This is a genomic window from Streptomyces sp. S186 (assembly GCF_051603415.1).
Lineage (GTDB): Bacteria > Actinomycetota > Actinomycetes > Streptomycetales > Streptomycetaceae > Streptomyces.
In genome coordinates this window covers 566,385-624,055 of record NZ_CP193932.1, presented here as the reverse complement: position 1 = coordinate 624,055, position 57,671 = coordinate 566,385, and the positions used below count along the sequence as shown (strand labels likewise).

The 57,671-nt window shown below is 74.8% G+C and carries 40 protein-coding genes and 2 pseudogenes; 19 read left to right on the top strand and 23 right to left on the bottom strand.

All coding sequences use genetic code 11. The features are described from left to right. Positions 1–583: 583 nt before the first annotated feature. Complete coding sequence (locus ACRAS8_RS02720; protein ID WP_438484124.1) at positions 584–1,477, top strand: DMT family transporter; 894 nt, start codon at positions 584–586, stop codon at positions 1,475–1,477. Positions 1,478–1,526: 49 nt separating this feature from the next. Here the strand turns inward: ACRAS8_RS02720 and ACRAS8_RS02715 are convergent, their stop codons facing one another. From ACRAS8_RS02715 to ACRAS8_RS02695, 5 genes are all read right to left on the bottom strand, one after another. Continuing rightward, positions 1,527–2,549, bottom strand: a complete 1,023-nt coding sequence (locus tag ACRAS8_RS02715) for a TolB family protein (protein ID WP_438484123.1) — start codon at positions 2,547–2,549, stop codon at positions 1,527–1,529. Then, entirely contained in the window at positions 2,546–3,973 is a 1,428-nt protein-coding gene (locus ACRAS8_RS02710; protein WP_438484122.1) for an MFS transporter, read from the bottom strand. The genes ACRAS8_RS02715 and ACRAS8_RS02710 overlap by 4 nt, the downstream gene beginning before the upstream one ends. 5 nt (positions 3,974–3,978) lie before the next feature. After that, entirely contained in the window at positions 3,979–4,872 is an 894-nt protein-coding gene (locus tag ACRAS8_RS02705) for an alkaline phosphatase family protein (protein ID WP_438484121.1), read from the bottom strand. A gap of 133 nt (positions 4,873–5,005) precedes the next feature. Next, positions 5,006–5,965 (bottom strand): trypsin-like serine peptidase, encoded by a 960-nt coding sequence (locus ACRAS8_RS02700; RefSeq protein WP_438484120.1) that lies wholly within the window; start codon positions 5,963–5,965, stop codon positions 5,006–5,008. Between the two features lie 104 nt (positions 5,966–6,069). Next, positions 6,070–7,260, bottom strand: a complete 1,191-nt coding sequence (locus ACRAS8_RS02695; protein WP_438484119.1) for a CaiB/BaiF CoA transferase family protein — start codon at positions 7,258–7,260, stop codon at positions 6,070–6,072. Between the two features lie 131 nt (positions 7,261–7,391). Between ACRAS8_RS02695 and ACRAS8_RS02690 the strand changes: the two genes are divergently transcribed. After that, positions 7,392–8,810, top strand: coding sequence for a tetratricopeptide repeat protein (locus tag ACRAS8_RS02690; protein ID WP_438484118.1), 1,419 nt, complete (start codon positions 7,392–7,394; stop codon positions 8,808–8,810). 15 nt (positions 8,811–8,825) lie between these two features. Here the strand turns inward: ACRAS8_RS02690 and ACRAS8_RS02685 are convergent. The 6 genes and pseudogenes from ACRAS8_RS02685 to ACRAS8_RS02660 all read right to left on the bottom strand — a co-directional run bounded on the left by ACRAS8_RS02685 (position 8,826) and on the right by ACRAS8_RS02660 (position 20,710). Then, positions 8,826–11,254: pseudogene (locus ACRAS8_RS02685) on the bottom strand (SpoIIE family protein phosphatase). Positions 11,255–11,395: 141 nt separating this feature from the next. Next, the gene (locus ACRAS8_RS02680) at positions 11,396–13,498 is read right to left on the bottom strand and encodes a SpoIIE family protein phosphatase (protein WP_438484117.1); all 2,103 of its coding nucleotides are present in this window, start codon (positions 13,496–13,498) and stop codon (positions 11,396–11,398) included. 122 nt (positions 13,499–13,620) lie between these two features. Continuing rightward, positions 13,621–17,142 carry an SAV_2336 N-terminal domain-related protein gene (locus tag ACRAS8_RS02675; RefSeq protein WP_438484116.1) on the bottom strand — a complete coding sequence of 1,174 codons (3,522 nt, stop codon included), beginning with the start codon at positions 17,140–17,142 and terminating at the stop codon, positions 13,621–13,623. A 3-nt stretch (positions 17,143–17,145) separates the two neighbouring features. Beyond that, on the bottom strand, positions 17,146–18,096 hold the full coding sequence (locus ACRAS8_RS02670) for an AAA family ATPase (RefSeq protein ID WP_438484115.1): 951 nt from the start codon (positions 18,094–18,096) through the stop codon (positions 17,146–17,148). Beyond that, complete coding sequence (locus ACRAS8_RS02665; RefSeq protein WP_438484114.1) at positions 18,093–20,297, bottom strand: trypsin-like peptidase domain-containing protein; 2,205 nt, start codon at positions 20,295–20,297, stop codon at positions 18,093–18,095. Before ACRAS8_RS02665 ends, ACRAS8_RS02670 begins: the two co-directional genes overlap by 4 nt. Continuing rightward, entirely contained in the window at positions 20,297–20,710 is a 414-nt protein-coding gene (locus ACRAS8_RS02660; RefSeq protein ID WP_438484113.1) for a CU044_2847 family protein, read from the bottom strand. Before ACRAS8_RS02660 ends, ACRAS8_RS02665 begins: the two co-directional genes overlap by 1 nt. Positions 20,711–21,029: 319 nt before the next feature. Here ACRAS8_RS02660 and ACRAS8_RS02655 point away from each other — a divergent pair, with 319 nt between their 5' ends. Both ACRAS8_RS02655 and ACRAS8_RS02650 read left to right on the top strand, forming a co-directional pair. Continuing rightward, positions 21,030–22,490, top strand: a complete 1,461-nt coding sequence (locus ACRAS8_RS02655; RefSeq protein ID WP_438484112.1) for an SDR family NAD(P)-dependent oxidoreductase — start codon at positions 21,030–21,032, stop codon at positions 22,488–22,490. Between the two features lie 86 nt (positions 22,491–22,576). After that, a complete protein-coding gene (locus tag ACRAS8_RS02650) occupies positions 22,577–22,951 on the top strand; it encodes an MmcQ/YjbR family DNA-binding protein (protein ID WP_438484111.1) in 375 nt (124 codons plus the stop codon). On the opposite strand, the gene ACRAS8_RS02645 is transcribed toward ACRAS8_RS02650, so the two are convergent. Next, positions 22,938–23,984, bottom strand: coding sequence for a zinc-binding alcohol dehydrogenase family protein (locus ACRAS8_RS02645; RefSeq protein WP_438484110.1), 1,047 nt, complete (start codon positions 23,982–23,984; stop codon positions 22,938–22,940). The two genes, ACRAS8_RS02650 and ACRAS8_RS02645, sit on opposite strands and share 14 nt — an antisense overlap. Positions 23,985–24,191: 207 nt before the next feature. Here ACRAS8_RS02645 and ACRAS8_RS02640 point away from each other — a divergent pair, with 207 nt between their 5' ends. Beyond that, complete coding sequence (locus ACRAS8_RS02640; protein ID WP_221910452.1) at positions 24,192–24,458, top strand: GlsB/YeaQ/YmgE family stress response membrane protein; 267 nt, start codon at positions 24,192–24,194, stop codon at positions 24,456–24,458. Positions 24,459–24,605: 147 nt separating this feature from the next. Continuing rightward, positions 24,606–25,187 (top strand): TerD family protein, encoded by a 582-nt coding sequence (locus ACRAS8_RS02635; protein ID WP_438484109.1) that lies wholly within the window; start codon positions 24,606–24,608, stop codon positions 25,185–25,187. A 48-nt stretch (positions 25,188–25,235) separates the two neighbouring features. Here ACRAS8_RS02635 and ACRAS8_RS02630 read toward each other — a convergent pair whose 3' ends face one another. Next, on the bottom strand, positions 25,236–26,060 hold the full coding sequence (locus ACRAS8_RS02630; RefSeq protein ID WP_438484108.1) for a hypothetical protein: 825 nt from the start codon (positions 26,058–26,060) through the stop codon (positions 25,236–25,238). 215 nt (positions 26,061–26,275) lie between these two features. Next, positions 26,276–26,590 carry a Sec-independent protein translocase subunit TatA gene (tatA, locus tag ACRAS8_RS02625; protein WP_438484107.1) on the bottom strand — a complete coding sequence of 105 codons (315 nt, stop codon included), beginning with the start codon at positions 26,588–26,590 and terminating at the stop codon, positions 26,276–26,278. 158 nt (positions 26,591–26,748) lie between these two features. Here tatA and ACRAS8_RS02620 point away from each other — a divergent pair, with 158 nt between their 5' ends. Both ACRAS8_RS02620 and ACRAS8_RS02615 read left to right on the top strand, forming a co-directional pair. Continuing rightward, a complete protein-coding gene (locus ACRAS8_RS02620; protein WP_438484106.1) occupies positions 26,749–28,245 on the top strand; it encodes an LCP family protein in 1,497 nt (498 codons plus the stop codon). 90 nt (positions 28,246–28,335) lie between these two features. Then, positions 28,336–29,733, top strand: coding sequence for a hypothetical protein (locus ACRAS8_RS02615; RefSeq protein ID WP_438484105.1), 1,398 nt, complete (start codon positions 28,336–28,338; stop codon positions 29,731–29,733). Between the two features lie 13 nt (positions 29,734–29,746). On the opposite strand, the gene mgtA is transcribed toward ACRAS8_RS02615, so the two are convergent. After that, a complete protein-coding gene (gene mgtA, locus ACRAS8_RS02610; RefSeq protein ID WP_438484104.1) occupies positions 29,747–32,515 on the bottom strand; it encodes a magnesium-translocating P-type ATPase in 2,769 nt (922 codons plus the stop codon). Next, a pseudogene (locus tag ACRAS8_RS02605) lies at positions 32,511–32,750 on the bottom strand (ArsR family transcriptional regulator); the annotation flags it as partial. The pseudogene ACRAS8_RS02605 and the gene mgtA, both read right to left, overlap by 5 nt. Before the next feature lie 219 nt (positions 32,751–32,969). Here ACRAS8_RS02605 and ACRAS8_RS02600 point away from each other — a divergent pair. Together ACRAS8_RS02600 and ACRAS8_RS02595 are read left to right on the top strand one after the other, a co-directional pair. Further along, on the top strand, positions 32,970–34,526 hold the full coding sequence (locus ACRAS8_RS02600) for a hypothetical protein (RefSeq protein ID WP_438484103.1): 1,557 nt from the start codon (positions 32,970–32,972) through the stop codon (positions 34,524–34,526). 164 nt (positions 34,527–34,690) lie between these two features. Further along, positions 34,691–35,860: a PP2C family protein-serine/threonine phosphatase gene (locus tag ACRAS8_RS02595; RefSeq protein ID WP_438484102.1), complete on the top strand. Its 1,170-nt coding sequence runs from the start codon at positions 34,691–34,693 to the stop codon at positions 35,858–35,860. A gap of 29 nt (positions 35,861–35,889) precedes the next feature. On the opposite strand, the gene ACRAS8_RS02590 is transcribed toward ACRAS8_RS02595, so the two are convergent. The 4 genes from ACRAS8_RS02590 to ACRAS8_RS02575 form a co-directional block, all read right to left on the bottom strand. Continuing rightward, positions 35,890–37,014: a PP2C family protein-serine/threonine phosphatase gene (locus ACRAS8_RS02590; protein WP_438484101.1), complete on the bottom strand. Its 1,125-nt coding sequence runs from the start codon at positions 37,012–37,014 to the stop codon at positions 35,890–35,892. A gap of 58 nt (positions 37,015–37,072) precedes the next feature. Further along, positions 37,073–37,513: a hypothetical protein gene (locus ACRAS8_RS02585; protein ID WP_438484100.1), complete on the bottom strand. Its 441-nt coding sequence runs from the start codon at positions 37,511–37,513 to the stop codon at positions 37,073–37,075. 199 nt (positions 37,514–37,712) lie between these two features. Next, entirely contained in the window at positions 37,713–38,594 is an 882-nt protein-coding gene (locus ACRAS8_RS02580; RefSeq protein ID WP_438484099.1) for a hypothetical protein, read from the bottom strand. Beyond that, entirely contained in the window at positions 38,594–39,880 is a 1,287-nt protein-coding gene (locus tag ACRAS8_RS02575; protein ID WP_438484098.1) for a VWA domain-containing protein, read from the bottom strand. The genes ACRAS8_RS02580 and ACRAS8_RS02575 overlap by 1 nt, the downstream gene beginning before the upstream one ends. Positions 39,881–40,145: 265 nt before the next feature. Here ACRAS8_RS02575 and ACRAS8_RS02570 point away from each other — a divergent pair, with 265 nt between their 5' ends. The 8 genes from ACRAS8_RS02570 (at position 40,146) to ACRAS8_RS02535 (ending at position 51,270) form a co-directional block, all read left to right on the top strand. After that, positions 40,146–41,318, top strand: coding sequence for an alpha-hydroxy-acid oxidizing protein (locus ACRAS8_RS02570; RefSeq protein WP_438484097.1), 1,173 nt, complete (start codon positions 40,146–40,148; stop codon positions 41,316–41,318). A 105-nt stretch (positions 41,319–41,423) separates the two neighbouring features. Beyond that, complete coding sequence (locus ACRAS8_RS02565; protein ID WP_438484096.1) at positions 41,424–42,917, top strand: Y4yA family PLP-dependent enzyme; 1,494 nt, start codon at positions 41,424–41,426, stop codon at positions 42,915–42,917. Further along, entirely contained in the window at positions 42,914–44,278 is a 1,365-nt protein-coding gene (locus ACRAS8_RS02560) for a pyridoxal-phosphate dependent enzyme (protein ID WP_438484095.1), read from the top strand. Before ACRAS8_RS02565 ends, ACRAS8_RS02560 begins: the two co-directional genes overlap by 4 nt. Positions 44,279–44,283: 5 nt before the next feature. Then, the gene (locus tag ACRAS8_RS02555) at positions 44,284–45,501 is read left to right on the top strand and encodes an aminotransferase class V-fold PLP-dependent enzyme (RefSeq protein WP_438484094.1); all 1,218 of its coding nucleotides are present in this window, start codon (positions 44,284–44,286) and stop codon (positions 45,499–45,501) included. A 163-nt stretch (positions 45,502–45,664) separates the two neighbouring features. Beyond that, a complete protein-coding gene (locus tag ACRAS8_RS02550; protein WP_438484093.1) occupies positions 45,665–46,426 on the top strand; it encodes a class I SAM-dependent methyltransferase in 762 nt (253 codons plus the stop codon). A 255-nt stretch (positions 46,427–46,681) separates the two neighbouring features. After that, positions 46,682–47,887, top strand: coding sequence for an EfeM/EfeO family lipoprotein (locus ACRAS8_RS02545; protein WP_438484092.1), 1,206 nt, complete (start codon positions 46,682–46,684; stop codon positions 47,885–47,887). After that, complete coding sequence (gene efeB, locus ACRAS8_RS02540) at positions 47,884–49,212, top strand: iron uptake transporter deferrochelatase/peroxidase subunit (RefSeq protein ID WP_438484091.1); 1,329 nt, start codon at positions 47,884–47,886, stop codon at positions 49,210–49,212. The genes ACRAS8_RS02545 and efeB overlap by 4 nt, the downstream gene beginning before the upstream one ends. A 219-nt stretch (positions 49,213–49,431) precedes the next feature. After that, positions 49,432–51,270: a phospholipase C gene (locus ACRAS8_RS02535; protein ID WP_438484090.1), complete on the top strand. Its 1,839-nt coding sequence runs from the start codon at positions 49,432–49,434 to the stop codon at positions 51,268–51,270. Positions 51,271–51,404: 134 nt separating this feature from the next. Here the strand turns inward: ACRAS8_RS02535 and ACRAS8_RS02530 are convergent, their stop codons facing one another. The 3 genes from ACRAS8_RS02530 to ACRAS8_RS02520 form a co-directional block, all read right to left on the bottom strand. Continuing rightward, positions 51,405–52,466: a PucR family transcriptional regulator gene (locus ACRAS8_RS02530; protein WP_438484089.1), complete on the bottom strand. Its 1,062-nt coding sequence runs from the start codon at positions 52,464–52,466 to the stop codon at positions 51,405–51,407. A gap of 145 nt (positions 52,467–52,611) precedes the next feature. Next, entirely contained in the window at positions 52,612–54,099 is a 1,488-nt protein-coding gene (locus ACRAS8_RS02525; protein WP_438484088.1) for a flotillin family protein, read from the bottom strand. A 161-nt stretch (positions 54,100–54,260) separates the two neighbouring features. Next, the gene (locus tag ACRAS8_RS02520; protein ID WP_438484087.1) at positions 54,261–54,770 is read right to left on the bottom strand and encodes a hypothetical protein; all 510 of its coding nucleotides are present in this window, start codon (positions 54,768–54,770) and stop codon (positions 54,261–54,263) included. Between the two features lie 714 nt (positions 54,771–55,484). On the opposite strand from ACRAS8_RS02520, the gene efeU reads away from it, so the two are divergent. Beyond that, positions 55,485–57,638, top strand: a complete 2,154-nt coding sequence (gene efeU, locus ACRAS8_RS02515) for an iron uptake transporter permease EfeU (protein ID WP_438484086.1) — start codon at positions 55,485–55,487, stop codon at positions 57,636–57,638. Positions 57,639–57,671 lie beyond the last annotated feature (33 nt).

Sequence of the window (57,671 nt, the reverse complement as noted above, 5' to 3'; positions counted from 1 at the left end):
GAAATCCGACCCCCAACGGGAGGGGACGGGTCGGAGGGGCAGGGGGTGTGTCCGGACGTAAAGCGCAGCAGTCCGGACACACCCCCTGCCCCGGAGGCCCGTCACCGCACCCAACAGCCCCGCGCAGCGGACCGGCCCGCCGCCAGGCGACACGGCGGGAAACCCGGCAACGTACGACGAGGCCCGCGCCGCCAGGCGCTTACGGCGGGAACGCCGACAACGTGCGGGCGAACCCGCTCAGCGGCCCCGTCAGGACAGGGGACGGACGGCCCGGGGCGACCGTACGGGGGGCGGTGCCGCCGCCGGCCCCGCCGGGCCCAGGCGAGCCGGCGTCCGGCCCGGACGCGAGAACACACGCACAGCCGGCCGCAGCCAGGGCCGCCGCGGCCAGCGTGGTGGCGAGGAAGGGAGCGAAGGGGCGCACCGTCTCACCGTGCGGGAGGTCCGCCGGGTGGCCAAGCGACGCGCCGGGGGGTCACGCGGAAGAACGACAGCGGCGGACCCTCCTGTACGACCGTGCCGGGCGGCGCGGGTGGGCTGCGGCTAGCGTCGGGGCGGGGTCCGGCGAGGGAGAGGTGGGCGCGTGGCCATCTGGGCGGCCGTCCTGTTCGCGGTGCTCGCGGCGGGGAGCAACGCGCTGTCCACGGTGCTGCAGCGCCGCGCCGCGCGTACCGTGCCGGTCTCCGGCCGGCTGCGGATCGGGCTGATCGCCGACCTGCTGCCGCGCGCGGCGTGGCTCGCCGGGATGCTGATGGTGCTGCCGGCCGCCGCGTTCCAGGCGCTGGCGCTGTTGCTGGGCCCGCTGTCGGTGGTCCAGCCGCTGTTCGTGCTGGAGCTGCCGCTGGCCCTGCTCATGGCGCGGGCGCTGCTGGGCCGGCGGGTCTCCGGGCAGGGCTGGGCCGGGGTGGGGCTGCTGGCCGTCGGGCTGGGCGTCGCGCTGGGCGCCGCCGCGCCCACCGCCGGGCGCGACCACGCCCCGTTGAGCCGCTGGATTCCCGCGCTGGTCGTGTGCTTCTCGGTGATCGCCGCGGCGGTCGGCGCCGGGCTGCGGCGCGGGGCCGGCAGTGTCCGCGCCGCCTGTTTCGGCGCGGCGACCGCGATCGGCTATGCGCTCACCGCAGCCCTGCTCAAGGACGCCACGCATGCCTGGGCGAGCGGCGGCCCGGCCGGGTTCTTCACCTCCTGGCAGAGCTACGGTTTCGCGCTGACCGGGCTCCTGGCGCTGTTCATGATGGAGAACGCCATGCAGTCCGGCCCGTTGACCGCCTCCCAGCCGGTGCTCACCCTTGGTGACGCGCTGATCAGCCTGTCGCTGGGGGTGACGCTCTTCGACGAGCGGGTCCGGGCCGGGTGGTGGCTGCTGCCCGAGGCACTGGGCGTCGGCATGGTCCTGCGGGGCGCGGTCCTGATGTCCCGGGTCTCCCTCGCCGCGGAACTGGCGACGGGTCAGACCGGTGAGCGGCCGGAACGGTCCTGACCCATCGGTCGGACCGGACACCCGGGCCGGTTGTCGCGGTGGCCGGGCGTCAGCCCGTATAGGCGGGGGCGACCGCCGAGGTCATCAGGCGGCGGGCGGTGCCGGAGCCGTCGGCGGGGACCGTCCACAGGTCCGAGCCGTAGTCGCCGGGCAGCGCGTAGACCAGGGTGCCGTTGCCGGACCAGAGGGCCTGGTCGTCGATGTTGCGGTGCTCGGCGGTGGCGGTCTCCTTCATGGTGGCGAGGTCGAGGACGTAGAGCCGCCAGGGGGCGTCCGGGGAGGCGCCGGGGACGCGCTTCTTGTAGGCGATCCGGGTGCCGTCGGGGGAGAGCGAGGGGCATTCGACGTTGTCGTGGAGGGTGGTGAGGGTGCGGGTGGTGCGGTCGCCGCGGACGAGGTGGGTGCGGCCGCCGGTGGCGAGGGTGGCGTAGAAGTGGGTGTCGTCGGCGAAGGTGACGCCCCAGATGTTGAGGTCGGAGGCGTGGTACGGGCGGCCGTCCTTGGTGACGGCGTACTCCTCCAGGTTGTCGTCCAGCGCCCAGGTGCGGGTGTCGGCGATCGCCGTGCGGGTGGAGAAGGCGGTGCCGGCGTACGAGTCGCCGCTGACGAAGACGGTCCAGGCGACCAGGTGGCCGGAGGGGGAGACCCGGGACCGGGTCGGGATGCCGGGCGCCGGGAAGCTGTGGCGTATGCGGAGGCGGGAGTCGAGCACCAGCGCCCGGTAGGTGTCGGTGAGGGTGCCGCGTTCGGCCTGGAGGCAGACGCCGGTGCCGGCGGCGGCGTGGAAGCGCAGGCATTTCACGCCGGAGGCGGTGCGCGGCGCTTCGGGGTGCCCGGCCGGGACCGCGGCGATCTCGTCGCGGTGCGGGCCCCAGGCGAGGTTGCGGACCAGCAACTGCCGTGCTCCGGAGGGGTGGAGCGTGACGTCGCCGGTGCGGACGGGCGGCCCGTCGGCCTGCTGCCGGTCGTGGACGGCGGACCGGTCGGCGGCCCGCAGCACCGCCGCGGTGCCGACCGCCGCCAGCAGCACCACCGCGAAGAGCAGCACGGCCAGACGGGTCCTGCGGTTCATCGGGGTGCTCCCTGCGGGGTGTGGGGGTCGTCGTGGTCGGTGCGGTGGCCGGTGTCCGGGGTGTCGGTGGTGCGGAGCAGCCGTGCGGCGACGAGTGCGGTGGCCGTCAGCGCCCCGGTGGCCACCGCCAGTGCGGCCCGCCCGTCCCAGAAGCTCCAGGCCGCGCCGAACGCCAGCGAGCAGACGAAGCGGGCTAGCGCCTGGCCGGTCCCCACCAGGGCCTGTCCGGCGCCCAGGTGCTCCGTCGGGACCGCGCCGGCGGTGGCGGCGGCCAGCACCCCGTCGGTGGCCGCGTAGAAGGCGCCGTGCAGCACGAGCACCGGGACCACGGCGGCCGGGCCGCGCAACGGGGCGAGCACCAGCGCATAGGCCAGGAGCAGCGCGGCGTGGCCGGCCAGGAAGAGCCGGCGGCGTCCGACGCGGTCGGCGAGCGCGCCCAGCGGCACGGCGAGCAGCAGGAAGGCCGCGGAGGTGCCGAGCGGCAGGAGCGGGAACAGGCCGGCGGGGACGCCCAGTTGGCGCTGGAGGAGGAGGTAGAGGAAGGCGTCGCTGACGGTGGTGAGGCCCAGGAGCGCGGCGCACAGCGTCAGCCGGCGCAGGGCGGGGCGGCGCAGCAGGGCGAGGGAGTCGCGAAGGGTGGGGCGCGGGCCAGAGGGAGTTGATGCGGTGCCTGTGCCTGTGCCTGTGCCTCTGACTCTGACTGTGCCTGTGCTTGTCTCCGTGTCTGTGTCTGTGTCTGTGCTTGTGCCTGTGTCGGTGGTGGCGGGCCTTGACGGGACGAACAGGACCAGCACCAGCACGCCCAGCGCCGCCACGCACGCGCTCACGGTGAACACCGCGTCGTAGCCGTCGACCGCGACCCGTAGCACCGCGAACGCCACCAGCGGCCCGAGGAGCGCGCCCGCGGTGTCCATGGCGCGGTGCACGCCGAACGCCCGGCCGCGGTGTTCGGGTCGGGTGGCCAGGGAGATCATCGCGTCCCGGGGTGCGGTGCGCAGGCCCTTGCCGGCGCGGTCGGCGGCCAGTACGACGCTGATCGCCGGCAGTCCATGGGCGAGCAGCAGCAGCGGTTTGCACATCGCCGACAGGCCGTAGCCGACGCCGGCCACCACCTTGTGCCGGCGTCCGCCGCCGTCGGCGAGAAGGCCCCCGGCGAGCCGGACCAGCGCGCCGACGCCGTTGTTGATGCCGTCGAGCAGGCCGAAGCCGAGCGGGGACAGGCCGAGGGCGGTGACGACGTACAGCGGCAGCACCGCGGTGATCATCTCCGCGGAGACATCGGTGATCAGGCTGACCGCGCCGAGTGCCAGCACCGTGCCGGGCACCGCGGGCCGCCGCCCCGGGCGGGTGCTGCCCGGGGCGGCGGTCGGAGCGGTGGCGCGGGTCGACGGCGTGGTGCTGTGGCGGGAGTCCGCGAGGTACACGGGCGTCAGTTCCAGATGCCGGTGATGTCGGAGGCCGAGGCGGCGTTGCCGGCGTGGTCGGTGAGGCCGGCGAGGTCCTCCAGGGTGCGCAGGACGTTGTAGTGGTTGTAGGTGGTGTCGCTGGAGCTGCCCGGCGCCACGTGTGCGCCGTAGAACAGCGTCGGGATGCGGTTGCCGGAGAGGCGGTTGTCCTCGTCGAAGGTGACGGCGAGGATGCTGTTGTGGCGCTTGGCCCACTCGGCGTAGCCGCTGAGGTTGTTCTTCGTCCAGGTGTCGCCGGTGCGCACCGAGCAGTCGTGCATGTCGTTGCAGAGGTCCGGGATGACGAAGGAGACCTTGGGCAGGGTGCTGTAGTCGGAGGGGAACTGGTCCATCGTCCTGGCGGTGGACGTCGGCACGTTGGAGAAGCCGAACCACGGGTTGTGTTTCTGGGCGTAGTCCCCGCTGCTGCACGTGGTCGAACCCTGGCTCGGCAGGCCCTCGTTGTAGCTCGCCCAGGTCTGGCCGGCGGCGAGCAGCTCGGAGCCCAGGTTGGGTGCGGACATCGAGCCGACCGGTACGCAACTGTCGTCGGTGCGGCCCTGGTTGGAGCCCGAGAACACCATGTAGTAGTTCGGTTCGCTGGGGTGGGTGAGGGCGAACGACTGGGTGAGGACGGCGCCGCCGGCCTTGAGGGAGTTCAGGTAGGGGGCGCTGGAGCTGCCTATCACCTGGTCGTAGGCGTGGTTCTCCAGCATCACCACGACCACGTGGTCGGGGGAGGGGAGCCCGGCCGGCTGCGCGGACGCGGTGGAGCCGGTGGTGGCCCACAGCGCGAGCGAGGTGGTGGCGAGGGCCGCGGCGCCGGCCAGCGCGGTGAGGGTGCGCCGGGTGCGCTTGCGCGCCTTGACTGCGGTCATGACTGTCCTCCGGACAGGAGTGCCGAGCGGATGGGGGGAGGGGCGCGGTAACCCTAGAAGCGGCCGGGTGGACTCGGCCGCGTCCACCGGATGAAGAACAGACGAACGGATGGTCCCGGAGTGTGGGGGCGGGTCAGGCCGCGGGGCGCGGTGCCGCCGGGGTGTCGCCGCGTACCGCGTGCAGGTACAGCAGCAGCGTGTCGAGGGTGAAGTACGGGCTGTAGGAGATGTCCGGGGTGTCGCCGCCGGTGTGGTAGCCGCCGATCACGCCGATGACGGCGTAGCCGCCGAAGTCCCGTACCAGGAACGGCCCTCCGGAGGTGCCGCCGATGTAGCCGGCGCAGGGGATCTCCAGGAAGTCGCCGGGGGCGGCCGGGTCCGTGCTGGTGTAGCGGTGCGTGGCGGAGGAGCAGTCCAGCGGCTCGGGGTAGCGGGCGTCGCTGCTGCCCGGGTAGCCGATGAGGCGGACGTCGGGGTGGTCGTACCCGGGGTAGGGGAGGAGGTCGAAACCGCCGGTGATCCGCTGGACTTGGGCGCCGTCCTCGCGCGGGCCGACCCGGACGACCGCGTAGTCCCAGCGGGCGCCGCCGTCCGTCCCGAGGTCGTAGTAGTGCTGGTCGAGGTAGATCCGCTCGACGGGGTAGATGCCGTGCGGCTTGAGCCCGTCGTGGTACTGCGGCACGAACGAGAGGTACTTCTTCGGGTCGGGGGAGAGCAGGCAGTGGCCCGCGGTGAGGACTAGGTTCCGGTGCGGGCTGCGGATCACCGTGCCGCCGCAGAACCGGCCGGTGTTGCTGCCGTCCGTCCAGAAGAACGTCCCCACCTGGGGCAGGCCGGGGAAGGGGTGGCTGGGCGGGACCGGTGCGGCCGTCGGCCGCGTCTTCGCGGTCTTCGCCCCCTTCTCCACCACGGGTTCGGCGGCCTCCATGCGCCGCGCGGTCCAGTACTTGTCGACGCCGGAGGCCGGGCCGCCCGGCGCCGCGGCGGCGTGTGCGGGCGGTGCGGGCACCGCGAGCAGGGCCAGGACGAGCACCAGCAGGGCGGCCAGCGGCGCGGCGGCCGATCTGCCGCGGGCGGCGAGGGGTCTGCCCATGGACGGGTCCTTTCGGAGGAGGAGAGGCCCTGGCGTCCGGAGCCGGACGTGCGGGCCGGCGCCGACATGGTCGTACGGCGGCAGGCGGCTGGCCAGAGTACGCGTCAGCGGTTGCCGTCCGTTTGCCGTTCCGTGGCGTCGAGTTCCGTCTTCCGTTCCGTGGCGTCGAGTTCCGCCAGAATGTGCTCCCGGTCCTCGTCCAGGGCCGGGATCCGGTCCATCCGGGGCTCCCGGCCGGCGACGGTGACCGGCGGCAGCAGGGCGTCCAGCGGGCCGACGGGGGAGTCCACGGTGCGCCAGCGGTCCCGGGCGGCGAGCTGCGGGTGCGCGGTGAACTCCGCGACGTCCCGCAGCCGGGCGTGGGCGATCCGGGCGCCGGCCAGCCGCCGTTCGATCTCCTCGGCGGGCAGCCGCGCGAACCGCTCCTCGATCCGCTGCCGCAGCTCCTCCCGGTGCGCGACCCGGGCGGAGTTCCGGTCGAAGCGCGGATCGGCCGCCAGCTTGGGGAGTTGCAGCACCTGTGCGCAGAACGCGGCCCACTCCCGTTCGTTCTGGACGCCGAGGAAGACCCGCCCGCCGTCCGCCGCGCGATAGGGCCCGTACGGGGCGATGGCGGCGTGCTCGGCTCCGGAGCGGGGCGGGGTGGTGCCGCCGTAGCGGGTGAAGTAGGCCGGGTAGCCCATCCATTCGCCCAGTGCCTCCAGCATCGACACCTCGAAGGCGCCGCCCCGGCCGGTGCGCTCGCGCTCGTAGAGGGCGGTGAGGATCCCGGTGTAGGCGTACATCCCGGCGGCGATGTCGGCCACCGGGATGCCGATCCTGGCCGGTTCCCGCGGGGTGCCGGTCAGCGACATCGCCCCGGCCTCGCACTGCACCAGCAGGTCGTACGCCTTGGCGTGCGCGTACGGGCCGCCGGTGCCGTAGCCGGAGATGCCGCAGACCACGAGCCGGGGGTGGGCCGCCACCAGCTCCTCGGCGTCCAGGCCCAGCCGTTCGGCGGCCCCGGGCGCGAGGTTCTGCACGAAGACGTCGGCCCGGGCGAGCAGCCGGCGCAGTACCGCGGCGTCGGCGGCGCGCTTGACGTCCAGCGCGATCGACTCCTTGTTGCGGTTGAGCCAGACGAAGTGGCTGGACATCCCGCGCACCGTCTCGTCGTAGCCGCGGGCGAAGTCGCCGGTCCCGGGGCGTTCCACCTTGATGACCCGGGCGCCCAGGTCGGCGAGTTGGCGGGTGGCGAAGGGCGCCGCGACCGCCTGTTCGAGCGCGACCACGGTGATGCCGTCCAGGGGGAGCATAGGCGGACCTTTCCAGAGGAGACGGGGCGGAGACGGGCGGGAGGGGTACCTATGTGCCCGTGGATCCGTACCGAGGGATCCATGGATCCGGCAGGATCCCGCGGTACCCCCCACGACCCGCAGGAGTCACCATGACAGCCGACCGGCACGGGCACACCATGACCGACACCGGCGCCGAGGCCCTCGGCCACTACGAACAGGCCCTGGACGACCTGCTGTTCTTCCGTCCCGCGGTCGAGGAGACCGCGCGGGCGGTGCTGACCGCGGCGCCCCGCTCCCCCATGGGCCACGCGCTCGCCGCCCACCTGGGCGTACTGGCCACCGAGGAGCAGGCCGCGGCGGCCGCCCACAAGACGTTCACCTCCTTCTGCGCGGAGCTCGACCCCGGCCGGCTCACCCCGCGTGAGCAGATGCACCTCGCCGCCGCGGAGGCCGGGCTGGCCGGCGACCTCCGCACCGCCGGCCGGATCCTCCACGAGATCGGTATCGCCCACCCCCGCGATCTGCTGGCCCTCTTCGCCGGCCACCACCTCGACTTCCTCGTGGGCAACGCGCCCTTGCTGCGCGACCGGGTCGGCGGGGCCCTCGACTCCTGGGACGAGAACGATCCGCACTATGGTCCGCTGCTCGGCATGTACGCCTTCGGCCTGGAGGAGAACGGCCACTACGAGCACGCCGAACAGACCGGCCTCGCGGCCCTGGAGCGAGCGCCGCACGACGTCTGGGGCATCCACGGCGTGGTGCACACCTACGAGATGCGGGGACGGTTCACCGACGGCATCCGCTTCCTGGACGCCCGCTCCGACGCCTGGACCGGCGACAGCCTGCTCGCCGGCCACACCTGGTGGCACTACGCCCTCTACGCCCTGGAGCGCGGCGACAACGGCCGGGTCCTGGACATCTACGACTCCGCCCTGCACGACCCGGACGCGGAGGACGGGGCCCTGGAACTCGTCAACGCCGCGGCCCTGTTGTGGCGCCTCTATCTGGCCGACGACGACCAGAGCGCCCGCTGGACCGCGCTGGCCGACGCCTGGGAGCGCCGCGACGACGGCCCGCACTACGCCTTCAACGACGCCCACGCGGTGATGGCGTACGTCGGCGCGGGCCGCCTGGAACGGGCCGAGCGGCTCGTCCGGGACCGCGAGCAGTGGCTGGCGCGGACCCCGGCCGGCCGGGCACCCGCCAACCGCGCGATGACCGCCGACACCGGCCTGCCCGTCTGCCGGGCGCTGCTCGCCTACGGCCGCAAGGACTTCGCCGGCGCCACCGAGCTGCTGCTGCCGGTCCGCCACCGCCTGCACGACTTCGGCGGCAGCCATGCCCAGCGCGACGCCGTCCAGCGCACCCTGGTCGAGGCCGCGCTGCGCGCCGGCCACCACGACCTGGCCCGCACCCTGCTCAGCGAACGCAGCCGGCTGCGGCCGGTCTGCCCCTACAACTGGTCGGCCAAGGCCCGCCTGGAGGAGCAGGTGGGGGCGCCGGAGCGGGCGGCGGCGGCCCGGGCGCGGGCGGCGGCGCAGGCGGCGGGGGCCGCGCCGGCGGGGTGAGCCGGGCCGGGCGGCTCAGGTCAGCAGCTGCTCCGCCCAGATGATCTTGCCGTCGGTGGTGTAGCGGGTGCCCCAGCGGTGGGTGAACTGGGAGATCAGGAACAGCCCCCGGCCGCCCTCGTCGGTCGTCCGCGGATGCCGCAGGTACGGGGAGGTGCTGGAGCCGTCGCACACCTCGCAGATCAGGGTGTGCTCCAGGATCAGCCGCAGCAGGATCGGCCCCGACCCGTACCTGATGGCGTTGGTGACCAGTTCGCTGACCACCAGCTCGGTGGTGAACTCCAGGTCCGGCAGGTGCCATGCGGTGAGCTGCCGGGCGGCCATCTCGCGGGCCCGGCCCACCACGGCCGGGTCGGCGGCCAGTTCCCAGGAGGCGAAGCGGTCCCGGGCCAGACCGCGGGTCCGGGCCAGCAGCAGGGTGACATCGTCGTGCTGGCGCGGCGGCACCAGCGCGCCGAGCACCGACCGGCCCAGCGCGTCGAGGGAGTCGGCCGGCGCGGTCAGCGCGCGCAGCAGCCGTTCCTTGGCCGGTGCGCCCGCGTCGGCCAGCAGCCCGTCGGTGTAGAGCGCGAGCAGGCTGTCCTCCTCCACCGTCACCTCCAGGGCCTCGAACGGCAGCCCGCCGACGCCCAGTTGGGGGCCGACCGGCAGCTCGGCGAAGGCGGCGGTGCCGTCGGGGGCGACGATGACCGGCGGCGGGTGCCCGGCGCCGGCCATGGTGAAGCAGCGGCCGACCGGGTCGTAGACCGCGTACAGGCAGCTGGTGCCCACCGCGCCGGCGTCGGCCTGGCCGCCCTCCTCCGACACCCGGCCGACCAGGTCGTCGAGGTGGGCGAGGAGTTCCTCCGGGCGCAGGTCCAGGGCGGCGAGGGTCTGTACCGCGGTGCGCAGCCGCCCCATCGTGGCGATCGCGCCGATGCCGTGCCCGCGGACCTCGCCCACCACCAGCGCCAGCCGGGCCCCGGACAGCGGGATCACGTCGAACCAGTCGCCGCCCACCCCGGCCAGTTCGTCGGCGGGCCGGTAGCTGGTGGCCAGGGACAGCGCACTGTGCTCGGCGACGTCCTGGGGCAGCAGGCTGCGCTGGAGGGTGAGCGCCGCCTCGCGCTCCCGGGTGTAACGGCGGGCGTTGTCCAGGCAGATCGCGGCCCGGGCCACGAACTCCTCGGCCAGCCGCTGGTCGTCCGGGCCGAACGGCTCGCGGCCCCGGCCGCGGAAGAAGCTGGTGACGCCCATCGTCGTGCCGCGCGCCCGGATCGGCACCACCATCGCGGTGTGTAGACCCTGTTCGCGCAGGGCGTGCCGGCGGCGGCCGCCGAGGAGGTCCGCGGTCCACTCCGCGCCGTGCGGGTCCAGCCACTCCACCCGCCACGACTTGCCGTCGGCCAGCGCCCGTATGGGCGGGGACCAGGAGTGGTACGACGCCAGGTCGCCGACCGCGACGACCGCTTCGGGGAGGCCGGCCCGGGCGGACTGCTGGCCGCCGCGGCGCAGCGCGACCCGGTCCGCGTCGCCGGGCGGGCCGGTGAGCGGGTCGCCGCCGCGGATCACCGAGTCCAGCAGGTCCACGGTGACGAAATCGGCGAGGTCCGGCACCGCGACGTCCGCCAGCTCCTGCGCGGTGTGCAGCACGTCGAGGGACCGGCCGATGGCGGTGCCGGCCCGGTCCAGCAGGGTCAGCCGCCGGCGATTGCGGTACCGCTCGGTGATGTCGATGACGGTGTAACACACGCCGAGGGGGCGGCCGTTGCCGTTGTCGAGCCGGACGAAGGACATCGCGTGGGCGCGTTCGTGGTGGGGTTCGGACCGCGGGCGGCCGATGTGCTCGTAGCCCAGGATCGGTTCGCCGCTCTCCAGGACGCGCCGCATCTGCGCCTCCAGCGCCTCGGCGTCCAGGCCCGGCTGGACGTCGGCCAGCCGCCGCCCGATCCGGTCCCGCGCCGGGCCGCCGCCGAACCGCTCCAGGGCGAGGTTGGACCAGACGAACCGCAGGTCGGTGTCGACCACGGCCATCCCGACCGGCGTCTGCATCAGCAGCTTCTCCAGCACCGCCCGGCTCATCTCCCAGCCCGGGAACGAGGACGCCTCGGCGGCCACCACCAGCCAGTGCGCGGTGCCCTCGCCGTCGGTCACCCGGGCCAGCTGCACCATGACGTCGAGGGGGGCGCCGTCCTTGCGGCGGGCGGTGAGCACGCCGCTCCAGCCGCCGTGCGCCCGGCACACTCGGCGGCGAGCCCGGACAGCCGCGCGGCGTCGTCCGGCACCAGCAGCGCGGCGGCGGCCCGCCCCACCACGTCGGCGGCCGGGTGGCCGAGGAGCCGCACGGCGCCGTCCGGCCAGCTCTCCACGCGTCCCCGGGCGTCGCACAGCACCAGGGCGGCGTCGGCGATGTCGAGCGGCGCCGCCGGCCGCCCGCCGTGGCCGTGCTCCTCGAAGTCCACCATCTCAGCCGTTCCGTCTCTGCCGGACGATCCGGACCAATGCCTCATGTGTGGTATTTACCCCATCTGAGGGTACTGGCCCCGGGGCTTTCGGACTCCCCAGGTGCCGGACGTCCCGCCTGCCCCGCGACCCGGCGCGGCGGATCACGCCGCACCGCCCGGTCCGTCGTCCGTCGGGGCGAGCAGCAGCAGCGCCACGTCGTCCAGCCGTTCCGCCTGGGTGCCGCGCCGGGTGAGGACGGCGTCGGCGAGACCGCCGGGGTCCGGGCGGCGCGCCGCGGCCAGATCGGCGGCCAGGTCCGCCACCCCCTCCTCCAGGTCGCGGCCGGGCCGCTCGACCAGCCCGTCGGTGTACAGCGCCAGCACCGCCCCGGGCGGCAGCGGGACGGGCGTGGCCGCGAAACACGTGTCGGGCGCGACGCCCAGCAGCAGCCCGGGCGGCACCCGCAGCACCTCGGTGTGCCCGTCGGGGTGGCGCAGCACCGGCGGCGGATGCCCGGCGCTGGCCAGGCACGCCTGGTGCGTGCGCAGGTCGAGATGGACGTAGAGGCAGCTGGTGAACAGCTCCGGATCCAGGTCGGCGAGCAGCCGGTTGGTGCGGTTCAGCACCTCGTCGGGGGCCGCGCCGGCCGCCGCGAAGGCGTGCACGGCGGTGCGGGCCTGGCCCATCAGGGCGGCGGCCGCCGCGTTGTGGCCCTGTACGTCGCCGATCACCGCGGCCACCCGGTGCGCGTCGAGCCGGATCAGGTCGTAGAAGTCGCCGCCGATGTCCATCCCGCGGGTGGAGGGCAGATAGCGGGCGGCGACCGACAGGCCCGGGACCGGAGGCAGCCGGTGCGGCAGCAGTCCCGCCTGCAGGTCCTGCGCCAGCTGCTGCTTGGTGTCGTAGAGGGTGGCCCGGTCCAGCGCCTGGGCCATCAGCCCGGCCAGCGAGGTCAGCACCTGCCGCTCCTGGTGGCTGAAGGTCCGCGGATGCCGGTAGGCCAGCACGCAGCAGCCGACCGGGCGGCCGGAGACGATCAGCGGCAGCACCGCCCGGGCCGCCATCCCGGTCAGCGCCGCCAGCCCCGGGAAGCGGGCCTCGGTCTCCTCCACGGAGCCGAAGAAGCTCGGCTCGCCGGTGGCCAGGGCGTGCACGGTGGGGGAGTTCGCGCTGGTCAGCGGGAGGCCCTCGAACGCCTCCACGGCCTCCGGCGGATAGCCGTGCTGGCCGATGGTCCGCAGCCGGCCCGCCTCCGCGGCGTACATCAGCATGCCCTGGGCCCCGAAGGCCGGCACGATCTGCTCGGCGAACAGGTCGGTGACGTCCTTGACGCCCACCGCCTCGGTGAGCGCCGCCGCGAGATGCAGTATGTGGTACATCTGCGCGGCCCGCAGCGGCATGACCTCCGTGGGCCAGCGCGCCTCCGGGTCGGTCTCCTCGTCCGCGTCGCTGATCCACACGCTCACCCCGCGGCCGTCCGGGAACAGCCGGAACGCCAGCCACTGCCCCGGCGCCCGGCGGGCGGTGAACGCGGCCGGGCGGCGGCTCATCACCGCGGCCCGGCAGCGGTCCTCGAAGACCGGGCCGGCCAGCCACGGCAGCACCTCCCAGGGGCGGGCGCCGCGCAGCGCGGCCGCGTCCACGCCCAGCAGCGCCGCCGCGCCGGTGCTGAGCATGGTGACCCGCCCCTCCAGGTCGAGCCCGCAGCCGCCGCCCGGGAGCCGTTCGACGTAGTCGACGCTGGCCAGCGCCTCGGCCGGATCGACGGTCCGCGCCGGGGGCTTGTGCACCACCAGCGGCGTCTCCGTCGTGCCCGGCGGGGGCAGCAGCGCCGCCAGCCGCCGGCAGGCGCTCTCGAACGCGGTGCGCTCGGCCTCCGACAGCTCCGCCGGGTGCCCGGCCGGCCACAGCAGCACCACCGCGCCCCGGCAGCCGGTCCCGTCGTTCAGCGGTGCCGCGCCCAGCGCGAAGTCGTAGGGCAGCGCCACCGCGGTCCGGGGGAAGTCCCGGGCGAGCCGGCCGTGGCCGGCCGCCCACACCAGGCGCTGCCGGCGGGCCGCCACCGCGACCGGGAGGGGGGCCGCCAGCGCGATCCGCAGCCAGGGGTCCAGCACCGGGGTCGGGATGCCGCTCAGCGCCGTCAGCCGCAGCACCGGCGCGTCGGGCGCCAGCTCGTAGACCACGATGGCGGAGGCGCCGGTCTCCGCCATCGTCCGCAGCAGTTCCTGACCCAGCGGAGCCTCCCCGGTCCCACCGGTCGTCATGGCGCACCTGCCCACAGCCGCGGCACAGTGCTGACGTTACGCCGCCGGGCCGCCGGCGGCAGTTCCGGCCGTCGCCGCGGGCTCGGCGGGCCGCGCGGCGGCGCCGCAGTACGGGCGCACCCTCACTCCGCGCCCCCCGCGGCCCCGTCGCCGGGAGTGAAGTCCTCCGCCACCAGCGCGGCGAGATCCAGGAACGCCTGGTACGTCCGGGACCGCAGCCGGGCCAGGTCGAAGCCGTTTTCGCGGTACCCCGGCTTGGGCGAGAGGCCGTCGTACCCCTGGTCGTCCAGGCGCGCGTCGTAGGGGACGAGGACCAGCCCGCCCGGATGGCCGGCGAACCGCTCCAGGACCCAGCCGTCCCGCAACGCGTGCTCCGGGCCGGTGAGATCGGTGACGGCCAGGATCGCCCGGTCCGCGAGCGCCTCGTACCCGCGGGCCCGCAGCTCCGCCAGCAGGCGCTCGGCCCGGTGGAGGTCCGGCCATGCCTGCCGCGCCACCACGACCAGCCGGTCGGTCAGCGCGAGCACGGTGTCCCGGAGCGGCTCGCTGCGCAGCGCCGCCCGGTCCGCGAGGACGACCGGGAAGTGCCGGCCCAGCAGCTCCAGCGTCCGGCGGTACTCCGCGTCGTGGACCGGGGCGGAGACGGTCCCGCCGAAGGGGCGGAGCAGCGCCCGCAGCCCCGAAGGGCCGGTGACGGTGAACGGCAGCACCTCCTCGTACTCCCGGATCGTGGGCAGCGCGGGCAGCAGGTCCGCACGTGCCCCCGGGTGGCCGTCGAGATGCAGCCGGCGGGCCAGGGGGCTGCCGATGCCCTGGCCGGCGTCCAGCGCGATCACCCCGCCGCCGCGGGCGTCCGCCAGCACCGTCCCCAGGGCGACGGTGACGGTGGGCCGGCCGACCCCGGCGTCCACGCCGACGATCGTGGTGCGGTGACTGGACGGCAGCGGCGTGCGGATCGCCGTCAGCTTCCGCTCGTTGGCGTCCCGGCCCCGGAACAGGACGCGGCGGCGGGCCACCGGCCGGGCCGAGTCCAGCGCCGCCGCCCACCGCGCCCGGGACCGCGGGTCCAGCGGGCCCGGCCCCGTGCCGTCGGGCGCGCCGGCCGCGGTGTCCTCCGTGGCGGGCGCCGGCGGAGCGCCCGCGCCGCGGTCGTCGCGTAGTTCCGCCGCCATCGGCACGTACCGGGCGAAGCAGTCGGCGACCTGGCCGGCCGTCGGGCGGGCGGCCGGGTCCCCGGCCAGACAGGCGAGGACGATCTCCCGCAGCGGGCGCCAGGTGTCCCCCTGCCACAGCGCCATGTCCCCGACCCCCGCCGCCAGCGGCGCGCGGTTCTTGTCGCCGAGCCGGCGCAGGATCTCCCCCAGGGACCGGACGTTGTCCGCCCTCGTGGGCACCGCCTCGGCGCCCCTGGCCCGGAACTCCCCGTCCACCACGCACCGGCCCAGGCCGGTCAGCATCAGCGAGCGCCCGACGACATGCACCGACCGCTCCGTCAGCTCCGGCAGCACCAGGCCCTGCAGATGGCACAGGCTCACCGCGGCCGCCAGGTGCCAGCCGTACGCGATCGAGAGCAGGGTGTCGCGCCGCAGCCGGGGGCCGTTGCCCGGCCGCAGCAGCGCGCTCAACTGCGGTGGCGGCCCGGCGTCCGGGTCGTCGGACGGGGCGTAGACCCGCATCGCGAGATAGGGCGGCTCGCCGTCCGGGTCGGCCTCCAGCAGCCGCGGCGCGTACTGCCCGCCCAGGCGGCGCAGCGCGACGGCCTCCGTGGCCAGCAGCGCCCGTGCCTCGTCGGACGGGACATCGGGCCGGACGACGCGCAGCGCGGCCTCCTCGCCGCGCGCGTCCCGCCCCAGGTAGACGAGCGAACGGGTGCCGAGCCGGCGGCCGTGCAGGGTGTAGCGGCCGAGCCGGCGCGGATCGCGGGCGGAGAGCGGCCGCCAGCCGTCCGGGCCCACCGGCTCCGTGCCGTCGTCCTCCTCCGGCACCGTGGCGAACGAGGCGCCCAGCCGGGCCAGCAGCCGCCGCTCCACCGACGAGAACGCCCGCGAGCCGGCCGACAGCCGGTCCATCCCGTCCGGGTGGGCGAGCCAGGCGGGGAAGTCGGGGGAGCGGCCGGCGAGTTGGTTCAGCCGGCGGCCGATCTCCCGCCCGGTGCGCAGGAGTTCCGGGGTGGCGACGGCGTCCAGCAGCGCGGACCTGACCGCGTCGGGGAAGTCGAAGATCCGGTGCTGGTCCCGCAGCGGACCGGCCACCGGTGCCGGGACCGGCCGCATCAGCCCGCCGAGGAACACCTCCGCCAGATGGGCGGTGTCCGCCTCCACCGCGCGCTGCACCAGCCGCATCACCGGCACCGAGGCCGGGGAGACCGCCGCGAGGTGGGCGGCGAGGCGGTACGCCTCCGGGGAGGCCGCGGCCCGGAACCGGCGGACGCCGTCCGTGCCGTCCTCCGCCGGCGGGCCGGGCGCCCGGCCGACCGGGCCGTCCAGCAGCGGCAGTTCCACCGTCCCGCCGGCCGAGGCCAGCAGCCGCGCCCAGGCCGCGACCGCGCCCGCCGAGCTCTCCAGCACCGGCACCGGCAGCCCCCGGAACGGGGCCAACTCGGCGGGCAGCACCGGGTCGTTGACGCTCCATGACGCGCCGGCGGCGCCGCGCCGGCGGGTCGTCACCCGCCAGCGGCCGGCCTGGATGCCGGAACCCCGCCACAGCCGCGGCGGCAGCGCGTGCAGCACCGCCACCGGGCCCTGGGCCGACCAGCGCGCCAGCAGCCGGTGCAGCCGGCCGTCCCGCCAGGCCGCGCCCATCCCGTCGCTGAGCAGCAGCACCAGGGTCCGGCCCGACGGGTCGGCGAGCACCGACGGCGACAGCGTGCCGGCGTCCGGGTCGAACGGGCGGCCCCGCAGCACCGGGGCGTCCGGGCCGCGGGTGTCCAGCCCGTGCACCCGGACCGTGCGGAACGCGCCGACCCGCTGCATCATCACCCGCCACTCGACCGCCAGCCGGCGCCACAGCAGCATCGACATCCCGTCGTCCACCAGCAGCACCAGGTCGAGCCAGCGCTCCTGGCCGGGCCGCAACACCACGTCCGGGAGCCCGCTCTCGGCCAGTGCCGCGGCCGTCGCGGCCTCGTCGAACTCCTGGAAGCGCGTGGTGGCCCGGCGTTGCCGCAGCGGGCGCAGCGCCCGGCCGATGCGCAGCTCACCGGGGAGCGCCTTGGCCTCCGGGGCGCGCACCGGCAGCGCGGCACCGCTCGGCGGGGGCGGTGGCACGCTGCTGAGCGTCCGGGGGCTGCGGGGCGCGGAGGGCGCGGGCGCGGCGTGCAGATCACCGCCCAGGCGGTCCAGCGGGAGGACGTCGCGCGGGGCGCCCTCCGGGGCCGCCTCGGCCCGCGGCGGCGCGGACGGGGGCGCGGACGGCGGGGGATCGTCCGCCGTCGCCCCGGCGGACGGGGGCGCGGTCAGGCCCAGGGCGCGGGCGACCGGCGCGGTGTCCTGCCCGGCGGGCAGTCGGCCGGCCAGCCACAGCGCGTCGAGCAGCGCATGCCGGTCCAGCTCGACGCCGGCCGCGGCGAACACCGCCCGCGCCGCACCGATCCGCTCCACCCGCCCGCCGTCGCCGGCCCGCGCCCCGCCCCCGTCCGTCGCCATCGCTCAGACGGTCCCGCCGAGTTGGTGCAGCACCGCGTCCAACAGCCCCTCGGCATCGAGGTCGACGCCGCCGGTGCGCAGGAACACCGCGTTCAGCAGCTGGTCGGTGGCGAGCTCGTCGCGGCCGCGGCGCCGGAGAAACTCCCGCAGCACCTCGTCCACCCCCGCCAGCGACTCGTCCCCGAGGTGCGCCGCCACGATGGCCCGCAGCCGCTCCTCGTCGGGGGTGGGCAGGTCCAGCCGGACACAGCGGCGCAGGAAGGCCGGCGGGAAGTCCCGCTCCCCGTTGCTGGTGATCACCACCACCGGGAACTCGGTGCACAGCACCTTGCCGCGCTCCACCCGCACCGGGTCATTGGAATCCGCCGGCAACACCTCCACCACCGACTGCGCCTCCGGCAGCCGGGCCAGCTCCGGGATTTCGAAGACGCCCTCCTCGAACACCGTCAGCAGGTCGTTGGGCAGATCGACGTCGCCCTTGTCCAGCTCGTCGACGAGCAGCACCCGCGGGCGGGGGCCCGGCACCAGGGCGGTGCCCAGCGGCCCGAGGCGGACGAAGCTCCCGATGGACGGCTCGGCCTCGCCCCGGTCGCGGCTGAGGGTGGTCTCCCGCAGCCGGCCGATGGCGTCGTAGCGGTACAGCGCGTCCTGCACGCCGGCCCGGCTGTTCACCGGCCAGCGCAGCACCTCGCCGAGATCCAGCTCGTGTGCGACGGCCCGGGCCAGCGAGGACTTGCCGGTGCCGGCCGGCCCGGTGACCAGCAGCGGCCGCCGCAGGTGGAGCGCGGCGCTGACCACGTCGGCGTGCTCCGGGGCGATCAGATACGGCAGCGGTCCAGCGCCGCCGCGCCGGGGGCCGAACCGGCGCCAGGGCGGGGCGGGCGGCAGGACGGCCCGGTGCCGGCTGCCGTCGCCCTTGAACAGCCGCCAGTCGGCGGTGGGTTCGGGATTCACGGTGCCTCCGTCGGTTCGGACAGCTGGAGTTCGGGCAGGGCACGGTCCGGGTCGGCCCAGGCGAGGACCGGCCTGCCGGTGTGGTCGGCGGGTTTGTGCAGGGTCTTGGCGCGGTATGAGCGGACCTGCTCGGGCAGGGCCCGGGCCGGCGCGCCGGCCACCTGCCGGACGGCCGGTGAGCCGTCCTGCGCCGCCGCGCGGTCCCACAGCACCACCGGCACCCCCATCGCCAGGCACACCTGGACCACCTCCCGCCGCACCGGCGCCGGCACCTCCACCGACACCCGGGCGGCATCGCGGCGCTCCAGCAGCATGCCGTAGACCTCGCGCACCTGGGTCGCGCCGGTCAGCCGCAGCGGATCGGCGGATTCCAGTCGCTCCCAGCGGTGGCGCCAGTCGGAGAGGAAACGCTCGTTGCGGCGCAGGAGTTCCGGACAGTGCACCACCAGCGCGTACTCCGCGCCGAGGACGCCGGGGACCAGCCCGCCCGGCTCGGTGAACTCCCACTCGTCCACCGGTATCTCCAGTCCGTCGCGGTCCACCAGCACCTCGACGACCGGACGGCCGGCGTCCGGATCCGTCCGGCACAGCCGCGCCAGCTCCCGCAGCACCTCCCGCGCGGCCTGCGCCGCGGTGCGGTCGCGGTCGGGCCCGGTGTCCGTGCGGTGCGGCCCGCTCCCCGTCCCGTCGTCGCACCACAGTCGCAGCCGGAAGGCGTCCGCGCCCACGGTGCCCAGATGCACCAGCAGTCGTGGCGGGGCACTACGGCGCGCCCGGCCGCGCGCCCACTCCTCGGCGTCCGCCCGGCGCTCCCGCAGCGAACCCGTGGGGATCCCGAGCCGGGCGGCCACCCCGTCCGCCCACAGCCGCAGCCGGGCCCGCTCCGGCGCCGGGCACAGCACCGCGACGAACTCCACCGCCCGCAGCAGGCCCGGCACCCGCTGCTCCGACGGGCCGGAACGGCTGTCACCGGTGAACCGCTCCAGGCGGCCCAGCAGTTCACCGGCCGGGACCGTCCCGTGCGGCAGTCCGGCGGCCATCGGCAGCGCGGCCCGCACGGCCTCCGGAACCTGCGCGGCGACCGGGCCGGGCACCGCGTCCAGCAGCGACCGCAGCCGCTCGTGCTCCCGCGGCGACAGCAGCCGCGGCACCGGCGACAGCCGGCCCGCGGCCAGCAGGGACTCGACCGCCGCCGGGTCCCGGGAGCGCAGCGCCTCGGTGAGCGCCGCCAGCGCCCGCTCCTCGGTCACCAGCACCCGCGCGAACTCCTCCGTCGTCGGCGCCGCCGGGCGCGTCCGGTGGCCCAGCCCGCAGCGCTCGGCGACCGCCCGGGCGAACTCGCCCCGGGAGACCGGGGTGGGGAAGACGTTGACGAGCAGATCCGCCAGCACCCCCTCGGCCGGATCGCCGTCCGGCTCCGGCTCCGCCCGGCCCAGCAGCGCACCGGCGCCGGCGGCCCGCAGCTCGTCCTCGATCCGCTGCCACGGGATGCCCCAGCTGCGCCGGGTGAGGTGCCCCGCCTCGTAGGGCAGCGGACGGCCCGTCACCGGGTCGAGGGGTGGCAGGAGTGCGGCCGCGACCAGCCCCACCACCGCGTCGTCGGCGTCCGACCACAGCGGCCCGCCGCTGTAGCCCGGCCCGATCGCCATCCCGGACAGCGCCCCGTCCAGATAGCCCACCCGGCCGTCGCAGGACCGCACCCGGACCTCCGCGAACGTCCCCCCGTGCGCGCTGCCGTGCCAGGCGCGGACCGCCTGCCCGACGCACATCGCCCGGAACTCCGGCACCGGCGGCCCCGCCGGCCGCTGCGCGGGGACGGGCTCCGCCAGGCTGAACCTCAGCACCGCGAGGTCGCCCGCCCACTCCAACTCACCCGGGCCGGGCGGCCCTTCGCCGCCGTCGAGCCGCCGGGGCGGCAGCCAGTGGACCACCCGCGCCTCGCCGGTCACCTGCCCGCTGGGGCCGCGCAGCCGCACCCGCAGCACCGCGCCGTCCGGCCGCGCGGCCTCGAACGCCCCCTTGCCCAGGGCGTCGTTGACGACATGGGCGCAGGTCAGCAGGTGATCGCGGGCCAGCACCACACCGGCCCCGGCGGACCGGCCGTCGGCCGCGCTCAGGACCGAGACCACGCGGTGGCGGGGGTCCGCCGGGCCCTCGGCGCCGGCCCCGCCGCCCGGCCCCGGGGCACGGAACCAGCCCATCACCGGGCCTGCTGCGGCCGCCAGGTAGCCGTGATCGTCAAGGACGCCTGCCCGTTGGCGCCGACGATGCCCAGCTTCAGGTCCTGGCCGACCTGCACCCCGAACTGCACCGACATCTCGTCCGGCGGCTGCTCGGAGGCGGTGACCGCGTCATGGATCTCCTGGAGCAACGGGCCCAGCGGCCGGAGCGTGGTGCGCAGCGCCGCCACCGCGGTCGCCGCGGCCCGCTCGCCGCCGCGGGCCACCGGCACCGCCGGCCCCATCCCGTCCGGCAGGTCGGTCGCCGCGCCGCCGTCCGGCCCGGGCGCGGGGGCGCCCGCCGGCGCGGCCTGCTGCGGCGCGCCGTGCGCCGGAGCGAGCTCCAGACGGATGGATGTCCCATCGGCGAGCGTGAGTTCAGAGTGATTCGGCACGCTCCCATTGTGCCGACCGGCGGCGATCATGACAGCGGAACGGCCGGATCGCCGGCCGCACCTCGCACTCCCCGGCGGGAGCACTACGCGGTCAACGCACCACCTTCCGTGATGATTCCCGCGGGAGCCGCAGCACCCGGCCGGCCCGCCGCGCGCGTCCGGCCGCCGCCCCGGCCGTCCCCGTCGCCGCCGCCGGTTTGGCGCAGCGGCCCGCCGCTACGTACAGTTCCGCCGAAGCTCGAACAGGCAGTCCCGAGGGTCCCGACAGCGGAACGCCCGGCCTGGAGAGACCGAACGATCCAGGAAAGCGGCAGCGGCGATGACGGTGACCGAAGAAGGCCGGGCCGAGGGCGCGGGAATCGACTCCGAGCGGATGGCGATCTGCCTGAGCGTCCTCGAAGAGCTGGACGAGCTGCCGGTGGACCACCCCGACGCGATCACCATACGGCGGGCCACCGCCGGCATCTTCCGCCAGGTCAAGCGCCGCCGCCGGCAGGAGCGCCGGGCCGCCAAGACCGCCCACGACAAGGCCGTCACCGAGGCCACCGCCACCGGTGCCGCAGACCGGATCGACGACGAGACCATGGGCCGCGCCCTGACCACGTCGGTGACCACCGAGATCGCCGGCGTCCTGGAGCGGCCCCGCTGCTGCTACGTCTGCAAGGACCGCTACGTCGAGGTCGACGCCTTCTACCACCAGCTGTGCCCCTCCTGCGCCGCGGAGAACCGGGCGCGCCGGGAGGCCCGCACCGACCTCACGGGGCGGCGGGCGCTGCTCACCGGCGGCCGCGCCAAGATCGGCATGTACATCGCGCTCCGGCTGCTGCGGGACGGCGCGCACACCACCATCACGACCCGCTTCCCCAACGACGCGATCCGGCGCTTCACGGCGATGCCGGACAGCGCGGAGTGGCTGCACCGGCTGAAGATCGTCGGGATCGACCTCCGCGACCCCTCGCAGGTCCTCTCACTGGCCGAGACGGTCAGCGCCGAGGGCCCGCTGGACATCCTGATCAACAACGCCGCGCAGACCGTCCGCCGCTCGCCCGAGGCGTACACGAAGCTGGTGGAGGCCGAGTCCGCGCCGCTGCCGGCCGGTGAGCTGCCCGCGTCCGTCGTCCTCGGCCACTTCGGCAGCGGCACACCCGCGCTGCCCGCCGCGGCGCCCGGCGGGCCGGCCGGGCTGACCGCCGAGAACCTCACCGCCCTGGCCCTGACCAGCGGCTCCGCCTCGCCCGCCCGGATCGAGGCGGGCACCGCGATCGACGCCGGCGGGCTGGTGCCCGATCTGCACGCGACCAACAGCTGGATCCACAAGGTGGACGAGGTCGACCCGGTCGAGCTGCTGGAGGTCCAGCTCTGCAACATGACCGCGCCGTTCCTGCTGGTGAGCAAGTTGCGCCCGGCGCTGGCCGGTTCCCCGGCCCGGCGCAAGTACGTGGTCAACGTCTCCGCCATGGAGGGCCAGTTCAGCCGCGGCTACAAGGGCCCCGGCCACCCGCACACCAACATGGCAAAGGCCGCGCTCAACATGCTCACCCGCACCAGCGCCCGGGAGATGCTGGAGACCGACGGCATCCTGATGACCGCGGTCGACACCGGCTGGATCACCGACGAGCGCCCGCACCCGGAGAAGATGCGGCTGGCCGACGAGGGCTTCCACGCCCCGCTCGACCTGGTGGACGGCGCGGCCCGGGTCTACGACCCGATCGTCCGCGGCGAACAGGGCGAGGACCTGCACGGCTGCTTCCTCAAGGACTACGCCCCGTCCCCGTGGTGAGCCGCGGCGGCGGCGCGCCGGAGCCCGCCGGCTCCGGCGTCCCGGCGGCGGTCGGGAGATGATCGTCCGCGCCGTACCCTGGTGACGTGACCACGACCCCTTCCGGCTCCGGCCCGGCGCCGGACTCCGATGACGTCCGCCGTATCGCGCTGGCCCTCCCGCAGACCGCGGAGAAGCAGGCGTGGGGCATGCCCACCTTCCGGGTCGCCGGGAAGATGTTCGTCACCGTGCCCGACGACGAGACCTCGTTCGCCGTGCGGTGCCCCATGCACGAGCGCGGCGAGCTGATCGCGGCGGAGCCGGAGAAGTTCTGGGTGCCGCCCCACGAGGCCGCTTCGAACTGGGTCCGGGTGCGCCTGGCCGCCCTCGACGACCTCGGCGAACTCCGCGACATCCTGCTCGACTCCTGGAAGCAGGCGGCCCCCGCCGACCTCGTCGCCGCCTACCTCACGACGGACTGAAGTCCGCGTCGGGCAGCAGCACGGCCGCCCCCCGGACCCGGTCGCCCGCCAGGTCGGCGAGCGCCTCGGGCGCCTGGCCCAGCGGATACGGCGTGGTCGTGACGCGGATGCCGATCCGTGCCGCGGCCGCCAGGAACTCCCGTCCGTCGCGCCGGGTGTTCGCCGTCACGCTGCACAGGTTCCGCTCGTAGAAAAGGTGCTCCTCGTAGGTGAGCGGGGGGATGTCGGTGAGGTGGATGCCGGCGACGGCGAGCGTCCCCGACCGGTCCAGTGCCGCCAGCGCCACCGGTACCAGCTCGCCCACCGGCGCGAAGAGGATCGCGGAGTCGAGCGGTTCGGGCGGGCGGTCGTAGGCGCCGCCGGCGGACAACGCGCCCAGCTCGCGCGCCAGTTCACGGGCGCGCGCGGACCGGGTCAGTACATGCACCCGGGCCCCTTCGGCCACCGCGACCTGCGCCGCCAGGTGTGCCGAACCCCCGAAGCCGTAGAGGCCGAGCCGCCCGCCCGGTGGCAGCGCGCACCGGCGCAGCGCCCGGTAGCCGATGATCCCGGCGCAGAGCAGGGGGGCCAGCGTCGCCGGGTCCGCCTCTTCGGGCAGGGGATAGGCGTAGTCCGCCGGCAGCAGCGTGAGGTCGGCGAACCCGCCGTCCGCGTCCCATCCGGTGTACCGCGAGGCGGGGCAGAGGTTCTCGGCCCCGGCCCGGCAGTACCGGCACTGCCCGCAGGTGGCCCGCAGCCAGGCCCCGCCGACCCGGTCGCCGGCCCGGAATTCCGTCACCGCCGCGCCCGCGGCAGCCACCCGGCCCACGATCTCGTGTCCCGGTACGGTCGCCGGCCGGTGCGGTGGAAGATCACCCTCAGCGAGATGCAGATCCGTACGACAGACACCGCAAGCCTCCACCCTCACCAGCAGGTCTCCGGGGCCCGGCTCCGGAACGGGCCGGCGCACCGCCGCGAGCGGCTCCGAGGCGACCGGCCCCGGCCGCTCGACGGCCCACCCGGAGAGCGTCTCCGGCAGCCCGGCGCGCGCCATGTCCCCAGCGTCCCGCCCGTCCGCCACCGGGGCAAACGCTGCCCCGGCCGGCCCGGCCGGTCCCGGACCATCAACTTCTACAGTGATGTAGATTTTCGGTCCGTACGCAACGGTGGTCGTCACCGGCGCGTCCTTGGAGGACGAGGTCCCCGCACGGCGGCCGCCGTGGACGACAGCCGTACCCAACGACCGAGGAAAGGATGTCCCGTGGGCATCATCAGCTGGATCGTGCTCGGGCTCCTGGCCGGGGCGATAGCCAAGTTCCTGCTTCCCGGGCGCGATCCGGGCGGACTGGTGGGCACCACGCTCATCGGCATCGCCGGTTCGTTCATCGGCGGCTGGCTGTCGGCGAAGTTCCTGCACCGGCCGATCGCGCACAACTTCTTCGACCTCGCCACCTGGGTCGCGGCCGTCGCCGGCGCCCTGGTCCTGCTCATCGTCTACCGGCTGCTGTTCGGCAACTCCCGGGACTGAGCGGACGCCCGGCCCGGCGGCCGGCGGCACCGTTCGTCCCGGTATGTCGGCTCCGTCCGTGAGATGGCCCGTGGATTCGCCGGCCGAAGCCGGAACTGCCGTGCCGGCGCATCCGTTTCCAGTGGAGACCGACATATGGGGAATCAGATGAGTGTGAATTTGAGCAAGGGCCAGAAGGTCAGCCTGAGCAAGGCCGACGGCGGCGCTCTGAGCGTGGTCCGGATGGGCCTGGGCTGGCAGGCCGCGCGCCGCAAGGGCTTTCTCGCCCGGCTCACCGCCCGGGAGATCGACCTCGACGCCTCGGCGGTGCTCTTCGCCGGCCAGCAGCCCGTCGACGTCGTCTTCTTCAACCACCTGGTCAGCGACGACGGCTCGGTGCGGCACACCGGCGACAACCTCGTCGGCGGCGCGGGCCAGGGCGGTGACGACGAGTCGATCCTGGTCGACCTGTCGCGGGTGCCGGTCCACGTCGACCAGATCTTCTTCACCGTCAACTCCTTCACCGGGCAGACCTTCCAGGAGGTGGAGAACGCCTTCTGCCGCCTGCTGGACGAGACGAACGGTCAGGAACTGGCCCGCTACACCCTCTCCGGCGGCAGTTCGCACACCGCCCAGATCATGGCCAAGGTCTTCCGGTCGGGCGGCGGTTGGGAGATGGCGGCCCTCGGCACGCCCGCCCAGGGCCGCACGTTCGAGGACCTGATGCCCGCCATCGCCGCGCATCTGTGAGCGGGCGCCGCCCGCGCCGCCGGGGGAGTCGTCCTCCGGCGGCGCGGGTCAGGGCGCACCGGGTGCCGTCGGCCCCGAGAAGCCCGGCCGGCCGAAGTCGGGGCTGCTGAAGTCCGGGCCGCTGAAGTCCGGAGAGCCGAAGCCGGGGTCTTCGTCGGGGGCCGGACGGGCCTGGCCCGTGCCGCCCGCCGCGCCGGTCCCGGCCGGCCGTGGAAGTACGGGCCGCCCGGTGTCCACGGCGTTCACGGTGTCCTCCGCGTCCGCCGCGGCGTCGAGCCGGCCCAGCAGGAACGGCATGATCCCCCGCTCCAGCAGGGCCAGTTGCCAGGCTTCGTGGGCGCGCGCGACCTCCGGAACGGCCTCGGCGGGGGAGTCGGCGCCGGCCGCGCGGTTGCGTGCGGCCGTCACCAACAGCCAGCCCAGTCCGGCCAGTCCGGCCACGCAGGCGACCGCGGCGGACGTCCAGCCCGCCGTGACCAGCTCGTCGGCCAGCCGGGACGGCCCGGCCACCGCCCGCAGTCCGAAGCCGATGACGAGGAAGACGGTCGCCGCGATGGCGGCCAGGCCCGGCACCAGCACGCCCAGCGCGGGCAGCACCCCGCCGCTCCGGGACGCCGTCCTGGCGCGCGGGGGCACCGGCAGCGTGCCGTCGGCCGCGGCGGCGCGCAGCCGGGCCAGTTCGCGGTGTTCGGCGGCCGCCGTGGCGGCGAGGGTGTCGCGTGCCCGGAGCGCCGCGCCGCGCAACTGCTCGGCGGTGAACCGCCCGGCCGTCCGCGCCAGCGCCGCCCTGATCTCCGGGGAGCTCAGGGCCTGGTCCACGGTGCGCTCGAATGCGGCGGTGTCCGGTGCCTGTAAGCGGTCGTTCTGGTGCACGTGTTTTCCCCGATGGGTCGAGAGTCAAGGTTGCCGAACGGTCCGGCCCGGTGCGCGGCCACGCCGGCGGGCGGTGGCCGGATCGGGCCACCCTCCGGGCAACGTGGTGCACTTCTTGATGGTTCCCTTATTGCGCAATCCCTAAAGTGTTGTTCATGGTTGGTGGGGGCGCGGTGCGGCCCGGGCGCCGGGCGCGCCGCCCGGACGTGCGCGGCTCAGTGTGCGGCGCCCGGTCCGGTCTCCTGGTCCGTACGGACTGCGGACGGATGTCCGGGGGTGGCGCCGCCGGGTGCCGCGTGGATCGTGCGCGGCGCCTCTGCCGGTGTCTCCGCGTGCTCCTGCTGCCCCGCGGTGTAGGTGGTGGTGGGCGGCGTCCCGTCGCCCTTCATCGCCTTCGCCTCGCTCTTGAGGATGCGCAGCGACTTGCCCAGCGCGCGGGCGGTGTCCGGCAGCTTCTTGGAGCCGAACAGGAGAATCACCACGAGTGCCACGATCAGCAGATGCCAGGGTTCCAGTCCGTTGCGCAGCATCGCTGCCACCCTTCTCTCGTTGTCACCACGGTCGGAATTCACGGCCGCGGTCGCGGAGACCGGGCCGTGAATATCACTTGCTACATTGCGCAACTGTATAACCCTGTCTGCGGGAGATCCCTCCGCCGTCAGGGGAGCGCACGGACGAGGGTGCACACGTGACACGCAGCGACACCGCAGGCGCCGCACACGACGGCGGGGACGGACCCGCCGGGGAAGGGGTGCGCCGGGCCGGAAGGGTCCGGGCGACGGCCGCGGCACTCGTCTCGGCCCTGGTGCTGCTGGTCGCCGGCGCCGGCTGGCTCTACCTCCGGCTCAACGGCGACATCACCACCTTCGGCGAGGACGGCCTCAGCCGCGACCGGCCCGCCGCCGGCGGCGGCACCAACGTCCTGGTCATCGGCTCCGACTCGCGCGCCGGCGGCAACCGCCGGCTCGGCGGCGGCGAGGGCGATGTGGGCCGCTCCGACACCGCGTTCCTGCTGCACGTCTACGGCGACGGCCGGCACGCCCTCGCGGTCTCCTTCCCCCGCGACGCCCTTGTGGAGATCCCGCCCTGCCGGCTGCCCGACGGCCGGTGGACCCCGCGGCAGCCCGCCGCCATGTTCAACTCCGCCTTCACCGTGGGCCGCACCGCCAACGGCAACCCCGCCTGCACCCAGAACACCGTGGAGCGGCTGACCGGACTGCGGGTGGACCACACCGTCGTCGTCGACTTCGCCGGCTTCGCCACGCTCACCACCGCGGTCGGCGGAGTGCCCGTCTGCCTGCCCCAGGACATCTACGAAGGCGACCTCGACCCGCACCGGACAGCCCGCGGCCGGCTGGTCTTCCCCCGGGGCCCGCAGACCGTCTCCGGGCAGCGGGCGCTGGACTACGTCCGCCTGCGGCACGGCCTCGGGGACGGCTCGGACATCGGCCGGATCAAGCGCCAGCAGGCGTTCACCGCCGCGCTGATCAAGAAGGTCAGGGCCCGGGGCATGAACCCCTCCGCGCTCTTCCCGCTGGCCCGGGCGGCCACCGCCGCGATGACCGTCGACCCCGGACTGGGCTCGGCCGACCGCCTCCTCGCCTTCGCGCTGTCGATGAAGGACGTCGATCTGCACAACACCAAGTTCCTGACCCTGCCCTGGCGCTACCAGGGCGCCCGGGTCGCGGTCGTCCACCCGGACGCCGACCGGCTGTGGACCGAACTGCGCGCCGACCGCCCCGTGGACGGCGGCGCCGCCCGACCCGGCACGGCGGACGACGGCAAGGCCGGACTCCCCGCCCCGGCGCCGCAGGCCCCGCCGTCCACGGCCGCCGTCGGCATCGCGGTCTACAACGGCACCACCGTCCCCGGGCTCGCCGCCCACGCCGCCGCCGAACTGCGGGCGGTCGGCTTCAACATCACCCGCACCGACACCGCCGCCGCCCAGCAGCACACCGCCACCGTCATCGCCTACGGCGCCGGGCAGCAGGGCCCGGCTCGGACCGTCGCCCGCTACTTCCCCGGCGCGGTCCTCCAGCAGGCCGCCACCCCCGGCGTCACGCTCATCATCGGCCGGGACTACGCCGACGGGCCCGCGCTCGGCGCCGGCGCCCCGGCGGACCGCCCGGCCGGCGCCGCACGCTCCGCCGCCGACGACCCCTGCTCCGATCTCTCGTACGGTTGACCCAGCGCCTTTCGCGGCGGTCACCGGCATCAAAACGTTACCTATCGCCCATGTCACCCACATCTCGACGAAGTTGAGGAGACCAGTCCCATGTCAGCCCTTCGCCGGCCCTCGCCCGGCGCACTGCCGAGAGTTCTCCCCGGCGCTCTGCCCCGCCTGCTGACCGGCTTCCTGCTGGCGGCCCTGGTGCTGCTCGCCGGGGCGGCCGTCCTGCCGCAGCCCGCACACGCCGCCGGCAGCGGCCTGGACACCGTCGCCGAGTCCCTCAAGAAGAGCCCGGTGTACGTCGACCCGCGGGCCCGCGACCAGCTCCCGGACGCCGACCGCGACGCCCTGGCGCGGAAGATACGCGACGCCGGCAAGCCGGTCTTCGTCGCCGTCCTGCCGGACGCCCCCGAATTCCCCCAGGCCACCCTGATGCGCGCGCTGCGCACCAAGGTCGGCGTCACCGGCGTCTACGTCGTCCACCTCGGCGCCAACGGCTTCAACGCCGGCGCCGACCGGCAGGTCCTCTCCCCCAACGCGGTCAAGAACCTCAAGGACGCCGCCAGGGATTCCCACCGTGGCGACGCCAAGGGCATGGTCACCGACTTCGCCCAGCAGGCCGCCGCGCAGGCCCGCGGCGAGGCTCCCTCCTCCTGGGCCGACGGCGGTGGCGACGGCGGCGGCTCCGCCACCGGGCTGCTGATCGGCGGCGCCGTGGTGGTGGCCGGCGGTGTGGGCGGCTACGCCCTCTTCCGCCGGGCCAGGAAGCAGCGGGAGGAGCGCGAGCGCGCACAGCTGGACGCGCTGCGGGCGGTCGTCGACGAGGACATCACCGCCTTCGGCGAGGAACTCGACCGGCTCGACTTCCGCCCGTCCGAGCCCGGCGCCACCGACGCCATGCGCACCGACTACACCAGCGCCCTGGACGCCTACGAGCTCGCCAAGACGCGGATGGCCGAGGCTCGCCGCCCCGAGGACGTCCGCCCGGTGACCGAGGCCCTGGAGGACGGCCGGTTCGCGCTCGCCACCCTGGCCGCCCGCCGCACCGGCGCCCCGCTCCCCGAGCGCCGGCTGCCCTGCTTCTTCGACCCGCGGCACGGCCCCTCCACCACCGACGTGCAGTGGGCCCCGCCCGGCGGCGCCCCGCGCCCGGTCCCGGCGTGCGCCGCCGACGCCACCCGCGTGGCCGACGGCCTGGAGCCGATGACCCGCACCGTCCCGACCGCCGGCGGCCCGCAGCCCTACTGGGACGCCGGACCGGCCTACTCCCCGTGGGCCGGCGGCTACTTCGGCGGCGGCAGCGTGCTCACCGCCATGGTCGCCGGAACCCTGCTCGGCTCGGTGCTCAGTGCCCCGTCCGCGTACGCCGACTCCCCGTCGTTCTTCAACGGCCCCGAGGGCGGCACGGAGTCCGGCGCCGACTTCAGCCCCGCGGACTTCGGGGGCGGTTTCGGCGACGGCGGCGGCTTCGACGGCGGAGGGTTCGACGGCGGCGACTGGTGAGCCGCCCGCCCGGTCAGCGGTCCTGACCACCCACGAGGGCGTGTTCCGCGGAGCGTTCCGGCGCTCCGCCGGGCACGCCCTCGCCGCTCTCCCGGCGCGCGTACCGCGCCCGCGCGCACGCCAGCGCCGCGCCGTAGAGCGTCAGGACCACTGACAACAGCAGGTAGTACAGCGGCGGCGGGGCCGACATGGCCAGCAGCGGCGCCACCGGCGACACCGGCAGCAGCAGACCGACCACCGCCAGCCCGGTCACCGCCAGCGGGACCGGCCCCAGACCGCGCTCCTCCGCGGTCCGCCGCCCCGTGCGCAGCAGGAGCATCACGAGCCCCTGGGTGAGCAGGTTCTCGGTGAACCACCCGGCGTGGAACATCGTCGGGCTGTCCGTCCCCGGCGTGGTATGGGCGACGAACGCCAGCACCCCGAAGGTCGCCAGGTCCGCCGCGGCGTTGATCAGGCCGAAGGCGGTGATGAAGCGCAGGAAGACCCGCGGCCGCAGCACCGCCGGCCGGCGCGCGGCGCCCCGGGCCGGCCGGTCGTGGGCGAGCGAGAGCTGCGCCGCGTCGAAGCAGAGGTTCTGCACCAGGACCTGCGCCGGAAGCATCGGCAGGAAGGGCAGCAGCAGCCCGGCCGCCAGCATCGCGATCACATTGCCGAGGTTGGACGACAGCGTGATCCGCAGGTAGGCGGCGATGCTGCCGCTGGCGTTCCGGCCGGTGGTGATCGCCCGCTCGATGGCGGTCAGGTCCTTGTCGGCCAGCACCACGTCGGCGCCCTCCCGGGCCACCGGCACCGCGCCGCGCGGGCAGATCCCGACGTCCGCCGCGTGCAGCGCCGGCAGGTCGTTGACCCCGTCGCCCAGGAACCCGGTGGTGTGCCCGGCCGCCCGCAGGGCCGTGACGATCCGGGCCTTGTCCTGCGCGGTGCAGCGCGCCACGACCGTCGCCCCGGCGACCGCCTCGGCCAGCGCCGGCCCGTCCAGCCCGGCGAGCCGGCCGGCGGTGAGCACCTCGCCCGGCGCCAGCCCCAGGTCCCGGCAGGCCCGCGCCGTGGTGCCCGGGTGGTCGCCGGTGAGCACCTTCACCGCCACCTCGCGCTCGGCCAGCGCCCGCAGGGCGTCCGCCGCCGACGGCGCCAGCGCGTCGCCGAGCGCCACGAAGCCGAGGAAGGTCAGGCCCCGCACGTCCGCGTCGGTGTGGTCGCCGAGCCGGGGCCGGCGGTCGGCGCGGGCCACCGCCAGCAGCCGCACACCGCCGTCCGCCTCCTGGGCGGCGTACCGCAGCAGCCGCTCCCGGGCCGCCTCGTCCAGCGCGGTCTCGTGCCCGCCGGACCGCAGCCGCCCGCACCGGGCCAGCACGTCCTCCACCGCGCCCTTGACGACGAGGGTGTGGGTGCCGTGCCGCCCCGGGCGGCGGACCACCGCCGTGGACATCCGCACCACCGGGTCGAACGGCAGCGCCGCGATCCCCTCGTACTCCAGCGGGTCGGTGTCCTGCTCGTTCGCGGCCGCCAGCACCGCCTCGTCCAGCGCGTCCGGCACCGGCAGCTCGGCCAGCTCGATCGTCCAGAAGGCGTTCACCGCCGCCCAGTGCAGCACCTCCGGGTCGGGCGCGCCGTCCGGTCCCGCGGACCGCACCACGACCGGCCGGTCCTGGGTGAGGGTGCCGGTCTTGTCGAGGCACAGCACGTCGATCGCGCCGAGGTCGTGCAGCGCGGGCAGCCGCTTGACGATCACCCCGCTGGTCCGGGCCAGCAGCCCGGCGCCCCGGGCCAGCGAGGTCGTCACGATCACCGGCAGCATTTCCGGCGTCAGCCCCACCGCCACGGCCACCGCGAACGGCAGCGTCTCCAGCCCCCGCCCGCGCAGCGCGGCATTGGCCATCAGCACCAGCGGCGGCGTCAGCAGCATGAAGCGGATCAGGGTCCAGGCGATGCCGTTCACCGACCGGTCGAAGGCGGTCTCGCCGCGCCGCCGGGCCCGCCCGCGGTACGCGGCGGCGAAGCGGGTGTCCGCGCCGGTCGCCACCACCAGGCCGGTGCCGCTCCCGGTCGCCACGCTGCTGCCCTGGAAGCACAGGTGCGGCGGCTCGGACGCGTCCGGGGCCGCGCCGGGCGGGGCGTCCAGCGCCTGCTTGGGCACCGGCGCCGACTCCCCGGTCAACGCCGCCTGATGCACCGTCAGCCCGGTGGCGCGCAACAGCCGGACATCGGCCGGGACGAGATCCCCGGGGCCCAGCCGCACCACGTCGCCGACCACCAGCTGATCGACCGGCAGCTCCCGCAGCCCCGGCCGCGCGTCCGCACCGGCTCGGCGCTGCACCGTCGCGGTGGTGGCCACCAGCTCCCGCAGCGCCGCCATCGCCCGCCCGGCCTGGTGCTCACCGCCGGACCGCAGCGCACAACTGACCAGCACCAACGTCATGATCACCAAGGCCGTGCCCCACGACGCGACCGCCGCCGACACCAGTCCCAGGCACAGCAGCACCGTCGTGAACGGATCGCGCAGCGCGCCCAGAAAACGCCGCGGCCAGGACACCGGACGCCACGACGGCACGGTGTTCTCGCCGAAGCGGGCCAGCCGCTCCTCGGCCTGCGCCTCCGTCAGCCCGCGCGGCCCGCTGTCCAGCCGCCGCATCAGCTGCATCGCCGTCAGGGCCGTCAGCGCCGCCGGCTCCACCGCCCCGGGCCCGTCCGCCGGCCCCGCCGCGTCCGCGCGCACCGCTCCGGTGTCCGGGGGCACCCGTCCGGGCCGCGGCGCCGCGGTGATCTCAGGCACCGAGCCCACGCAGGCGGGCCGGCGCCACGCCCCCTTTGAGTTTGGACAGGTGCTGGCTGATGGCGGGCAGGGCGCCGCCGACGCGTTCGGCCAGTCCGCTGACGTCGCTCTCGCCCTGGGCCAGCGCCCAGACGATGTGCAGCCGTGGGGGAGAGGCCAGCAGCCCGAACAGCGCGGCCGCATCGGCCAGCACCTCGGCGGACGGGTCGGCCACCGTGGCCTCCCCCTCGATGCCCCTCACCACTGCCGCACTCCGTCCCCCGGGAAAGCCAGTCGCCCCCGGAACGCCCAGTCTAGGGCGTGTCCGACGGCCCCTGACCCGATCCGCCGGCAGGCCGACACCGCGTGCCGAACAGGCGAGCGCGGAGTGCCTGGCCGGCCCGCGGCCCGGCATGATGGGCGCCGGGGTCCGACCGCGGCCCCGATCCCCACGGGCGCCCACCCCATCCCGCGAGGTCTGCTCATGGAAGAGAGCCGGTCCCTGCTGCCGGACAGCCGGGCGGTGCGGACGGCCCCGGCAACCGCCCCCGCCCGCCTCCACCCGCCCGCCGGGCCGCGCCCGGCCGCGCGCCCGCTGCCCTGGCCGGCCGCCACCGGCGCGGCGTTCACCCTCCTCCAACTGCTCCTGGTCGTCCCCGGCACCGGCCTCGGGTGGGACGAGACCGTCTACGTCAGCCAGGTCGCCCGCGACGTGCCGGCCGCCTTCTTCAGCGCGCCCCGGGCCCGCGGCATCACCTACCTCATCGCTCCGGTCACCGCGCTGACCTCCTCCACCACCGCCCTGCGGATCGCCCTCGCGGTCCTCTCCGGCGCCGGCCTCTGGGCCGCGCTGCGGGTCTGGCGCCCCCTGCTCCCCACCCGGGTGCTGGCCCTCGCCGGCGCCCTCTTCGCCACCTTGTGGATCAGCCTCTACTACGGCTCCCAGGCCATGCCCAACCTCTGGGCCGCCTACGGGGTGCTCGCCGCCACCGGCTGCTTCCTGCGCGCCGTCCGGGACCGCGCGGACCGCCGGGCGCTCGCCGGACTGCCGGCGGCCGTCGCGGTGGTGGCACTGATGCGCCCGCCGGACGCCGGGTGGCTGGTGCTGGTGCCGGCCGCGGCGGCCCTGGTGGTGCCCCGGTGGCGGCGCCCCGCCCTGGTCCCGCTGATGGCCGGCGGGTTCCTGCTGGGTGCCGCGGACTGGATCGTCGAGGCGTACACCCGCTACGGGGGCCTGCCCACGCGGCTGTACCGGGCCGCCGAGATCCAGGGCGGCATCGGCTGGCACCTGGCCCTCGACGACCAGATCCGCAGCCTGGACGGGCGCGGGCTGTGCCGGCCCTGCGACGTGCCCTGGACCCACCCCTTCACCGCCGTGTGGTTCCTCGCGCTGCCGCTGCTGACCGCCGTCGGCATCCGGGCCGCGGTCCGCGCCGGGCGCCCGGCCACCGCGCTGCTGCCGGCCGCCGTCGCGGTGGCGACCGCGGCGCCGTACCTCTTCCTCATCGACTACGCCGCGCCCCGATTCCTGCTCCCCGCCTACGCGTTGCTGGCCCTCCCCGTGGCCGACGGCCTGTGCCGGCCGGCCGCTCCCCGGGGACGGCCGCGCCGGCGCACCACCGCCCTGCTCGCCGCAGCGCTCGCCGCCCACCTGGCCGTCCAGTGCGCGGTGCTGACCGGGGACACCGCCCGCAACCGCCATATGCGCCGGGACTTCACGGCCGCAGCCGGCGCCCTGCACGCGCTCGGCGTGCGGCCGCCCTGCGTGCTCACCGGCGACCACGCCGTCCAACTCGCCTACTACGCCGGCTGCTCCTCCCGGCAGACCGCCGGCCCCGACGCCGCCGCCACTCCGGCGCAGCTGCGCGCCGAGGCCGGCCGGCACCCAACGGCGGTCCTTGTCCCGCCGTCCGCCGCCCCGCCGGCCCTCGCCCGCGGCTGGCGGCCGGTGGCTCTGGCCGGCACCGGCACCTTCCGCGGCTACCGCGCCTATCTCTCGCCCGCGCCGCGGACCGCCGCCCCGGCACCCGCCGTCCGGTGACGCCGCCGCGTACGCCGGCGAACCCCCGTCCACCCAGAATTCATCCGCTCTCCGCCCACCGGTAAGGACCGCGGGCTTCCGCACCGTGTTTGATCGACAGGCGGGGGAGCCCCCACCGGCCGCCGCGTCAGCTCCCCGTCAACAGCAGTACCGGAAGTGGGCCCATGAGCGCGATCAGCACCGGCCACGCCGAGCGTGCGCGGCGGCTGCGCGCCGCCGAGGACGCCGCCGAGCGGATCGGCACCACCCTGGACGCCCACACCACCTGCGCCGAACTCGCCCGCTTCGTCTGCGGTGCGCTGTGCGACGCGGCCGCGGTGGAACTGCTGCCGCACGAGGCCGTCGACGCGGCGCCGGACGAGACCGGCGCGACCCCCGACGGCCCGGAGGCGTACCCGGGCGCGCTCCGGCGGGTCGTCGCCGAGGGCCGCACCCGCCTCCTGGAACCGCGCGGCGCCACCGCCCCGGCCCCGGTGTCGATCCCACTGCTGGCGCACGGCCGGCTGCACGGCGTGCTGCGCGCCGCCCGCGCCGGCGGCGGCTTCTCCGCGCACGAGACCGCCACCCTCCACCACGCGGCGCGGCTGGCGGCCGTCCACCTCTCCCACGCCCGCCGGCACGCCGCGGCCCGGCGCACCGCCCTGGACCTCCAGCGCGCCCTCCTGACCGAGCCCGGCCGGCCGCACCCCAACCTGGAGCTCGCCACCCGCTATCTGCCGGCCGAGCGCGGTGCCCTGGTGGGCGGCGACTGGTGCGAGACGGTACGGCTGCACTTCGGGCGGACGCTGCTGGTCATGGGCGATGTGATGGGTCACGGCCTGGAGGCGGCCGTGGAGATGAACGCCTACCGCTCCGGTCTGCGCGAGGTCGCCGCCGCGGAGCTGCCGCCCCACCGGGTGCTGCGCCAGCTCGACACCGTGGTGGCCCACGACGACCGCCGCCGCCCGGCGACCTGCCTGCTGGCCCAGGTCGACCCGGCCCGCGGGATCGCCTCGTTCGCCAGCGCCGGCCACCTCCCGCCGGTCGTCTTCGGCGCCGACGGCACCGCCCGGCTGCTGCCGGTGACCGCCGGACCCCCGCTGGGCACCGGCGCCGGCGGCTACGAACCGGTCACCCGCACCCTCACCCCCGACGACACCCTGCTGATGTTCACCGACGGCCTGGTCGAGCGGCGCGGTGAGGACATCGACGCCTCCCTGGCCCGGCTCGCCCGGATGCGGCTGCCGGCCGGCGCCGGTGTGGCCGAGGTCCTCGACGAGGTGCTGCGGCACCTGGACGGCCGGTCCGCCGAGGACGATGTGGCGGTGCTGGCGGCGCGCATCCGCCGCCGCTGAGCCGGACAGCGCCCCCGCCACAGGGAGCGCTACGGCTCCGGGGCGTCCGGGCCGGGCTCCGGCGGCCTGGTGATCGCGACCATCGCGACGTCGTCGCTCAGGTTGCCGTCCGCGAACCGCAGCAGATCGTCGTGCAGCCGCCGGACCAGCGCGGCCGGGTCCGGCTCGTTCCAGTGCGTCAGCCGGTCGGTCAGCGGATAGAACGTCCCCGAGCGGTTCCGGGTCTCGATCACGCCGTCGGTGTAGAGCAGCAGCACCTCGCCCGGTGCGAAGGCGAAGGTCTCCGCCTTGTAGTCGCCCTCCGCCGGAGCGGTCAACCCCAGCGGCACGGCCGGCTCGGCGACCTCCAGCGACCGGACCCGTCCCGCGCGCAGCAGCAGCGGCGGCGGGTGCCCGCAGTTGACCATCTCGATGCCCGGGCCGGTGTCGTGGACGTCCATGACCAGGGCGGTGATGAAGGACTCCGGGTCCTCCTCGGGGGCGTGCGCCTGGTTCCAGTACACCGAGTTGCCCAGGTGCGCGACGGCCGCCGGCAGCGGGAGGTGCTGGTAGGCCGAGCCCCGGAACGCCCCGACCAGCGCCGCGGCCTCCCCGATCGCGGCCAGGCCCTTGCCGCGGACGTCCCCGATCACCAGCCGGGCCCCGCCGGGCAGCGGCACCGCCCCGTAGAGGTCGCCGCCGATCTCGGCCTCCGCCTCCGCCGAGATGTACGCCGACTCGATCCGCAGCCGCCCGATGCGGCGCGGCAGCGGCCGCAGCAGCACCTGCTGGGCCGCCACCGCCACCGACCGCACCTGGCTCAGCTGCCGCTGGTGTCGGTCGCGGGCGTAGCGGAAGAGCGTGACCAGGACGGAGATCACGAGGAGCGCGGCGATCTGCGCCTCGTGGTTCGCGGTCGTCAGCCCGCCGTGCAGATGGCCGATGAGGACCTGGGCGGCCACCGCCAGGGCGCCGACGGCGGCGGTGCGGCGGGCCCCGGCGAACGAGGCGGTGAGCGCCGGGGCGGCCACCAGGAACGGGCCCAGGTGGATGGTGGTGGGCGAGCTGATGTCCAGCGCGGTGATCGCAGCGATCAGCAGCAGCGGAAGGGCGATCAGCCCGTGGCTCAGCCGCCAGGGCCGGCCGCTGCGGGAGGGACCGCGCCGGACGCGCATACCTCCTCTTTACACCTGCGGCGGCCCGTGCGCCCGCAGGGCCGCCGCAGGTGCGGGATCAGAGCGTGACGGCCTTCGTCGCGTCCGCGTAGTGGGCGCCACGCGGGGTGACCACGGCCGCCTCGATCACGACGCGCTGCTTCTTGTGGAACACCGAGCCGGGCTTGGGGTGCAGGACCAGCCGCACGATGTGGTTCCGGGCGTCGCACCGCAGCTTCTTGTTCGCGAGCGTCCCGGTGGCCACGGCCCTGTGGTGGCCCTTGGCGACCAGGCTGGTGGCGGTCGCGGCCAGGTGCACGTCCGACCCCGGGTCGCAGGAGTAGGTGATCTCGGTGGTGACGACCGCGGGGTGTCCGGCGCCGAGTGCGACCTTGCCGACGGCCACCGAGTTGGCCTTGGCGAAGGCCGGGGACGCCAGGGCCCCGACGGCGCCGGTGGCGAGCAGCAGGGCCGTGGCGGCGGTGCCGGCGACCCGGCGGACGGGACGGTTGGGCTTCACTGAGGTTGTCTCCCCGTGTGTGGTGCGCGCCCGGTCGGGCGCGCGGACGGTTTGCCTGTCGTCCTCAGTGAGGGCGATTCCCGCCGTGAGGTTGCCGGTTGGGCCCGACGGGTTCCGGAGGGTGGGGTTCCGGCGGCCGGGCGGTCCCGGCGGGGCGGGGGAGCCCCACCGCGACCGCCCGGCCCGGCCGCCGGTCCGTTCAGGCGCGCGGCGGCAGATGAGCCGGCCGGCCCGATCCGCGCGTCATGCGGTAGCCGCCGATGCCCGCCAGCGCCGCCAGTACACCGCCGACCGCGGTCCACACCCAGCGGTCCGACCACCGGCCCGAGGACCAGCCGCCGTCCGGTGCGCCGTCCGCGGCCGGCTGCTCCGCCGAACTGCTCGGCCGCGGCGCGGGCGAGGCCGTACCCGCACCCGTACCGGCGCCGGCCACCAGCGGAGCCGACAGCCTGCCGTCCACCGCCCGGGCGCCGCCCGCGTCGGTCGCGGACGCCCGGACCTCCGCCGTGACCGGCTGGCCCAGGTCCTCCTGCGGCAGGTCGACGACGGTCAGCCGGACGTAGTAGTTGCCCGGCAGCGGGTCGTTCGACCACTGCTCCGCCCAGCCGCGCACGGTCCGCAGCGCACAGGACAGTTCGACCGACCCGGCGTCCCGCGCGGCCGTCTTCGTCGTCGCGCCGTAGCGGCACGCCTGCCGGCGCCGCAGCCCGTCGTAGACGTCCAGCTGCCAGGTGGCGGTGCCGTGCCGCGCGGACTGCGGCAGCGTCACCTTGGCGTTGACGGTGACCTGCTGCCCGGCGTCGGCCGGCAGCACCCAGTACAGGTAGTCGCCGGTGGAGGCGCCGGCGGTGGCCCGCTGGTCCAGGGCGATCGGGGTGGCGGTACGGAAGGACGTACCGGCCTCCGTCGGGCCCTTGGCGGCATCCCCGTCACCGGCACTGGCACTGGCGCTGGGGCTCGGGCTGTCGGCGACAGCCGCGCCGGCCCCCGCCACGCCGCCGGCGAACGCCAGGGCCGCGGCGCTCGCCAGCAGCCCCGCCGCCCGCGCCGCACGGGCCGTCATGTCGCGTACGTTCCGCATCAGTTGGTCCTCCAGACGGTGATGCGCCAACGGGAGATCCAGCCCCACACCAGGCCGCCCAGCAGGCCGGCGAGCGCCAGGGCGCCCAGCAGCCACCAGCCCCGGCCGAGGCCGAAGGAGGCCACGTCGGAGGCGTCGTGCGGCCCGTCGACGACGTCGACGGCCAGTTCCACCGGCAGGCCCGGCTCGGTCTTGACCGAGGGGGCCGCCGAGAAGGAGTTGCTGACCTGGAGGCAGACCGTCTCGGGCGTCCCGTCGGAGGAGCCGGCCCTGGCCTTGGCGTAGCGCAGCCCGGTGGAGATGACGTCGGTCCGTCCGTCACCGGCCTCCGCGCCGCGGACGATCTCCCGGCCGTGCATGGTCGAGGCCCGCAGCAGCACCCCGTAGTCGTTGTCGACCGCGCGGTCCGCGCCGACGCTCACCGCGGCGCGCAGCTCCTGGCCCGGCTTGACGTCCACCCGGTACCACCGGTGCTCGGCGAACTTCTCCCGGTCGCTGTACAGCCCGGGCTTGAGCACCGGCGCGGTGGCGCACTGCGCGGCGCCCTGCGTGGCCACCGGAGTGGCCGTCCTGCGGGCCGTACGATCCACCAACTGGTGTACCCGGTCCCGGAGTTGGGTGGTGTGCTGGACCGAGGTGTACGTCCCGCCGGTGGCCTCGGCGATGCAGCTGAGCTGGCGGCGGGTCTTGGCGTCCGGCAGCAGGCCGAGGGTGTCCACGGTGAGGTGGATGCCCTGGGCGGCGATGTCCCGGGCCACCTGGCAGGGGTCCAGCGGCTGGCAGGTGTCCTCGCCGTCGGTGATCAGGACGATCCGGCGCTGTCCGTCGCCGCCCTTGAGGTCCTGGGCGGCGGCCTGCAGTGCCGGGCCGATCGGCGTCCAGCCGGTGGGCACGAGCGTGGCCACCGCGGTCTTGGCCTCGGTCCGGTCGAGCGGCCCGACCGGGTAGAGCAGCTTGGTGTCCGTGCAGCCCACCTTGCGGTCGTCGCCGGGGTAGGTGGCGCCGAGCGTCCGTATGCCGAGCTGGACGTCCTTCGGCACGGCGTCCAGCACCTCGTTGAACGCCTGCTTCGCCGCGGCCATCCGGCTCTGCCCGTCGATGTCCCGGGCCCGCATCGAACCGCTGACGTCGAGGGTCAGCTCCACTTTGGGGGCGGCCGGTGCGGTGGGTTCGCCGGCCGACGCCGGCGTGGGTGACAGCGCCATCGCCATCGCGGCGAGCAGCCCGCACACCCCGGCCGCCAGCCTTCTTCTGGTGATCCGTCTGGTGATCGTCGTGGTGATCATCGCCGGATCGTATGGAGTAAATCGTCCCGACTCCAAAACGACCCTGACGGACGGTCGCAGACACCGCGTAGCGGGAGCGGCCGGGCCCGGAACCCCCGCCTCCGGGCCCGGCTGCCCCGGACGGCCGCAGCTTGGCGCGTCCACCCATGTCGCCCGGCGCCGGAACGCGATAGGAATCGTCGGGAAACCCGTGGGTAACTCCGCGGGCCCGAGGAGCCGAACCGTGCGCACTCGCGGTACCAGCGACAGAACGGAGACACAGCCGATGCCGTCCACGCCCCAGCACTTCGGCGACTTCCAGCAACAGATCTACGCCGACGGCCTGCGCGGTGAACTGCCCGAGCTGCCGGTGACCTTCGCCGACCTGGAGGCCCGGGCCGAGGCGGTCCTCCCGGCGTCGGTCTGGTCGTACGTGGCCGGCGGCGCGGGGGACGAGCACACCCAGCGGGCCAACGCCGCCGCCTTCACGCGCTGGGGGCTGATGCCGCGGATGATGGTCGGCGCCGCCCAACGGGACCTGTCGGTCCAGCTGTTCGGCCGGACGCTGCCGTCGCCGCTGATGATGGCGCCGGTCGGGGTGCTCGGCCTGTGCACCCGGGACGGGCACGGCGATCTGGCCGCCGCGCGGGCCGCGGCCCGTACCGGCGTCCCGATGATCGCCTCGACCTTCTCCGCCGACCCGATGGAGGCCGTCGCCGCCGAATTGGGCGATACTCCCGGCTTCTTCCAGCTCTACACCCCGACCGACCGGGAACTCGCCGAGAGCCTGGTCCGCCGCGCCGAGGCGGCCGGCTTCCAGGGCATCGTCGTCACCCTGGACACCTGGACCCTCGGCTGGCGCCCCCGCGACCTCGCCCTGGCCAACTCCCCCCAGCTGCACGGCCACTGCCTGGCCAACTACACCTCCGACCCGGTCTTCCGCTCCCGGCTCCGCAAGCCGCCTGAGGAGGACCCGGACGCCGCCGTCGCCCTCTACGCCGACGTCTTCGGCAACCCGCTGACCTGGGACGACCTGCCCTGGCTGCGGTCGCTGACCGAGCTGCCGCTGCTCCTCAAGGGCCTTGGTCACCCCGAGGACGTCCGCCGGGCCCGGGACGGCGGCGTGGACGGCGTCTACTGCTCCAACCACGGCGGCCGGCAGGCCAACGGCGGCCTGCCCGCGCTCGACATGCTGCCCGGCGTGGTGTCCGCCGCCGACGGCCTGCCGGTGCTCTTCGACTCCGGGGTGCGCACCGGCACCGACGTGGTCAAGGCGCTCGCCCTCGGCGCCACCGCGGTCGGCGTCGGCCGCCCCTACGCCTACGGGCTGGCGCTCGGCGGCACCGACGGCGTGGCGCACGTACTGCGCTCGCTGCTCGCCGAGGCCGACCTGCTGATGGCCGTCGACGGCTACCCGACCCTGGACTCCCTCGTCCCGGACGCCCTGGTGCGCCTCTGACGGACCGTCGGCGCGTAAAGGGCGCCGGGAGCGGGAAGTGGTTAACGGCGAACCGTGCGGGGCGCGTTCGCACACACGTCGGAGGGGGTCTTCTTGGCGGCCGCTGTGCCATCGTCTCCGGAGCCGCTGTCTCAGACAGCGCTGTTTCTGGAAGCGCGCCTGGACGTGCGGCTGGCGTCGCTGCTGGGCGCGGGGGGCCTCCTCCCCTCGCTCGTCGACGCCCTGGGCTCGCCGCTGAACGTCCTGCTGCCCGACCAGATCGCCGAGAACGCCGCGCGGTTCCGCGCCGCGTACGGCACCCACCGGCTCGGCGGCCGGGTCTTCTTCGCCCACAAGGCGAACCGCTCCAGCGCCCTGCTGCGACGGCTCGCGGCGACGGAGACGGCCGTCGACGTCGCCTCCCTGGGCGAACTGCAACACGCCCTCGGCGCCGGCTTCACGCCGGACCGGATCATGGCGACCGGGCCGAAGAACCGCGAGTTCCTGTGGCTCGCCGCCCGGGTCGGGGCCACCGTCAACGCCGACTCCGCCGCCGAACTCGACGAACTGGCGGACCTGATCCGCACCCACGAACTCGCCCGCGTACGCGTGCTGTTGCGGCTGTCCGCCTTCGACGGGCCGGGGGTCCGGGTGCTGACCCGGCCCAGCCGCTTCGGCACCCCGGCGGGGGAGCTGGACGCCCTGCTGAAGACCGTCGAGCGGCACGCCGACGTCCTGGAGCTGACCGGCGTCGGCTACCACCTCGACACCACCAGCCCCGAGGAGAAGGCCCGCGCCCTGGAGGGCTGCGTCCGGGCCATGGACGCGTGCCGGAGCCGGGGCCTGCGGCCGCGGGCGGTGGACATCGGCGGCGGCTTCGGCGTCAACTACCTCGCGCGCGCGGAGGAATGGGAGCACTACACCTCCGAACTCGCCGCCGCCGTGCTCGGCCGCCGCCCCCCGCTCACCTGGCGCGGCCACGGCTACGGGCTCCGCAACGACGCCGGCACCCTGCGCGGCGCGCTCGGCCTCTACCCCGCCCACCGCCCGGTCGCCGGCGCCCGCTACCTCGACGAACTCCTGGCGCTGCCCGCCCCCTCGTTCGGCGGCCGCACCCTGGCCACCCTCCTGCTGGAGAACCTCTACGACCTGTACACCGAGCCGGGCCGGGCGCTGGTCGACCAGTGCGGCCTGGTGCTCGCCCGGGTGCTGGAGGTGCGCCGCACGGACAGCGGGGAGCCGCTGGTGCGGCTGGCGATGAAGGCCGACGACGCGGGGCTGGAGGAGCACGGGGTGCTGATGGACCCGGTCCTGCTCGGGCGGGACGGCACCCGCGCGGTCCCCGGCGACGGCCCGGCGGCGGGCGTCTATCTCGCGGGCAGCCTCTGTCTGGAGGCGGACCTGATCACCCGCCGGATGGTCTTCCTGCCCCGGCTGCCCCGCCCCGGCGAGCTGCTGGCGTTCGTCAACACCGCCGGCTACTGCATGGACTTCCAGACCAGCCGCGCGCAGCACCAGCCCGTCGCGCGCAAGGTCGCCGCCTGGCAGGAGGACGGTTCCTGGCGCTGGTGCCTCGACGAGCAGTACTGGCCGATCACACGCCCAGGGGGAGAGCCATGAGGTACGAGAGCATCACCGAGGCCATCGGGAACACCCCGCTGGTACGGATCGATCCGGCGGTACACGGTCTGCGCCACATCGACCTGTACGCCAAGCTGGAACTGCTCAACCCCTTCGGGTCGGTGAAGGACCGGGCCGCCTGGAACATGGCCCGGCCGGGCCTGGCGGCCGCCGCGGAGCACGGCAGCCAGGTCGTGGAACTCTCCAGCGGCAACACCGCCAAGGCACTGGCGGTCATCGCGGGCATGCACGAGCTCCCGTTCAAGAGCGTGACGAACCGCATGCGCATCCCCGAGATCAAGGACCTGCTCCTGCTGCTGGGCGCCGACATCGAGGAACTCCCCGGCCAGAGCGAGTGCCTGGACCCGACCAACACCGAGGACCCGCTCACCCTCTTCCACCGTGAGCTGTCCGAACCGGGCAGCAGCTACCTCCACACCGACCAGTACTTCAACCCCCGCAACGTCGAGGCACACGCCACCGGCACCGGCCCGGAGATCGTCAAGGACCTGGACGGGCGGGCCCCCGACTGGTTCGTCGCCTGCGTCGGCACCGCCGGCTCGTCCACCGGCGTGGCCCGGGTGCTGCGCGAGCACGACCCCGGGGTGCGGGTGGTCGGACTGGTCGCCGCCAAGTCCGACTTCATCCCCGGCATCCGCACCCTGGACGAGGTCCACGAGGTCGGCCTCTTCGACCCGGCGACCTACGACACGGTGGAGCCGGTCGGCTCCGACGAGGCCATCGAGGGCATGCTGACCCTGGCCCGGCGCTGCGGCATCCTGGCCGGCCCGACCGGAGGCGCCGCGTACTACGGCGCGGTGCGCCATCTCCGTTCGGTGGACGAGCAGTTGACGGTAGGTCAGACCGAGGGAGGTGACGGGGAGGCCGGTGACGCCGGGCCCCGCAGGTCGGCGGTGTTCATCGTCTGCGACCGGATCGAGAGCTATCTCAGCTACACCAAGCGCCGCCGCCCCGACCTGTTCCGCCTGCCGCCCCGCCGGAACGACCCCGCCGACCTGACGGACGCCGAAGTTGCCGCCGCTCCCGCCATCGACGTCCCGGACGCCCGGAAGTGGATCGAGCGGGACCGGCCGCTCGTGGTCGACCTGCGCAGCCCGTTCGCGTACGCCGCGCTGCACATCGAGGGGGCCATCAACGTCGTGGACGAGCTCTTCGACGAACTGGTCCGGGGCGGGCTGCCGTTCAGCACCCGGCAGCCGGTGCTGCTGGTCTGTCCCGTCGGCGAGCAGTCCGCCCGCTACGCCGCGCTGCTGACCCGGATGGGCCATCCCGACGTCCGCAGCCTCAGCGGGGGCGTCATCGCCTGGCGGGACGCCGGCGCGCCGCTGGTCCGGGACTGACCGCGATGGCCGCGATCACCGCGCCCGGGCAGGACGCCGCGCTCTTCGCGGAGCTGGGGCCGTGGCAGCGCGCGCTGCGCGCCCAGTTCCCGATCGTCACCGCCAACCCGGAGCTGGCGTACCTGGACAGCGCCGCCACCGGGCAGAAGCCGCAGGCCGTACTGGACGCCGTCCAGGACCAGTTGACCACCGCGCACGCCAACGCCGGCCGCGGCTCCTACCCCTGGGCCAACGCCTCCACCGCCCTGGTCGCCGGCGTCCGCGACCGGATCAGGACCTTCCTCGACGACCCGGAACCGGAGCGCTCGGCGGTCCACTTCACCAGCGGGACGACGGAGGGCCTGCGGCTGGTCGCCCGGGACTGGCTGCCGGAACTCCTCGCCGACGGGGACGAGATCGTCGTCCCGTTCGCCGACCACGAGGCCAATCTGGCCCCGTGGCTGGAGGCGCAGCGGCTGCTGGAACGGCAGGGCGTGCGGATCCGGGTGCGCGAGATGCCGTACCAGGAATCGTCGGGGGACTACGACACCGCGGCACTGGCCCGGCTCGTCGGCCCCCGCACCCGGTTCGTGGCGGCCACCCACGTCCACCACGTCTACGGCGGCAACATGAACGTCCACCTCGTCCGGCAGGCGGTGGGGCCGGACGTGCCGATCTGCCTGGACGCCGCGCAGAGCGTGGGCCATCTGCCGGTCTCGGTCGCCGAACTCGACGTGGACTTCGTGGCGTTCTCCGGCCACAAGGCGCTGGCGCTGCCCGGCTCCGGTGCGGTCTGGGCCCGCCAGGCGCGCGGCCCGGAGCTGCGGCCCGGCGGCTGGCAGGGCAGCCCCAACACCACCGGGATCGCCGGCCTTTCGGCCGCGCTGGACTGGCTGGCGGCCGCCGGCACCGAGCGGATCGCCCGCTGGACGGTCGCGCTGGCCGCCCGCCTGTCCGACGGGCTGCGCCGGCTCGACGCCTACGAGATCCTGGGCTGCCAGCGCAGCCTGGCCCTCGACGCGCCGGTCCAGCAGCGCTGCGGGATCGTCACCTTCCGCCACCGCGGCATCGGCGCGAGCGACCTCGGCTTCATCCTGTTCAGCCACGGCTTCATGGTGCGCACGGACGGGCACTGCCAGGCGGGCGCGGGGAAGCGGAGCAGTTCGGTGCGGGTCAGTCTGCACGTCTACAACACCCCTGAGGAGATCGACCGGTTGCTCGCCGTGCTCGCTTCCCTGACATGAGTGCCGTTCCGCGTCCGTTCCGTGCCGGGGTGTGCGCGTTCCCTGCCGGGCGGTGCCCCTCCGGAGTGAAAGGAGGGCTCTATGGCTAATGGAAACCGTTTCCACCTGTAGCCTCGTGGGTGACGTGCGGCGCGGACGGAAACGGCAGGGGTGGTGCGACCAGATGGGGCTGAGCATGGCCGTCGCGGAGTGGTGGGTGGAGCGCTGGGAGCGGCAGCAGCGGCGCTATGCCGTCGACCGCGAGGAGCGGTTCACGGTGATCGCCGATGTCGTCGAGTATGTGACGGCCGGTCAGCGGCGGCCGCTGGTGGTCGATCTCGGCTGCGGGCCGGGCTCGCTCGCCGCCCGGCTCGCGGACCGGCTGCCGCGCGCCGAGGTCATCGGGGTGGACATGGACCCGCTGCTGCTCGAACTGGCCCGCACCCACCACTTTTCGGCCGCCCGCTATGTGGACGCGACGATCGGCGCGGACGGCTGGACCGAGGCGCTGGCGCTGGGTCGCCCGCTCGATGCCGCGGTCTCCACCACCGCGCTGCACTGCCTCCCCGAGCCGGTGCTGCGCCGGACCTACGCCCAGCTCGCCGCCCTGCTGCGGCCCGGTGGCGTCCTCGTCAACGGCGACCACCTCCCGCAGCCCGGGGCCTTCCCCGGCGCGCTCGCCGCCCATGTCGGGCGCCGGCGCGCGGAGCGGCAGCGGGACGGCGACCACGAGGACTGGGAGACCTGGTGGGCGGCGGTGGCGGCGGAGCCGGAGCTGGCCGAGCCGCTCGCCGAGCGCGGCCGCCGGCTCGGCGGCCCCGCCGTCTGCGCGGACAACGGCCTGTCCGTCGCCGACCACACCGCTCTGCTGCACACCGCCGGCTTCGCGCAGGTCGTCCCGGTGTGGCAGTTCGGCGACAGCTGCGTACTGGTCGCGATCCGTTAGCTGCCGCTCGCCGGGCGGTTCCTCGTGGACGACGTCGGCGGCCCTCGTCCCGAAGACGCTCACCATGACGATCGCCGGCGGCCGGGCCGGCTGTGGCCGCCGCCCGACGGGATGGTGAAGGCACGGGAAACTCTTGGTTGCCAGACCGTCGGAAGGATGTTCGGGGGCGCGGGGTCTGCCTAGCATGTGCGGCGGGAGGGGTCGCGAGTCCTTCCCGCCTGCCACCACCGTTCCCCACGCCCCAGGAGGACCCTCGTGCCACGAGCCGGCCTGCACAGGCTGCGGTCGCCGCGCGTCTGGGGCCCCGGCGGCGCCGTGGCCGTGGCCGGCGCGGTCGCCGCGGTCGCGCTGACCGCCGGCGCCGGACCGGATTCCGACGCCACCGCGGACGGCCTGCCGCACACCACCGTCGAGATCTCCCCGGGCGAGTGCGGCCGCGGCTGGCAGCACCCCCACCCCGGCGTCCAGGTCTTCGACCTCCGCAACAGCTCCAGCCGCCCCGCCGAGGTCTATCTGCGCGGCGCCGGCGGCGGACCCGTCCACGGCGAGGTGGAGGGCATCGGCCCCGGCACCACCCGCCGGCTGCGGGTCCGCCTCGGCCCCGGCGCGTACGCCTTCACCTGCCTGCCCGACGACGCCGACGCGACCACCGGGCCCACCGTCCGCATCGCCGGCGGCGGCCGCGGCGGACCGGCCGCCGCGCCGGTCACCCAGCACGACCTGATCGACCCGGCGATCGACTACCAGAAGTGGGTGGCCGGCGGCCTGGACGACCTCGTCCACCGGACCGACGCCCTCCGTGCGGACATCGCCGACGGCGACCTCGCCGCCGCCCGTGACGCCTGGCTCCCCGCCCATCTGACCTACGAGCGACTGGGCGCCGCCTACGGCGAGTTCGGCGACGCGGACCAGAAGATCAACGGGACCACGGCCGGGCTCGCGGGCGGCGTCCACGACCCCGGATTCACCGGCTTCCACCGCGTCGAGTACGGCCTGTGGCACGACGAGTCCGCGGCCGCGCTGCGCGCCCCGGCCGGCGCGCTCGCCGCGGCGGTGCACGCCCTGCGCGACGAGTGGGCCCAGGCCCGGATGGACCCGGCGGCGCTCGGCCTGCGGGCACACGAGATCCTGGAGAACACCGCGCAGTTCGAGCTGACCGGCCGCACCGACTACGGCAGTGGCAGCAACCTCGCCACCGCCCGCGCCAACCTCGACGGCACCCGCGCGGTGCTCGCCCGCCTGCGCCCCCTGCTCACCACCCGATACCCCGAACTCCCGCGGCTCGACGGTGTGTTGGACCGCACCGGGAAGCTCCTCGACGGCTTCCGGCGGAACGGCCGCTGGACCCCGCTCGACGCCCTGAGCCGCACCGAACGGGAGCGGACCAACGCGGCGGTGGGCGACCTGGTGGAGCGGCTGGCCTCGGTGGCCACCCTGTGCGATCCGCGGAGGACGGTGTGAACGACGCCATGCACGGCGGCAGTGACAGGGACAGCAGTGGCGAGGGCGCCGAGCGCGCCCGGCGGCGCGGCGTCGCCCGGCGCGGGTTCCTGCGCGGCGCGGCACTGGCCGGCGCCGGAGGACTCGTGGCCGGCGGAGCCGCACCCGTCCGGACCCCGTACGCCGACGGCGCCGGCCGGCAGCTCCCGGCGCCCGGCACCGGCCTGCTCAACGCCCCCGTGCCCGCGGTGCCCTTCCACGGCCCGCACCAGGCCGCCGTCCTCACCGCGCCCCGCCGGGTCACCGCGTTCGTCGCGCTCGACGTCACCGCCGAGAACCGCCAGGACCTCGCCGACCTGCTGCGCACCCTCACCGAACGGGCCCGCTTCCTCACCGGCGGCGGCGTCCCGGACCCGCTCGGCATCACCGGCCCGCCCGCCGACTCCGGCATCCTCGGCCCCCAACTCCCGCCCGGTGCCCTGGCGGTCACCGTCGGCGTGGGCGCGGCGCTCTTCGACGACCGGTTCGGGCTGCGCGCCCGCGCGCCCCGCCGCCTGACCACCATGCCCGCCTTCCCCGACGACGACCTCCAGGCGGACTGGTGCCATGGCGACCTGAGTCTCCAACTCTGCGCCGACGACACCGACACCGTGCTGCACGCGCTGCGTGACCTCACCCGCCACACCCGCGGCGCCCTGCAGGTCCGCTGGCGGCTGGACGGCTTCGCCAGCCCGCCCCGCCCCACCGGCACCCCCCGCAACCTCTTCGGTTTCAAGGACGGCACCGCCAACCCCGACCCCGGCTCGGCCCGCGAGATGCGGGACCTGGTCTGGGTCGGCAAGGGCGCGGGCGAACCGGACTGGGCGGTCGGCGGCAGCTACCAGGTCGTCCGGCTGATCCGGATGCTGGTGGAGTTCTGGGACCGGGTCTCGCTGACCGAGCAGGAGCGGATGTTCGGCCGCGCCCGGGAGACCGGCGCCCCGCTCGACGGCAACGACGAACACGACACCCCCGGCTACCCCGACGACCCCAAGGGCGATGTCATCCCCCTGGACAGCCACATCCGCAAGGCCAATCCGCGCACCGCGGACACCGCCGACCAGCGCCTGCTGCGCCGCGCCTACAACTACGACCGCGGCATGGACACCAACGGCAACCTCGACATGGGCCTGCTCTTCTGCTGCTACCAGCAGGACCTGGCCCGGCAGTTCGAGACCGTCCAGCGCCGGCTGGCGGGCGAGCCGCTGACCGACTACGTCAAACCCTTCGGCGGCGGCTACTTCTTCGCGCTGCCGGGCGTACGGGACGGCTCCGACTGGTACGGCCGGGCCCTCCTGGAGCGTTAGTCCGGCCCCGCCGCCGGACAGGCCGCCCGCCGCTCGCGTACAACGGACGGAGACCAGGCCCCCGTCGGCCCCAAGAGTCAACAGACGGTCAAGCTTTGCCCTGGGATACCTGACCCGGTGTTCACCTACGCGCCATCATGGCTCTGCCCCGACGCCGTCCGCCCGGCAGAGCATCCGGCCGTACGGAGCAACCGCGACCGCCCGGAGGATGAGAACGAGATGGCCATCAGGGGAAAGACCCACGTGATACGGACTTTGGGGGCCGTCACCGGAGCCGTTGCGCTCGCCGCACTGGGCGGCGGCGCACCCGCCCTGGCCGCCGGCGGCCCCGGCCACCCGGGCACGGCCACCCCGATCAAGCACGTGGTCGTCATCTTCGACGAGAACATCTCGTTCGACCACTACTTCGCCACCTACCCCAAGGCCGCGAACACCGACGGGACGAAGTTCACCCCGTCCCCGAAGACCCCCCGCGACATCGACAACCTGCGCACCGCCGGGCTGCTCAAGCACAACCCGAACCAGTACCTCCCCAAGCGGCTCACCCCGCAGCAGGCCATGACCTGCGACCAGAACCACGACTACGGCCCCGAGCAGTACGCCTACAACGCCGGCAAGGCCGACAAGTTCGTCCAGAACACCGACTCCGGCAAGTGCTCCGGCGGCCTCTTCGGCGAGCCCGGCCTGGTGATGGACTACTACGACGGCAACACCGTCACCGGCCTGTGGAACTACGCCCAGCACTACGCCCTCAACGACCGCTCCTTCAGCTCGGTCTACGGCCCCTCCAGCCCGGGCGCGATCAACCTCGTCTCCGGCCAGACCCACGGCGTGATCTCCACCGACCCCGCCTCCGGCACCGAGAACCCCAAGCAGACCGACAAGCCGGACACCTCCGTCGTCCAGTCACCTGACGCCAAGGGCGTCGGCACGATGATCGACGACCCGGACCCGGCGTACGACGACTGCGCCAACAAGGACCACAGCGGCAAGAGCGCGCTCGCCGCGATGCAGGGCCGCAACATCGGCGACCTGCTCAACACCCGCAACGTCAGCTGGGGCTGGTTCCAGGGCGGCTTCCGGCCGAGCACCGCGTGGGACGGGCAGCAGGGCCACTACGCCAAGTGCCGCGGCACCACGCACGCCAACGTCGGCGGCGCGTCCGTCGTCGACTACAACCCGCACCACGCCCCGTTCCAGTACTACAGGTCCACGGCCAACCCGCATCACCTCCCGCCCAAGAGCGTCGACGAGATCGGCCACGCCGGCCAGGCCAACCACAACTACGACCTGACCGACTTCGACGCCGCACTGCGCGCCGGCAAGCTACCCGCCGTCAGCTTCCTGAAGGCCCCCGCCTACCAGGACGGCCACGCCGGCAACTCCGACCCGATCGACGAACAGCACTTCCTCGTCGACCAGATCAACCGCATCCAGCAGGCGCCCCAGTGGAAGGACACCGCCGTCGTCGTCGCCTACGACGACTCCGACGGCTGGTACGACCACGCCTTCGCCAAGCCGCGCAACGGCTCCAAGGACACCGCCGTGGGCTCCGACGGCAAGTCCACCGACGGCCCCGCCTGCCAGTCCGGCCCCGCGGCCGCCGGCGGCTACCAGGACCGCTGCGGCCCGGGCACCCGTCAGCCGCTGCTGGTCATCTCCCCGTACAGCAGGACCAACCACATCGACCACACCGCCACCGAACAGACCTCGATCATCAAGTTCGTCGAGGACAACTGGCACCTCGGCCGGATCGGTGACGCCTCCTTCGACGCCCGGGCCGGCTCGCTGAGCGGGATGTTCGACTTCCGGCACCCCAACGGCAAGCAGGTGCTGCTGAACGCCGACGGCTCGGTCAAGTCCGTCGGCCCGATCCGTCCGGTCGCGCCGGTCCGGACCAGCATCACCCCGGGCCCCGCGATGCAGAACACCGCCGCCGTCGACGACCGCTCGGGCTTCCCCGTCCTGCCCGTCGGCATCGCGGCGGCCGCCCTCGCGGCCGGCGCCACCGGCACCTTCTTCGCCCTCCGGCGCCGCAGGGAGCAGGGCACGGCCTGAACCGCCCGAAACCCGGGCCCGCGCCCACCGCGCCCGGCCGGACCACCGCACACCACGGCGGCCCGGCCGGGCGCGCGCGAGGGAACGCACCGAGACCGGCCCGGATCTTCGTCCTCGCGGCCAGGTCCGCCCGCTCACCACTCCTGCGCGGGCCAGTCCAGCAGCCGGGCGCCGATCACGGCGGTGTGCAGCGTGTAACGGTGCACCGGGTCGGCCGGATCGGCGCCGGTGAGCTGGTGCACCCGCGCCAGCCGGTAGGTCAGCGCCCGGACGCTCAGCGACAACCGCCGGGCCGCCTCCGCCGCCACACAGCCCGCGTCGAAGTACACCGCCAGCGTCTCCAGCAGCGGCCCCGCCCCGCCCCGGGCCTCCCGCAGCGGCCCCAGCGTGCTGCGCACCAGATCGGCCATCGCCTGCCGGTCCCGGGTCAGCACGGGATAGACGAGCAGGTCGGCGGCGTGCAGCACGGGCCCTTCCAGCCCCATCCGCTCGGCCAGCTCCAACGCGTTCAGCGCCTCCTCGTAGGACTGGACGATGCCCCCGGCCCCGCCGTGTGCCCGGCCCACCGCCACCCGGCCGCCGCCGGTCGCGGCGTGCGCCTCCCGCGCGAAGTGCGCCAGCACCTCCGCCGGATCGCCCGGGGCGATGCAGATGAGCCTGCCCTCCTTCGTGGTCAGCAGCATCTGCCGGTCCCCGAACCGCCCCACCAGCGCCTGCTGCACCCGCCGGGCCACCGGATCGGCCTCCGCGTACGCCACCGAACCCTCGGCCACCGCGACCGCGTACGCATGGGACAGCCGCAGCCCGAAACGTTCCGCCCGCTCCGCCAGCCGGCCCAGGTCACTGCCCCCGTACAGCAGGTCGTCGATGAACTCCCGGCGCGCGGCCTCCTCCTGCCGCACCGCGAGGTGCTGGGCCCGTTCGTAGCCGCCGGCCAGCGCGTCGACCGCCTGGGACAGCGCCGCCAGCACGCTGTCGGCCGGCGCCGAGGCGGACCGCGGCCAGGACTCCCGGGTGACCGCGAGATGGGCATTGACCAGGGCCCGCAGACTGTGCCCCGCCTCGGCGGCCCGTTCCCCCGCGGTGCGCCGGGCCCGGAGCTCCGCGCGATTGAGCCGCCGCCCGGTGTGCGCGACATCCGCGAGAACCCCCGCATACCCGGCCACGAATTCCTCGGGCAGCTCCCGCCCCGTCACGCGTCCCCACCCCTCGGTGCGTCCCTCTTGACTTTCTCTTGACGCTTTCTTAACACACGAGTGGCCCGCCGGGCATGTGGCAGTCGACGGCTGTCGGTGTCCGGCCGGGGGAGCCATACCCCGGCCGGACATCGACAGCCCGGTTTCAGTCGGTGACGTCGATCCGGCCGTTGGCCGTCGCCGGGGTCCCGGGGACGGACCCCGGGACCGATACCGCGCCCGCATCCGTGCCCGCCGCCGCGCGCGAACTCGCCGTCCCGGCCGCGTCGCCGCCGGTCACCCGCTTCAGGAGGCCGGCCAGATCGACCCCGGAGACCGATCCGAGGAGTTCCACTCCTTGGGCGACGTTGTTGGCGACCGTACGGGGCAGCTGTCCCGCGCCGTCGGTGGAGATCACGGTCAGCTTGTCCACGGCGCCCAGCGGTTCGGATGCCTTGGCGACGACCTGGGGGAGGATCTCGACCAGCATCTGGAGCACGGCCGCATCGCCGTAGCGGGCGAACGCGTCGGCCTTCTTGTGCATCGCGGCGGCCTCCGCGGTGCCCTTGGAGGCGAGTGCGGCGGCCTCCGACTCGCCCTCCAGCCGCACGGCCTCGGCGAGCGCGGCACGGCGGAGCTTCTCGCCCTCACCGGTCAACCGGGCCCGTTCGGCGGCCGCTTCGGCCTCCTTGACCTGGGCGATCCGACGCGCCTCGGCCTCCTGCTCGGCCTGGTAGCGGGCGGCGTCCGCGGGCTTGCGGACCTTGGTGTCCAACTCCCGGTCGGTGAGCGCCGCCTGCCGCTCGGCGACCTTCTCCTGCTCGGAGAGAACCTCCTGTTGGCGTGCGGCCTCGGCGAGCGGACCCGCGGCGTTCGCCTTGGCGGACGCGGCCTCGGTCTCGACGCGGATCTCGGCCTGCCTGAGGTAGAGCGTCCGCTCCGCGACCGCGATCTCCTCGGCGGCCTTCAGCCGGGCCTGCTCCGAGACCCGCTTGGCGTTCGCCTCCGCGATGTCCGCCTCCTGGCGGGCCCGCGCGGCCTCCGGCCGGCCCAGGTCCTCCAGGTACGAGCCCTCGGTGGTGATGTCCTGGATCTGGAACGCGTCCAGGATCAGGCCCTGCCCGGACAGGCTGGCCTCCGCCTCCTCGGCGACCTGCCCGGCGAACGCGGCCCGGTCGCGAATGATGTCCTCGACCGCCATCCGGCCGACGATCGCCCGCAGCGCGCCCGACAGCACCTCCTGGGTGAACCCGACGATGCCGTCCTGCTGTTGGAGGAAGCGCTGCGCCGCGGCCCGTATGGCGTCCTCGCTGCCGCCGACCTTCACGATCGCGACGCCGTCGAGGTTGGCCTTCACCCCGCGCAGGGTCACCGCGCCCCGCACCGCCACCGGCAGATGCCGGCTGGACAGGTCCAGGGAGAAGCGCTGTTGGACGAACGGGATCACGAAGACGCCGCCCCCGACGACGACCTTCTGGCCGCTGTTGTCGACGCTGACCCGGCCGGTCTCCGGATCGGTGGACTTCTTGCCGCGGCGGCCGGTGATGATGAACGCCTCGTTGGGCCCGGCGACCTTGTAGCGCGTGATCACCACCAGGGCGAGCAGCACGACGAGGACGACGGCACCTATGACGGCGACAATGACTGAACTCATGACAAATCCCCCCTGCCTTCCTGGAGGTAGGCAGCTCAAGGTGATGGTGAGGTGATGGTGAGTGACCGGACCGGCGGCGGGGCGCGCCGGGTCCGGGGGAGCGAGGGTGGGCGTGGCGGGTGTGGGCCCGCATCGGTGGACGGGGCCGGCCGCCCCCCCGCTCAGCGTTCGACGGGACGGACCGCCACCGAGGTGGACGACAGCGAGGACTCGACCCAGACCTCGGCACCCCGAGCCACCGGGACCGCGCTCCTGGCCGCCAGCTTCACCGGGTGCCCGGCATGCCGTAGCAGCACCTCGCCGTAACCGTCGGCGGGGATCGCGGTGACCACCGAACCGGCGGTGCCCACCAGGTCTTCGCGGCGCGGCGCCGGGGCGCTCCGGTCGCGCATCAGTGCCCGGCTGAAACGCCAGGTGGCGGCCCCGGCCGCGGTGCCCGCGGCCAGCCCGGCGGCGACGGCCGGCCCGACGCCGAGCCCGGTGCCGCCCCACACGATCGCGCCGGCGAACCCGAACATCGACAGGAACCCGGCGATGACCGGCAGGGACAACAGCCCGTCGAAGAGCCCGTCCAGCACCCCGCCGAACAGCCCCTCCAGCACCCCGTCGAAGATCAGCGACAGTACGAGAACGGCGATCCCGCCGATGCCGAGACCAAGAAACCAGGCCATGCACAGCCCTCCCGCACTCGCTCATTCCGCTCGAACGGGACGATCCTCACACGCGGCCGAGCCGCCGCACATTGCCGCATCCCGGCAATCTTTACGCCCTCTTGATGTGCGGCACCGTGCCTCCGACCTGCGACGACGGCTCTCTTCCGGCCTCTTCCGGCTTCTCTTCCGGGTCTTTTCCCGGCCCTGTCCGCCGTCGACTGCCGGTCGTCCTCCTCCTCTTCTTTCCGCCCGCCGCCCCTCCGCTTTCCCCGCTCTTGGCGCCCTCTCTCCGCGCTCTCTCCGTCCTCTCTCCACATGCCTCTTGACTCTGGGCAAAAGGGGAGGAAACTGGTGTGTAACCAGACAACCGGAGAGCCGCACCGTCAGCAAAGACGTTTGCTGACAGGAGACCCTTAGCATGGCTCTGGCTAGGCCCCCGGAAGCCCCGCGAACCGGAGCCTCGGCGACGACCGAGGTAGATGGTGGCGATGTGGACTCCCGGGGACTGTGTTGTCCCGGCCCGGGCTCTCCCGGGCCTTCTTTGTGTCCGGGTGTCCGGTTCTTTGTGCCCGGCGCCGGGTGGCGTGTCCGGCCCCGTATCAGGCGTCGTTATCGCCTCGTGACGATGTGACTACAGCGATGTAGACATCTTCGGACCGGCTGACTAAGGTATGCCTTCGCTAACTGAGGTAAGGCATACCGGCGCGGCTGCGCGGGCCGGAGAGGACGACTATGTGGGACGACGCGTTTCCGAGCTTCTTGATCGGCTTGAGAGAAGGGCTGGAAGCCGGACTCATCGTTTCGATCCTCGTCGCCACTCTCGTCCGGGCCGGGGCCAAGTCCCGTCTCCCGCAGGTGTGGACCGGTGTACTGGCGGCGATCGCGGTGGCGATGAGCTTCGGCGCCGTCCTCACCTTCACCGCCGCCTCGCTCTCGGCCACCGCGCAGGAAGCTTTCGGCGGCACGCTGAGCGTGATCGCGGTCGCGTTCGTCACCGCGATGGTGTTCTGGATGCGGCGCTCCGCGCGCAGCCTCTCCGGTGAGATCAAGGAGAAGGTCACCGGGGCGCTCGCCATGGGCGCGGGCATGCTCGTCGTCACCTCCTTCCTGGCCGTGGGCCGCGAGGGGCTGGAGACCGCGCTGTTCCTGTGGACCACGGCGCGCGCGGCGGGGGAGTCGGTCGGGCCGATGATCGGCGCCGGCGTCGGGCTGGTCATCGCGGCGGGGCTCTGCTGGGGCCTGTACCGCCGGGTGCTCAAGATCAACCTCACCAGGTTCTTCACCGCGACCGGTGCCGTGCTCATCGTCATCGCCGCCGGTGTCCTGGGATACGGCCTGCGGGACCTCCAGGAGGGCGGGGTCCTGCCCGGCAAGACCGCGTTCGCCTTCGACCTCAGCCAGAGCATCGACCCCAGCGCCTGGTACACGACCCTGGTCCAGGGCGTCCTCAACCTCATGCCGGCCATGACCTGGCTGCAGATCGTCGGGTATGTCGGCTACCTCGTCGTCGTGATGACGCTGTTCGTCCGCGGCGTGCGGACCCCCAAGGCGGCGCCGCAGGCGGCGGAGGAGAAGCCGGCGGCCGGCAACGCGGTCGAGGAGAAGGCCGCTGAGGGTGCGTCGGCCACGAAGGACGAGGCGTCGGCGGGCGGGGCGGCCGAGGCCGAGCCGCAGTCGGCACCGGAGACGGACTCGGCACCGGAGCCCGCGCCGGCCGGTGCGGGCCGGAAGCGGCCCGCGTGGCTGCTGCCGGTCGCCGTGGTCGCCGTGCCCGCCGTCGTCGCGGGCGGGATCGTCGCCTTCGGCAAGGCCAAGCCGGCCGGGGCGCCCACCATCGCGGTGTCCGAGACCGAGTGCGGCAAGGGCTTCACCGCGCCCAAGCCCGGGCGGCAGACCTTCCAGATGCAGAACACCGGCGACAAGACCTCCGAGGTGTACCTCGTCGACCCCGCGACCAACGCGGTCTACGGCGAGATCGAGGGCCTGGCCCCCGGCACCACCCGCGATCTGGTCGCCACCATCGCCGGCGGCTCGTACGCCTGGCGCTGCGTCCCCACGGGCGGCAAGGCGGTCACCTCCGCCGCCGTACGGGTCAGCGGCGGGGGCGGCGCCAGGGCCGTCGTACCGGTCTCGGAGGAAGACCTCGCCGGACCCCTGAGCGCCTACAAGAAGTACGTCGACCAGGGCCTGGGCACGCTGGCCGACCAGACCCGGAAGCTCGGCGACGACCTGGCCGGCGGCGACCTGGACGCCGCGCGCACGGACTGGCTGACCGCGCACCGCGCCTACTCCTCGCTCGGCGCCGCCTACGGCACGTTCGAGGACTTCGACAAGAAGATCAACGGGCGGGCCGACGGGCTCCCGGGCGGCGTGCACGACAAGGACTTCTCCGGTTTCCACCGGATCGAGTACGGGCTGTGGCACGGCGCGTCCGCGGACGAGCTGAGCGGCCCGGCGCGGCAGCTGCACGACGACGTGGTGGGACTGCGCAAGGCGTTCCCCACCCAGGACTTCGACCCCGGTGACCTTCCGCTGCGCACCCACGAAATCCTGGAGAACACCCTCCAGTTCGAGCTGACCGGCGACACCGACCAGGGCAGCGGCACCAACCTCGCCACCGCCGACGCCAACCTCGCCGGCACCCGCGAACTCCTCGACGTCCTGCACCCGCTGCTCGTCAAGCGCGATCCGCAGCTGCTGACCTCCATCCGGAGCGACATCGACCGGCTGCAGCAGCAACTCGACGCCGCGCACCACGACGGCACCTGGACGCCGGTCGACAAGCTCGACGCCACCGCCCGCCAGCGGCTGAACGGCATCACCGGCCGGCTGCTGGAGCACCTGGCGCCGGTGCCGGACCTCCTGGAGATCCGCAAGTCCGCCTGACCCGCCGGGGCAAGGGCCGCCCGGACGTCCGCG

Bases quoted from the DNA above. Each gene is read 5' to 3' on its own strand.
- ACRAS8_RS02590 (WP_438484101.1), bottom strand. From the start codon at position 37,014: ATGCGCGTCCGGCGCGGTCCCTCCCGCAGCGGCCGGCCCTGGCGGCTG.
- ACRAS8_RS02675 (WP_438484116.1), bottom strand. From the start codon at position 17,142: ATGGCGACGGACGGGGGCGGGGCGCGGGCCGGCGACGGCGGGCGGGTG.
- ACRAS8_RS02635 (WP_438484109.1), top strand. From the start codon at position 24,606: ATGAGTGTGAATTTGAGCAAGGGCCAGAAGGTCAGCCTGAGCAAGGCC.
- ACRAS8_RS02555 (WP_438484094.1), top strand. From the start codon at position 44,284: ATGGCCGCGATCACCGCGCCCGGGCAGGACGCCGCGCTCTTCGCGGAG.
- ACRAS8_RS02700 (WP_438484120.1), bottom strand. From the start codon at position 5,965: ATGGGCAGACCCCTCGCCGCCCGCGGCAGATCGGCCGCCGCGCCGCTG.
- ACRAS8_RS02680 (WP_438484117.1), bottom strand. From the start codon at position 13,498: ATGACGACCGGTGGGACCGGGGAGGCTCCGCTGGGTCAGGAACTGCTG.
- ACRAS8_RS02525 (WP_438484088.1), bottom strand. From the start codon at position 54,099: ATGAGTTCAGTCATTGTCGCCGTCATAGGTGCCGTCGTCCTCGTCGTG.
- ACRAS8_RS02690 (WP_438484118.1), top strand. From the start codon at position 7,392: ATGACAGCCGACCGGCACGGGCACACCATGACCGACACCGGCGCCGAG.
- ACRAS8_RS02665 (WP_438484114.1), bottom strand. From the start codon at position 20,297: ATGGGCTGGTTCCGTGCCCCGGGGCCGGGCGGCGGGGCCGGCGCCGAG.
- ACRAS8_RS02570 (WP_438484097.1), top strand. From the start codon at position 40,146: ATGCCGTCCACGCCCCAGCACTTCGGCGACTTCCAGCAACAGATCTAC.
- efeU (WP_438484086.1), top strand. From the start codon at position 55,485: ATGTGGGACGACGCGTTTCCGAGCTTCTTGATCGGCTTGAGAGAAGGG.
- ACRAS8_RS02715 (WP_438484123.1), bottom strand. From the start codon at position 2,549: ATGAACCGCAGGACCCGTCTGGCCGTGCTGCTCTTCGCGGTGGTGCTG.
- ACRAS8_RS02695 (WP_438484119.1), bottom strand. From the start codon at position 7,260: ATGCTCCCCCTGGACGGCATCACCGTGGTCGCGCTCGAACAGGCGGTC.
- ACRAS8_RS02535 (WP_438484090.1), top strand. From the start codon at position 49,432: ATGGCCATCAGGGGAAAGACCCACGTGATACGGACTTTGGGGGCCGTC.
- ACRAS8_RS02580 (WP_438484099.1), bottom strand. From the start codon at position 38,594: ATGCGGAACGTACGCGACATGACGGCCCGTGCGGCGCGGGCGGCGGGG.
- tatA (WP_438484107.1), bottom strand. From the start codon at position 26,590: ATGCTGCGCAACGGACTGGAACCCTGGCATCTGCTGATCGTGGCACTC.
- ACRAS8_RS02595 (WP_438484102.1), top strand. From the start codon at position 34,691: ATGAGCGCGATCAGCACCGGCCACGCCGAGCGTGCGCGGCGGCTGCGC.
- ACRAS8_RS02600 (WP_438484103.1), top strand. From the start codon at position 32,970: ATGGAAGAGAGCCGGTCCCTGCTGCCGGACAGCCGGGCGGTGCGGACG.
- ACRAS8_RS02520 (WP_438484087.1), bottom strand. From the start codon at position 54,770: ATGGCCTGGTTTCTTGGTCTCGGCATCGGCGGGATCGCCGTTCTCGTA.
- ACRAS8_RS02705 (WP_438484121.1), bottom strand. From the start codon at position 4,872: ATGACCGCAGTCAAGGCGCGCAAGCGCACCCGGCGCACCCTCACCGCG.
- ACRAS8_RS02615 (WP_438484105.1), top strand. From the start codon at position 28,336: ATGTCAGCCCTTCGCCGGCCCTCGCCCGGCGCACTGCCGAGAGTTCTC.
- ACRAS8_RS02645 (WP_438484110.1), bottom strand. From the start codon at position 23,984: ATGGCGCGCGCCGGGCTGCCGGAGACGCTCTCCGGGTGGGCCGTCGAG.
- ACRAS8_RS02560 (WP_438484095.1), top strand. From the start codon at position 42,914: ATGAGGTACGAGAGCATCACCGAGGCCATCGGGAACACCCCGCTGGTA.
- ACRAS8_RS02575 (WP_438484098.1), bottom strand. From the start codon at position 39,880: ATGATCACCACGACGATCACCAGACGGATCACCAGAAGAAGGCTGGCG.
- ACRAS8_RS02655 (WP_438484112.1), top strand. From the start codon at position 21,030: ATGACGGTGACCGAAGAAGGCCGGGCCGAGGGCGCGGGAATCGACTCC.
- ACRAS8_RS02550 (WP_438484093.1), top strand. From the start codon at position 45,665: ATGGGGCTGAGCATGGCCGTCGCGGAGTGGTGGGTGGAGCGCTGGGAG.